Raw genomic sequence first — 57,671 nt, 5'->3', positions numbered from 1 at the left:
AACGGAATTACCGACCAATATCTGGACAATATACAAACTGAGCGTACCCAATTCAGAGTCGCGAATACTTGCACAGCCAACTGTAGCCTGACTTCTTATAACCGCCGTGATTTCTATAAAATCACGCTGGCACTATCAGGTAACAGCATGCTGTATTATGCTAATAAAGCTATAGAAATTAACCAGCCAGCCCTGGTATTTACCAATCCTATGATTCCTTATTCATGGGAAGGTAACCATGAAGCTACGGTAAGTCACTTTTGTGTTTTTACTAAAGAATTTCTCCGGGAAAACGGACGTATACAGAGTTTGGAAGACTCCAGTTTATTTAAGCCAGGAGGTGAACCTATTTATTTTTTGACGAGTCAGCAGGCTGATTATATTCATAGCATCTTCGACAGGATGAAAATGGAGCAGGAAAGCGATTATATACACAAGAATGATCTGATTCGTAATTACCTGAATCTTATTATACATGAGGCTATAAAGATGCAACCAGCCGTGGCTTATTTTACTCCTCAAAAGGCTTCATCACGCATTGCCAAACTATTTTTAGATCTTCTGGAGAAACAATTTCCTGTGGATTCCCAGCAGTATACATTACTGCTTAAAAAGGCCAGCGATTATGCAGATCTGCTGGCTGTACATGTCAATCATTTAAATGCAGCGGTAAGTGAGATAACGGGACATTCAACTACAACTCATATTAATAACCGAATACTAGCTGAGGCAAGATCCCTGCTTACTCATACCGACTGGAATGTCGCAGAAATAGCAAGGAGCCTGGGCTTTGATTATGCTTCGTACTTTAACAATTTTTTTAAAAAACATACTGGACTTACGCCAATGGCATTGCGCAAAACTCTTTGAAAAGTATAATTAATGCTTTGAATTTTGTAGTGATGATCCGGATTACAGGTTATACATTTGATTAATAAAAAAACATAAGATCTTAACCATGATACAAGCCAAAGGATATGCAGCACAAGATGCTCAAACAGACTTAGCTCCCTGGAATTTTGAACACAGGGAAGTAGGGCCGCATGACGTTCAAATTGAAATATCATATTGTGGCGTCTGCCACTCCGACCTTCACCAGATTAAGAACGATTGGTTTCCGGGTATATTCCCAATGGTACCGGGACATGAAATCGTAGGAAAGATTGTTAAAGTTGGTGAACATGTGAAAAAATTCAGTGCAGGACAACTTGCCGGCGTTGGCTGTATGGTCGATTCTTGCCAGGTTTGCGAAAACTGCAAGGACGGTCTGGAACAATACTGCCTGGAAGGAAGTACTCAGACTTATAATAACAATGACAGATCGGGTGTACCTACTTACGGAGGTTACTCCAATACGATTGTAGTGCGTGAAGAATTTGTTCTGCATATCTCAGAAAAATTAGATCTGGCGGCAACAGCACCATTGCTTTGTGCAGGTATTACGACTTACTCACCTTTACGTCACTGGAAAGTTGGTAAAGGTCATAAACTGGCTGTTTTAGGACTAGGCGGATTAGGCCATATGGGCGTTAAGTTCGGTGTAGCCTTCGGTGCAGAAGTAACGGTATTAAGCACTTCTCCTGCAAAAGAGGAAGCAGCAAAAGCATTAGGAGCTCATCACTTTGTGGTTACCTCAGATCCAGCTCAGCTTGAAGCTGTAAAAGGCTCATTTGATTTCATTCTGGATACGGTATCTGCTGTACACGATATGGATATGTATATTTCGTTACTACGCACAAATGGTACACATATTTGTGTAGGAGTTCCATCTGAAGCTTATGCAATTCAGCCATTCTCTTTATTAGGTGGTCGTAAAAGTGTTGCAGGTTCTGGTATTGGCGGTATAGCTGAAACTCAGGAAATGCTTGATTTCTGCGCAGCACATGATATTGTTTCTGATATTGAGGTGATTGACATCAAAGATGTTACCGCATCTTACGAAAGAATGTTAAAAGGCGATGTCCGCTACAGATTCGTTATCGATATGGCGACCTTGTAAGCGTAAGGTTATTAATTATTTTGTAATTCACAAAAGAAGCCGTCTCATAATTGACTTATGAAACGGCTTCTTCATGGTATACCAGAATATGCATTGATGAGGTTTATTTAATTTTAACAGCTATCTCGCCGTCATCCATGCCATCAATATTCTTTTCCGCAAACACTTGTGGGGAAGCTTTCTGGAGCGTTTTGAGAATATCCGATGTAGAGCCTCCATGATATAGTGTTATCGAAGATCCTGAAGCACTGTATTTCATCTTGGTGCTTTGGATACCCTTTGCCGTTTGCAGTTTTTCATTTAGACCTTTGAGGGTCGCAAAGTCAACGCCGCTGAGTTTTACAGTAGTTTTTGTTTCCGATGAAAGGCCATTCTTCTTTTTGCCAAAAAAACCCAGGATCTTGTCACTCGTGCTTTTTGTCCGGTCTGCTGTATGGCCGGCCCTATCGGCTCTGTCGCTTGCCCTGTCAATTTTGTCCAAAATAGCTTGTGCTCTGGTTACTGTTGCCCCGAATAATATCAGGCCTGCACAAATGATCATGATCTTTTTCATAGTTCATTGATTTTTTATAATGTATAATCTTATCTACACTTAATAGGTATAATCGTGTGTGAAATCGGCAGTTTTGGCAACTGTAACATCTTTTTCATCGTTTTTAACTTCGCCGTTTATTTCTGCTTTGTAACTAATTTTGTAGGGCGAATTTTCTGCGTTTAAACATTGCACTCCTACACTGATAGCACTTAATGGTTTAATAGTTTCTATCACATAAGTTCTTGTGTTACCGCTAAAGTCATTTAAACCCAGACTTACGGAGTTTTCGCTGTTTTTCACTGCTCCGTTTACTTTCCAAACAGTAGATTCTTTCGGATCATTGGTTAACCCTACCATTACGAAGGATATATAAGCCGATGCAGGAGCACCAGTTACTGTAACCGTAAATTTGGCGGTACGTCCATTGGATGGCGAGGGGTCACCGCTGTCTTTCTTGCTGCATGATGAAAAACTTGCAAATAAAACGGCGCAAACAATAACAGTAATTAAATTTTTAAAAATAGATTTTTTCATAATTATTTGATTCGATATATAAATAAGCAGCAGCAAAACTATTCGATGGTCTTCGGACTTGAAATCCCCTTATTGGTGGTTTTTTTTCTACTGGTTTTTAGGTATTTTGATGACAGCAACAATGACTTTAATCAGGTTTTGAATTTTTAGCTGCATATTTAAAACCGATGAAGTACACTTGTTGACCTGCATATTATAGAAATGAAAAAAATCAAGCTGATCGTGATTTGCACACTTTGGTTAGTTAAGGCCTATTCACAGCAACAGATACCGCTCAATGAAAAACGGCATCTGGACAGTTTGGAAAACGTTTTACATACAAATAACCCGGATAGTACAAAGGCTAACGCCAATTTCTCGCTGGTAGAATACTGGAAATTTAAGGATACGGTGAAAAGCAAAATGTATTTGCTGCGTGGTAAACAACTTGCCGAAAAGTATCCATATTACAAAGCATTGTCACTTTTTTATGAGGGGCAATATTATTTTAACTGGAACACGGTAAAGGCAGCTGTAGCCTTTAAAAAGGCAGAAGAGGCATTATCTGTATTTAATACACCGAAGGCATTTGACAAGCGTGGTGCGGCCTGGTTCAATTATGCCATAATGAACAGGGCAACTAAAGGATATGAATTTTTAACCCGGATCATACTTGAAAAAGCCCTGCCGAATGCCGAAAAAGGAGGTAATAAAGTAACGCTTGCACATTTTTACACCCAACTTTCTACGCTCCTGATGAATAATTACCAGTTCGCTAAGGCCGGAGCATACAATCAAAAGGCAATTAAACTGCTACAAAACGGAGACCCACATTCAACCAATCTTTTGTTTGCTTACCTGAGTGGCGTAAGCATATATTGTTACGACGGTAAAGCAGAAAAGGCAAAGCCCTTATTACAAAAAGCCAAGGCGATAATAGCTCCTTTTCCCGAGTCGGTAAATTATACGCTATATTATTACAACGAAGCATTATACTACTTAACTGTTAAGGGGTTTGAGCAGGCACTAATAAGTGCAGATAAGGGAACTGCTTTGGCTAAAAAATATAATCAGAAACAATTATACCAGCAGTTCTTCTTCACAAAATATGAAGTTTATGGACAGCAGAAAGCTTACGGCAAAGCCAGACAAATCTTACTGGACATCGTTAAGGACGGCACACTTACAGCAACCGCCAACGACAAGGCAACAATTTATGGAGAACTGGCTAAAACCAGTAAAAACCTGAATGATTACAAAGCGGCTTATTCCTGGATGAATAAGCATCAGTTACTTACAGATAGTATCCATAAAGATCAAACACAGGTCAAGATCAACGAACTGGAGACTAAATACCGCAGTGCACAAAACCAGCAAAAAATCACTGCCTTAGAGGCGCAGAATAAACAGGCCGCGTTAAAAGCAAAAAATGAACATTTGTATAATTGGCTACTGGGCATTGGCTGTTTATCACTGCTGATTACTCTTGGTCTGGTGATTATGAATACTAAAAATAACCGGAAGCTATCTGCCCAAAAGGAGATCAACTACCAACAGCAACTCCGTGACCTGGAGCAAAAACAGCAATTAAAAGTAACCAAGGCCATGCTGGATGGTGAAGAGCATGAACGGGAGCGCGTTGCCCGCGACCTGCATGATGGCCTGGGCGGAATGCTGGCCGGTGTAAAAATTGGTTTATCAGGCTGGTCCAATACCAACGTGGGTATAGCAGCTGACAAAAATCTTCACCGGATTATTGGCCAACTGGATAGCTCTGTTAGCGAGCTGAGGCGCATTGCCCGTAATCTATTGCCAGAAACATTATTGAAATTCGGCCTGGAAGTAGCGTTGAAAGACCTTTGTGAATTTTACATGCGTGATGGTCTGCATATAGACTTTCAGTCTTTAAGTATTGATAAAAATATCACTCTAAACATACAGCTCAACATCTACCGGATCGTACAGGAACTTATTTCCAATGCTATTAAACATGCCCGTGCGTCAAATATCATGCTTCAATGCAGTCAGAATGATCACGTTTTTTTTATCACTTTTGAAGATGACGGCTGCGGGTTTGACACAACTGTCCTGGCCGGTAAAAAAGGTATGGGATTAGATAATTTAAAAAACCGGATAACGTTTTTAAAGGGGAGTTTTGAAATACAATCGGTGATTAATGAAGGGACAACCGTTAACATAGAACTCAATACTGATGCCACCAACTAAGTTACTTACTGCCATAGTCGACGACCACCCTATCGTAATCGAAGGGTTAAAGACCTTACTTGAAAATGAGCCGAACATAAAATTGGTTGGCGGCTTTTGCAGCGGTGCAGCTATACTTTCTTACATCCGGACCAACGAAGTAAATCTTATTTTGCTCGATATAACGCTCCCCGATATTAATGGAATGGACCTATGTCAGATCATCAAAAAAGAATCGGTATCGACCGTCATACTTATTCTAAGCAATCACACTGAGCGAAGCATCATTATGCAAACTATTCAAAATGGAGCTAGCGGCTATTTGCTGAAGAACAGCGCTGTAGACGAATTACGGCATTGTATCGCAGAAGCCGTAAAAGGAAACATTTGTTACAGTAAAGAAGTGATGGAGATCATCAGCCGTCCAACTAAGAATGATTTGCAAGGCGTGCCACGACTTACCCGAAGAGAAAAAGAGATACTCATGCTAATTGCTGCAGGTAAAACCAGCCAGTTGATCGGCCAGGAGCTGTTTATAAGCCCGTTAACCATAGATACGCACCGTAAGAACCTGATTCAGAAATTCGGCGTAAAAAATGTTGCTGAGCTGATCATGGCCGCTATACAACAGCGAATACTTTAGAATAATTGGATGTTATTTCTATATATTACCTATCATTCCGTCGATTTCCATCCATTTTTATACTGGATATTCTAATGAACCGGCAAATTCCACCTATTGTTACTTTCCTTTATATTTGGCTAATATTTTAGCTGTTAGCGCATGTTGCATATCATAGGAATAATTATTTCCCTATTTCTTTCAGTCCTTCTTTTTACAAAAAAGGGTAAATCTACAGCAGATCTGGTGTTGGCTTTTTGGCTGTTTTTAATTTCATTTCACCTATTCACTTATTATTTACTAGTCACAGGAAAGTTTAGCGAAATTCCTTATTTATTGGGTATTGAAATTGCTTTTCCGTTTATTCACGGCCCTTTTTTGTATCTATATACTGCCTTATTAACTAAAAAAACCATTAAATTAAATTTTGTTTTTCATTTTATTCCAACAATTTCGGTATACGTTGTATTATCCAAATTTTTTCTTTTGTCTGTAGCTGAAAAAGTTATAGTTTATAAGAATCAGGGTGCTGGTTATACAACAATATTAAAAATCATCCATTTTGCGGTAATGCCTTCAGGAATTCTATATATAGTGCTTTCTTTATTTTTGTTAAAAGAGCATCGTAAGATCATTTCAAATCAACTTTCCTATTTGGAAAAAATCAATTTAAGTTGGTTAAGCAAGCCAATGATTGGTATGGGTGTAATCTGGTTGTCCGTTCTTTTTGGTACCGACATGACTACTTTTGCATGTGTCGATTTATTTATCCTATACATAGGATATTTTGGCGTAAAACAAGTGGGCATCTTTACAAATAAAATTGAGGATCAAATAAAACACAATGGTGAGATAACATTCCCAATTAAATATCAGAGATCAGCAATAGGGGAAGCGCTTTTGTCAGAGATACACCTTGAGCTTTTAAAGCTAATGGATCAAAAAAAACTTTTTAAAGATCCAGAGCTAAGTTTGAACGGAGTTGCTAAACAGCTGAACATTCATTCAAATAGCTTATCTCAAGTTATCAATACATTAGAGAACAAGAATTTTTACGATTATATCAACGAACTAAGAATTAATGAATTTAAAACAATTGTCATTTTTCCTGAAAATCAAAAGTTCACATTGCTGTCATTGGCTTATGAAGTTGGGTTCAACTCTAAAACTTCCTTCAACAGAAATTTCAAGAAGATTACAGGATTATCACCAACAGCTTATCTAAAAAACCAGAAAATCCAGCTGCAAGCCACAATTTAATCAACAAATAAGTACCACCTTACAAAGTGGAACTATTTAAATGTCAATACTACACACCTTTATAAATAAGGTGGGGCCGTTTTATAATTGCCCATTTGATTTTAAAACTGATGAATTGAAATGAAAAAAAAGATCTTTTGGATTATGCTTGCTATACTGTCTATTCTTATCGGATTATATCCGCTTAAGTATCTGTTAAATGAAGGGAAAATTGGTATATTAAATGGTAAACCAGCTTGGCTCTTGAACAGTGAAATTTGGAATATCTCCTTTTATACACATATTATTTTGGGCGGAGTGGCGTTACTTATTGGATGGATTCAGTTTAATGCAAAGCTCAGGCTCAATAAGCCCTATATTCATAAATTCATTGGCAAAACATATGTTGTCTCAGTTTTATTAAGTTCTTTTTCAGGCTTCTATATTGCACTATTTGCAGACGAAGGACTATGGGCATCGCTTGGCTTTAGTTGCCTGGCTGTAATTTGGTTTTATACTACATTGATGGCTTATTTGACAGTCAGGAATAAGCAGTTTTTAAGACATCAAAATATGATGATCTATAGCTATGCAGCCTGTTTTGCTGCTGTAACATTGAGAATATGGTTACCTATCTTAATTATGATTATTGGTAATTTTGGCATATCCTATATTATTGTGGCCTGGTTATCCTGGATTCCCAATCTGTTTGTTGCTTACTTGATCATAAAAAGATTAGCGCTAAAAAATAATAGTCTTGCTAAGTCTTAAATCATCTCAATTTGTATAGTACAATTTCCTTTTTCGAATAAGGAAATGATCACACAAAAAATAGGTTGTCTTATCTTTGTAACCAATTTTATTTAATTCTTATATAATCAGCTTTTTCACCCTCAGATTCAACAACTAAAGTATCCCCCTTAAAAGAATAATTGGAATCAAATTCTTCATTTGAGGTTGCTTTCCCTTTGTAAAAGATTTTATCCCTACTAAGTTTATAAGTCATTTTTGAAATAACCTGTTCGCTTCCTTCTCCGGTTTTTTGGAAAAACTCACCTTTTTGGGTGAACTGTAAATACATTTTCCCGATGTATTTACCCGTTTTAGGAAGTTTTATATCTCCAACCCAATTACCAATGATTTTCTTTTCCTGATCTTTAGTTGCAGAATTACAACTCAAAAAGATTAAAACGATTAATATGACTAGTTTTCCTTTCATAAATTTCAACTTTTTGATATGACTTAACATTCATTTCATTACTACAAGCAGGCTTATTTTATCAGCAATAAAAATATAAAAAAAACCATAAACACTTTTGGTTCTGAACCAAGCCATATTGTCAAGCTGATATTAACCGTTCGGTTCTTTTAATATAATCTTTTATCGGAAAACTTGAAATCCTGTATTTTCGGTAAGGGTCTGATTAAAACTATTTTTTTTCTTTTATTTAATATTTTTTTTGAATCTAACCTATCATCAGTTTCGGTTCTGAGCCCCGTAATTAAGTTAAATTCAGTTTCTGTAAATACTGTATATTCGTCAATATAACCTTTGGATGTATTATGAGTTATCTTTTTTACATTAATTAATTCAAAATTGCCATTGCGGTATTTGAAATCGTAAGTAATATTTCCTCCTTTAATTTCACTCCACATTGTTAAAATCCCTTTTTCAATAAAAAAATCTGGAATTTGGAATTCACTGTGTTTTCCATGTTTTTCAACAGGATATTGTGGTTCAATTATTTTAGTCGAAGATACAGCTAAAGTTAATTTTCCATTTGGCTTAGATAGAAAAATTTGCAATATTAATGGCCTTGTTTCATCTACTGTATCCATTTTCACCAGTATTTTATCCATTTTACCGTCATTATTTAAGTCGCCTTTTTCTTCTCTTACTTCATAAGTATAATTGTCTTTCTTTTTAATATTTTGAGCGGATAAATTCATTTGGACTGAAATCAAAATGCACACAAAGTATAGATAAAGGTTTTTCATAATTTTCAGTTTATTTGTTTTAGCTTTTTTTAACTGACGACTAACTCATGAATATAGGGACATTCATCGCTCCCGGACACAAAAAGTCGTTAAAATAAATGAATTAAGTTTAGCCTGATCTATCTCTTTTAAAGTCTGGACAGTTCAATTCTTTTTGATTATTTGCGTTTTGCTTTCAACAAATAATCCATCGAGGTCTAATATATTCTTGGGTTTGGTACATTATTAAAGTCAATACTTATACATAAGTATAAGCCCTTAAAGCAAAAAAGCCAGCAGTTATGTATAACTGCTGGCCAAATCCGTGGCCGCACGGATCCAAATTTCAAACTACTTTGTTGATATAATAAAAGGGCAAAAAGCAACTGGTCATTAATTTAGACTACTGCAATTAATTGCAGGCAGAATTTGAATCTGCACCTTTCCTGTAGGGAACGTCATACCGAAGTATTACCAATTTACGGCACCTTTATTAATTGATAAGGAGCAACAAGCGAACGCGGGACGGGGGAACCGCTTTTGGGACTCGAACCCACATCATAATTTGCATTACAATGCCCACCCCCTTCCAATGTGCGAAGTAACCCGTTTCTACGGCATCCTTATATTTTAAATTCTTGTAAAGTAATGGGAATACCTAACATCCCCATACTATTTTATAATTCTATTTTATTGATTGCATCCAAAGCTGTTTCTCCATTTTCTAAAGTCGCTAAAACCTCAAAAACCTTATCGCTCCAGCCTGCTATCAGATATACATCATTGCGCAATACCTGTAGTGGCATTTGTCCGTAACCTTTCAGATCAAACAGGTAGAGCTTTGCTTCTGGTGAAACTTCTGCTTTATAACGCAACCATAAGGCATTTATATGATCACCAATGGTAGAAGATGAGTTATTGTTATATAACTGGCAGTCGGTAAACATCATCACCTTATCAATTTTAGCCTTCCGTGATAACAAATCTTTGATCACCAGATAGCCGTTCGTTGCATAACCGACTTCACCCTCTCTGCGATATAATTCCATTACATTGCCCAGTATGTTATTGCGAGGCACCGTTATGGTTTTCCAGGTATCGCCAAACATACCCACTTCTACATTTTTACACCTCGACTGCAAAAGCATCGCAAGCATTAAACCGATATCATAGAGCAAAACTTTCGATTTTGCAGAAACCGGAGTTTGCATTGATCCTGATACATCACACGCCAGCAATACGCTGGTTGAATGATCAAACCCTTTGATATTAGCGGCACTTGCCTTTATGGCTTTCTCTAAAGCATCCGGCAGCACATCAGCGTACCTGTTATTACCAAATAACAACGCATTCACCTTTTTCGCAAGGACTTTGAAGCGTGCTTCAGTTTCCGGCACCACTAATTCTCGATATGCTGCCAGATAACGAAAAGGGAACTGTTTAGCCTTAGCTACTTCATTCGCGTCGGATAAACGTGCACATACCTTTTGGAAATGTGCATAGCCTACGCCAGCTTCTTTTATATTTCGCAGGTTACGTAATAAAGCCATATAACCCAGTTTTCCACTGTCTATCAGCTCTTCCCACTTGGCACAAAATGCCCTCGTTCTTGCTTCATCGCTATCATAGTTCAACTGTCCCAGGGCTGAAAGCTCAGTTTCCCAGGTATATGGTGTTTGTAAAGTCCCGTTTACTATTTTATTGAACAACTCCTGCTGCGCATTGTCCACTGCCTTTGGATGAACCAAAAATAAAGCATCACGTAACCTGACATTACTATCACGGTTGTACTTGGCAAACTGATATTCATCAAAACGGTTAAATGTTCCTGCTAAACCTTTTTGTATTTGCTTTGATAAGCGATTTAGCTTTTTAGTACCAGTACGCTCATTTAATAACTCATAACAGGCCAGCAGTTCTGTGATTTCGTCTGCCCGTTTCACTACCCCTTCCGTAACCCGGGCGACTAAATCATCGCCCGAGTGCACCTTTGCCAATTCGGTTACCAAAACTAAAGGCACCGAACGCATATTCATTTTAGTGCGGGAGTAAACGGCCAGTTTACCCACAAATATTGGATTGCACTTAGTTATTAATTTTTGCAGGCGGGTTAAGCGCGCCTCGTTCTTTTCGTAAAAGGAATCATTTAAGCTCCACGTAACAACGGTAGTGTACAATTCCATTTCTGCGCTGACCTTAAATGCAATTGCGCCTTCCTTGTTTAGGACCTGGTCTTTTGTTTTGCTTAAACTGTTAAATTTCATTGTAAACCTCCTTCTTTCTCATTGTTAGTACAAAGAAACATCTGTCCTGCGCAGTGTATTTGCGCAGCTGTAAATATTTCAAATTTATTTTTACTGCCTAGTCTTCAGGCTTCTCTCTAGCGTCCGCCATTCTCACAATTCTAGGTTCGAATTTAGCCAGAACCTCTACCAAATCATTTTGTGCTGCCATAACAGTATGTATATCTTTATATGCCATTGGAGCCTCATCCATATCACTCCCCATAAGTGTAATACGCTTTTCAACCAGATTTGATGCGATCACTGCTTTGTCCAGCGTTTTAAAAGCAGCACTTCGGCTCATCAATCTTCCCGCACCATGGCTTGCTGAGTTAATACTGGTTATATTTCCTTTTCCACGCACCAGGAATCCCGGTGTACTCATAGATCCGGGAATAATTCCCAGCACCCCCTCGCCAGCTGGTGTTGCTCCTTTTCTGTGTACCATTACATCTGTACCATCGGCAAGTTTTTCTTTCCATGCAAAATTGTGGTGATTCTCTATCCGGGCAATCGGGTTAACTCCTAAAGAACGGGCTATTTTATTATGTATCTCGTGGTGATTAGCACTTGCATATTCACCAGCAAGGTTCATCGCTATCCAATACTCCTGTCCCTCATCTTTATCCAGATCAAGCCAGGCCAGATGTTTCGCTTCGGCAGGCAACTTGGTTTTCGTCATGGCAATCTTGCTATAATGATCAGCCACAGCTCCACCAAATCCACGGGAGCCTGAATGCGACAGCAATGCCAGATACTTTCCGGCAGGAATACCACCTAGAGCACCGTCGGCAATAGTCAGTTCTCCCCATTCCACAAAGTGGTTACCCGTCCCGCTTGTTCCCAGCTGTGCGTAGGCTTTATTCTTTAGAGAACGTATTACTTTAGTTTCGTTCCAGGTCTTACTATCAAACAATGAACTATCAAAGTATGACTTTGTCGTACACCCCATACCGAAATAAGTGTTATCAACCAAAATATTTTTCAGCTTGTCAGTTTGGGTATCTACTGCTTCTGCAGGAAGGTCAAAAATACTTAAACACATACGGCATGCAATGTCGACCCCAACTGCGAATGGAATAATTGTATTTGCAGTAGTCGCCAATACCCCGCCAATTGGCAACCCATAACCTTGATGGGCATCAGGCATAAGAGCTCCCGCAACAGCGATAGGTAATTGTACCGCAGTTCTCATCTGTGCAAGAGCGCCAACCTCTATGTGTTCTAATCCCCATACCGGGAAATCAGCTATTTCTGCCTTCAGTTTAAAGTTACAGCGTTCTTGTTTTATAAATTTTCCGTCCTTACGCATAGCGATAATACTTTCGGCAAGGTTGTTAAACTTCCCGCCCTTTCTTAAGGCATAAGGCATCGGATCGTCAATCAATGCTTCCAGATTAGCCAATATCTCAGGCTTAGCCATTACGCTATGTTTCAGCAACCCATTAGCCACGCGGCTAAAACTTACCAATATTTCCACATCGTTGATTCCTAATGACTTCAATTCGTTATTACTAATCTTTTCTTTTTCCATGACCGTCTTATCATTTAATAAGACAAAGAAATACAGAGTCTGCGCAGTCTATTTGCGCAGTAAAAAATAATTCATAAATTCATCAAAATAATTTTCTTTCGATGCCAGTAAACCGTAATGCCCTCATCCGCTACCGTACGCTTGATCAGTGTCTGCAGAACAGATTTAAGAAATGGACACTTGAAGATCTGATTGAAGCCTGTAGTAATTCATTATATGAATACCAGGGAATTAATACTGGGGTTAGCCGAAGAACCATACAGGCTGACCTGGAAATGATGCGCAGCAATAAGCTGGGTTATGAAGCGCCTATCGTGGTGGTTGACAAGAAGTATTATACCTATAGCGATAAAGACTACAGCATAACCAATAGCCCACTAAATCATCAGGACATGCAGGTATTGACCGAAGTATCGGATTTATTAAAGCAATTTAAGGGTCTCAGCCACTTTACTGATCTCAATGAAATGGTGAGTAAACTGGAAGACAAGATTCATTCTCAGAAGACGCACAGCACGCCTGTAGTAGATTTTGAAAAGAATAATAACCTCAAGGGTTTGGAATGGATTGAGGTAATACGCAAAGCCATAGTTGCGAAGAAAACGATATGTATCACCTATCGATCTTTCAAAGCAAGACAGGCAAGTACATTTTGCTTTAGCGGATATCTGCTCAAAGAATACCGTAACAGGTGGTTTATATTAGGAATGCGGCACGAGCGAAACCCCAAGATCATGAACCTCGCTTTGGATAGGATAGAGACGATCGAAGAACACGAAGAGGAATACCGAGAAAACAAAACCCTTGACCTAGCTACTTATTATAATAATTGTATAGGCGTAACTAAATCGCCCGAACAGCGTGATTCTGAGGTTATATTTTGGGTGGAGGATGATAATGCTCCTTATGTAATAACTAAGCCACTGCACCATACACAAAAGTTGCTAAGAGCAGATGCTGATGGAAAAATATTTAGTATTAGAGTGATATTGAACTTTGAATTGGAGAGAGAGCTATTGGGTTTTGGTGCTAAAATACGGGTATTAGCACCGAGGATTTTGGTTAAACAGATTAAAACACAGCTGAACAAGACCCTGGGAAGGTATGAGATAATAGAAGACGAGAACCAGGAATTTTAGATGGCTAACAAATTCAGTATATCTTTTCATTTAGAATTACAACCTTAACTTTAAGAATAGATAAAATAACATCCATTATCAGGCAAATGAGTTAAATCAGTAAATAACCAATTGCAAAGCCATAAGAAATTAAAACTAAAAAGCTCAGTAGTTTTGGGTACTACCGAGCTTTTGTGGTCCCGACGAGAATCGAACTCATATCTAAAGTTTAGGAAACTTCTATTCTATCCGTTGAACTACGGGACCTGTACTACCTGATTACGCTTCCACTCGCATGGTTTTGTAAAGGAGACACAAAAGTAAGTTTTCCATCTGAATTTTCAGACATTAAAATCATTCCCTGAGATAAAATACCCTTAATCTCTCTCGGAGCAAGATTGATCAGTAAGCTAACCTGCTGACCAACTACCTCTTCCGGAGTAAAATACTCCGCAATACCTGAAACTACTGTACGCTGATCCAGGCCAGTATCTAAAGTAAGTTTTAACAATTTCTTGGTCTTCTCTACCTTTTCAGCAGCAATTATTGTTGCTACACGGATATCCATCGCACTAAACTGTTCGAAATCTATATTTTCTTTAGCAGGAGCTACCACAACATTAGCAGCTATATTATCGACCTTACTCTGGTTTAACTTATCAATCTGAGCCTGAACGTCAGTATCCTCAACCTTTTCAAACAATAAAGCTGTTTCATTGAGCTGATGATCCGGCTGTAATAAATCTATTTTACCCGCATCTCCCCATAAATGTGTCTCATGGTTCAGCATTCCTCTTAACTTATCTGCCGTAAATGGTAAAAATGGTTCTATTAAAATCTCCAGCGTAGCAACAATCTGCAAACTGATATTTAAAATAGTTCTTACTCTGTCTTCATCGGTTTTAATAACCTTCCATGGCTCAGTTTCAGCCAGGTATTTATTTCCTAAACGCGCCACGTTCATCACCTCAGTCAAAGCCTCTCTGAACCTGTAACTTTCAATAGAAGCACTGATTTTTGAAGGATAGGATGCCAGCTCATCAATCACCTGCTGATCTTGCTCATTTAACGTCATTAGCGCAGGTACCTTGCCCTCAAAATACTTATGAGTCAATACAACCACCCTGTTAATGAAGTTACCTAATACAGCAACTAATTCGTTATTATTTCTTGCCTGGAAGTCTTTCCAGGTAAAATCATTATCCTTGGTTTCAGGGGCAGTTGCGGTCAGAACATAACGCAATACATCCTGCTTATCCTTAAATTCAACAAGATACTCATTCAACCATACCGCCCAATTTTTAGAAGTAGAGATTTTCTGTCCTTCTAAATTCAGGAATTCATTTGCAGGAACATTGTCAGCAAGGATATAATCTCCATGCGCCATTAACATCGCCGGAAAAATAATACAATGGAATACAATATTATCTTTTCCGATGAAATGTACGAGTTTGGTCGAATCGTCTTTCCAGTAATCTTCCCAATTTCCCTCCACTATATTATCCTTGTTCAGATAATATTCATCAGCCTTTGGGTTTCTGCCTTCCGCACCAGCATAACGGAACAATTCTTTTGTTGCTGAGATATAACCAATCGGAGCATCAAACCAAACATATAAAACTTTGCCTTCAGCATCTTTTACAGGAACCTTTACACCCCAGTCCAGATCTCTGGTCATCGCCCTTGGCTGTAAGCCCGCATTTAACCAGCTTTGACACTGACCAGCAACATTTGGTTTCCATTCCTTGTGGCTTTCAATATAAGTCCTTAAATGGTCTTCGTATTTCTCTAACGGTAAAAACCAGTTTTTTGTCTCTCTGCGAACCGGAGGCTCACCAGACAAGGTTGATTTAGGATTAATCAGATCAGTTGCGTTCAGCGTACTTCCGCAATTTTCACACTGATCACCATAAGCATTTTCATTTCCGCATTTCGGACAAGTTCCGGTGATATAACGGTCAGCCAGGAAACTCTGTGCTTTCTCGTCATAATACTGCTCGGTTACTTCTTCGGTAAAAATACCTTTATCGTAAAGAGTTTTAAAGAAATCAGATGCCGTTTCATGGTGCATCTCAGAGGAAGTCCGGTGATAGATATCAAATGACACACCGAACTCTTTAAAAGAATCCCCTATGATTTTATGATACTTATCAACTACAACTTGTGGAGTAACGCCTTCTTTTTTAGCCTTTAATGTAATGGGTACACCATTTTCATCAGAGCCGCAAATAAATTTAACGTCTTTTTTATTAGAACGAAGGTAGCGCACATAAGTATCAGCAGGCAAATAAACACCAGCTAAATGCCCAATATGTACCGGACCATTCGTATAAGGCAACGCCGCCGTAACGGTATATCTTTTTATTTTACTGTTATCCAAAACTATTTTTATTATTTGCTCAAAGATAAGAGTTTTACGGCTGATTAAATAACCACCAGCCCTAAAAAGACAGACGAAAGCGAACTCGTTTTAAAGCCTTATAACAACCTGCTGACTAAAGGCTGTTATAGTATACAATGAGCTTAATCAGATCAGCATCATTCTTCAGGTTCAATTTATTTGAAGCAATAAAGGCGTTGAGTTCTGCTTCCTTTCCCGGCAATTCCCTGAGTACTGATTTTTTATCTTTTGAAATAAAAACAATATTTCCTGCCTGATTAACCAGATAATAATTAGTCGTACCTACCACCGTTTTATCCACAGTAGCGGAATTATATTCTCTTGATGTATTAATCGTTTTAATAGTTTTTTTCAGGAGTTTTGATTTCCCATCAACCATAACCTCATAAAAACTCTTTGCCGAATTAGATTTAACCGCAGGAAATCCGCTTCTGAATACAGTACTATCTGCTATTTCTCCATAAGGAGCCAGCTTGAATTCCTTTACATGATCAACAGCCAAAGCTGTTCCATCTTTTCCTTTAAAAATTACATCGTCATTAATCTGATCATATTTCAGGCTGACCCCTTCATATGTTTTGGCATCAGACATGATAACTTTACCAGTTATCCATTCAGGATTTAGATATGGGGAACCGGAAACATTTTCATATACACTGGTCAATAATGGCCGTCCATTCACATCCTGCATATACATTCCCTGCCCCATAGACTTGAAAGCAGTCAAAAACACGATTACAAAACATAAAGAGATAATCTTTTTCATATTTTTTGATTTATAAGTTAAAGATAAGAAAGGCGTGTATAAAACGGGCCGGTTCCCCCGAAGAAAACCAGCCCGTTTTTTATTTACCGAAAAAAATAGAACCCTTAATTATAACCAGGATTCTGAGTAATGTTCGGATTATTGTTAGTTTCTGTTTGAGGGATTGGACCAATCCTTCTGAAATCAGCATAAGGAATGTTCAAAGCAGCCGTAGGATATACGCTTGACCTTGTAATTGCTCTTTTTAAACGATTCAATGTATGTAACCTGTCACCTTCAAAAGCAAGTTCTTTTCTGCGTTCTACCAGGATATCTTCCAATAATTTTGATCCGGCAGATGCATAAACCAGACCCGGATCGCGTTGCGCAACCAGTGTATTCAGATAGGTTAAAGCTAAAGGCTCATTGTTATTTCCTTTTGCTGCCTCTGCTGCAATTAAATAAACATCAGATACTCTGATCACTTTTTTATCATCTCTGTCATCAGTTACAGATTTAAATTTCGTAACGATATAAGCAGGATTTTCAGCATTAGTTCTTGCTCCGGCTTTAATCAGAGATTTTCTCACATCAGTTGCACTGTATAAATTATATAGCTCAGGAGTACATAATAAATCACCGTACCCATCCTGACTGTACATATAAGCAAGCTCATCAGTAGCCAGGTTTAATACATTATCTGAAACAACTTCAAACAACGTCTCATTTTTTGTTGCTGTCTGAGGTGCTGTTGCTGCCCAGTAATTAACTACATTACCCGAAGCTAAAAGATTAAATCCACTGTTTTTAATCACATCCTCAGCGTAAGTCAAAGCCGTTGGATAATCTCCTTTAAATAATGCCACCTTAGCTTCCAGGCCTCGTGCTGCATATTTTGAAAGGTAACCACTACCTCTGTAAGCAACAGCCATGGTGTATGCTTTATCCAGATCCGCAATGATCTGTGTATAAACTTCACCTACAGTATTACGTTTTGGCTTTAATGTATAGTCAAATGTCAATACAAGCGGAACTCCTTCACTGGCAGGGCTATCTGTATAAGGCCTTGCAAAAAACTGTGCAAGTTCAAAATAGCATAATGCTCTTACTGCATAAGCTTCACCTTTATACTGATCTGTAACTACACTTTTTGCTAAAGGAGAATTAATAATATTATTTGCCTTTAAAATTGTAGTGTACAGATTTGCCCAGATATCGCGATATTCTACGGCAGCCTGTGTCCAGGTATATGCTCCAAAAGTTAAATATCTACCTGAATTTCTTGCAGATACAAATACGTTGTCTGCTGCCAGATCTCCTATTACAGGTATGTTCCTGGCAAAACCATTTGTAGTCGTAGATGCAACAGATGCACCGCCAAAAGCAACAAGAGCTGACCTAAGCGATGAATAAGTACCATTTAAAGCTGCAAGCATGTCCTTTTCATTAGTAATTGCATCTGAAACATTCAGACTGGTATATGGCTTCTGATCCAGAAAGCTCTTCTTGCAGGAATTTAATGTCCCCAGCACGATAAATCCAGCCAGTATAATTGAATTTCTTATATATCTTTTCATTTTTTTTATCCTTTAAATTAGAAACCTACGTTTACTCCAAAAGCAATTGTTTTTGGCATATAAACTGTAAAATTTGTTGAACTGGTTGCAAAAGACTCTGGATCATAAGGCAGATTTTTGTCTCTTACCCATGTATACAAGTTTGATGCTCTGGCATAAACTTTAACACTTGAAACTTTAAGAGAAGCTAACGCTTTTTTAGGTAAATCATAGCCTACAGTAACATCTCTTAATCTAATATAATCACCTTTATATAAGAACCTTGTAGATGTTGCATTAGAACTGTTAGAGTTATTATAAACGTATTTTGGAACGTTAGTAACATCTCCTGCCTTCTGCCATCTATCCATTTGTGCAGCAACTCTGTTAAATGTAGCATTCGCGCCATCCGACTGTGTATAATTAGCCCAGGCATCTCTAATGTAATTACCATAGCTAAAATACAACATTGCTTCTAAACTAAATCCTTTATATTTAAATGCGTTGGTTAAACTTCCAAATCCTTTAGGATCTGCTTGTTTTCCAGTATTTACCTGCTGAGCAGAACCATAGTTACTTGTTGTTGCTGTTTTACTAGCATCTGTATACCATAATGGGTTACCATTTGCCGGATCTACGCCCGCCCATTCTCTCATGAACCACGTAGTTACATTAGAACCGATATCCCTCACTGTTACTCCGGAAATTGCTCTTGTTTGACCATTAGACAATTCCAATAAAACGTTTTTATTGAAAGCGATATTGAATGATACATCCCATCTGAAATCACCCGCAATAACTGGTGCTCCGGAAACAGCAAGCTCTACTCCTCTGTTTCTCATTGATCCAACGTTATTACTGAAAGACGCAAATCCCGATGTCAGAGACAAAGGATCATCCAATAATAATTTTTCAGATTTTCTTGAATAATAGTCTACGTTAAATGCTAGTCTGTTTTTGAAAAAGGCAAGATCAATACCAATATCAAATGGCTTGTTTACTTCCCATGTCAAATTCTGGTTTCCTACCTGAGATGGAGCACTTCCACCAAGACCGCTATAATTATAACTACCTCCAAATGCATATAATGCTCTCCAGTCATAGTTACCAATTCCAGCATTTCCATTTACACCATAAGATGTTCTGATTTTAAACTGGTCTATCCATTTGTATTGTTTAATAAAGTCTTCCTGATCTATATTCCAGCTTCCACCTACAGACCAGAAATTACCATATGCATTGTTAGCGCTGAATCTTGAAGAACCGTCTCTTCTAAAACTTGCTTGTAAAACGTATTTATTTTTATAAGAGATATCTCCTATAGCCAGCATAGAGGCAAAAGTATAATCTTCATTAGAGCCGTTAGCTGTGTTTAAAACTGAGCCCGCTGAAGGAACGTTAAGATCAACGTTAGCTGGTAAACCTGTAGTTATTGCGGTAAGTGTATAACGACTTGATTTTTGAGCTTCATAACCAGCTCTTACGTTTGCGACTAAAGAATGATCAGCCAGCATTGTTGCTGAGTAATTCAATAAGTTAGTTGATACCCAGTTAAAATACCTGGTATAATATCTTGCTGAATTACCTCCTGTATTTCTACCGTCGCCATAAGTTGGATTCCAATAAGAATCCTCTTCCAGCGCATTGTAATCTATACCAATCTTTGAAGTAAATTTCAGATTTGGAAGAATTTTATAAGCAAGATCTGCTCCACCAATTCCTTTAAGAGCACTATATGAGTTTTTATCCAGTTCAATAACTGTCAGTGGATTAAATATTGCACCAGGAGTAAAGTCTGTTGGCGAGTTATTAATACTTCCATCAGCATTACGCGGATTTTGATAAGGATTAAGGAAATAAGCTGCCAGTACAGGATTTCTGAAAGCACCACCTGCTGAAGGGCCACTCTGGCCCGAATTAGATACATTTAAATTAATACCAAAAGATAATCTATCATTGTATTTATGTCTGACATTCACAGCACCTGAGTAACGGTTAAACTCAGAACCTATCACCGTACCTTCCTGCTTGAAATAACCACCTGATATATTAAATTGAGTTTGTTCAGTTCCACCATTTGCAGCAACATTATATTGTTGTTGTCTACCTGTTTGAGTTACTACGCCAAGCCAATCTGTATCAACACCCTGTCTTGCGGCCCCAACAATCGTGTTATCATAATAATTATAAGCTGCATCAAGATTAGGAATAGGAGTTGAACTTACTTTTCCTGCATTAACCAATCCTTCTGCTGTCAGCTCTCTTAACTGAGCAGCATTAAGTGGCTTGTTTACTCCACTCAGGAATGCAGATTTTGCAATTCCATATTCTGCATCAACTCTGATTCTGGTTTTACCAGCTTTACCTGTTTTTGTGGTAATTAAAACTACACCATTAGCCGCTCTTGATCCATAAATTGATGCAGCTGATGCATCTTTCAATACAGTCAGGCTTTCAATATCATTTGGATTAAGTCCGGCAAGTGTATTACTTGTTGTTGCATTACGTGAAATATCACCAGCATTGATAGGGACCCCATCAACAACGTACAATGGCTGATTACTTGCATTTACAGAACTTGTACCACGAATACGAACGTCCTGGCTTGATCCTGGCTGCCCGTTTCCTGAAACTGACATTACGCCTGCAACACGTCCTTGCAGCGCTTTATCAATAGAAACCAGTGGTGTTGCTTCAAGATCTTTGGCTCTTACTACTCCAATAGATCCTGTCTGCGTTCTTTTTGTCTGCTCACTACCATAAGCACCAGTAATAACGACATCTTGTAAAGATTGAATATCACTTTCTAAAGTAATATTAAGGACATCTGAGTTTGCGTTCCTGGTATGAGAAATATACCCCAACGATGAAAATACCAATTCAACTGACCCTTTAGGCACACTTATTGAATATTTACCAGCTGCACCAGTTAGTGAGCCGGTTTTAGTCCCCCTTACCCTTACACTTACGCCGGGTATTGGCAGGCCATCTTCTTTTCCGGTAACAGTACCAGTAATAGTTCGCTGCTGAGCCATTGCAGAAATTGCAAATAGCATCATTACGAACAAACTTTGTAGAAGTTTTTTCATAAAATCTTTGGTTTTTAGTTTAGTTAATTAACCCAATATAGCCGATTAACAGGCAGAAAAGCGGTGAAAATAAACCAAAACAATAATTATGACGCTATAATGACTAAAACGTTAAATCGCAGCACAATAAACTATTAAGCTTGAATAATCATCTTAAAAGGAAACATAGTTGCACTAAACAACATTTAAGTTGATCAATAAAACACTAAAACACTTAATAGATGACAATAAATAATTAATTGTCACGTTTACGGCATTATTTCATGAATAGTATATTTTTATCCGGAATTCAGAAGAAAACATTACAACCAATTGGTATTTATAAAAACCGGTTAATAAGCATAAAAACAAGTTTTGTATTTAAATTATCGCATTTAAAATAATTTATTCAACAAATGCTATGTTAGAAGAAGAAGAATAACCAAAAAAGAAAATACACATATAGCTGTAAATAAGTAGTTACAGTTGTAATTCGCTAATTTTAGCAGCTTAATTACCCAATAATCATGAACACAAAATATCAGGCAAATTGTTTGCTTGCATTACCGTAATTCAAGACTATTTATATTCTTTTGTAAGCGTTTAACAATTCTCTATGAACACTCAACCCTCGTATTTAAAAAAGGGAGACAAGATTGCGATCGTCTGTCCTGCAAATAAATTGAAAAAATCTATTGCCTCTGCAATAGCGCAGTTAGAAGACTGGGGGCTCCAGGTGATCCAGGGAAATAGTATACATGCAGACTATTTTCAATTTGCAGGAGACGATGAATTAAGAGCAGCCGATCTGCAAACATTTCTGGATGATACGGATATAAAAGCAATTCTTGCTGCCAGAGGTGGATATGGGGGTATCCGGATTATTGATCAGTTAGATTTTACCGGATTCAACAAAAGCCCGAAATGGATTGCTGGTTTCAGTGATACAACCGCTTTGCTTTCTCATATTCAGGCCGCATTTCATATTCAAAGCATACACGGACAGATGCCCGCTTCGTTTGAAGCAGGAACACCTTTATCTTTAGAAACACTGAGAAAAGCCCTCTTTGGGGAAGAACTCTATTACACCTATAAAAGTACAACCACAAATCGTCCGGGCCAGGCAGAAGGAGTTTTAATTGGCGGGAACCTGTCGCTCCTGGTCGCAATGCAGGGTTCAGTTTCAGAAATGGACTACGCCGACAAGATTTTGTTTCTGGAAGATGTCGGAGAACATGAATATACCATAGACAGGATGATGCGCATGCTGAAACGCGGAGGAAAATTAGCCCGTTTAAAAGGATTAATTATTGGGGCCTTTAATGAGATCGAACCCCAGGAGATCCCTTTCGGACAGTCCCCGGAAGAGCTCATTATGGATATAGTCCGGGAATACGATTATCCGGTCTGTTTTAACTTTCCTGTCGGCCATATTGCAGACAATAATGCATTGATTGTTGGAAGAACCGCCATAATGAATGCAGACAATAATGAAGTAACATTAGCTTATCTGTAACTATCACTAAAAATTATCTTATAAAAAAAGCGGCTACCTAAATGATAGCCGCTTTTTATAAGATAATTTTGTTGTTTAATTTTTCTTACCCCACCAAACTGGAACGTTCAGCGCTATAATACCCGGGAAGTTTAAGTTACTAACCGATTCACTATTAGGATAAAGCATTCTTCTCGGCCCTACAGTAGTTGATGCCGGTGCCGCTTTTGAAATAATAAGGAAGTCAGGATAACCTGTTCTGCGGTATTCACTCCAGGCCTCAAAGCCCTGGAATCCACACATTGCATAATATTTCTGCGTGATAATTACTTTAACTTTTGCCTCAGTCGAAGCTGCTGCGGTCAAAGCAGTTTGTCCATCTTTTGCAGTAGCAATATAAGTTGCAGCTATAGTAGGATCAGTAATTCCTGTTGCAACAAAACTTGCATTAATTCCTTTGGAGAATAAATCATTAACATCGCCAGTTGCCCATCCTCTTGCTACAGCTTCTGCTTGCAGGAAGTAACTCTCCGAAGCAGACATCAGCTTAACAGGAGCAAGCGCAGATTGCGCATTGTTAGGACTTGCACCTACCAAAGCAGAAGGAGTCGACACAACAGCCGTTGGAAATTGAGCAAAAGTTCCTTGTACCAAAGTTGTAACATTAGTTGTTCCGGCAACTGGAATATAAAGCTGAAGAACCCTCGGGTCATTATTTGCGACAAACTGATTCACAGCTGTTGCACTTGCTACAAGATTCTGTGGTCTGCCTAATCCAACAATTTCACTAAAAAGCGGGTTATCATTACCACCAGTAGTGCTATATTTAATTGATGCATCTTTAGTCAGGAAAACCGGAGTAGTTGCATATAAAGCAGCTATCCCTGCACTAGCTTTAGCAGGATCAATGTTAGTTAACCTTAAATAAGCTCTTAATTTTAAAGTATTCGCGAAAGCTTTCCACTGAGCCATATCACCTTGAAAAACCACATCCTGAGATCCTACAGGTTTAACTGTGTTAGCTACCCCAATCAAAGCAATCCCTTTATCTATATAAGTGAAAATACTATCATAAACAGCAGCCTGAGGAACATACTTAGGCGATAAATTATTCGTTTGTAGTGCATCTCCAACAGGAATATCACCAAATGCATCAGTTGCAAGCTGGAAAGTATAGGCTTTAGTTAAATAAGCAATACCTTTTGCCTGCTCAACGCCACCTACTTTACTATTAATAATTAATTGTGCGTTAATTAATGACTTTGTATAAATACGATTCCATACCTGATCGAAAGCTGTATTTGCATCGTTATAACGCTCAATTGATCTGTATTGACTTGCACTAGGGCCTTGCGTCCAGAATTGACCCCAGATGTTACCGTAAACCTGGAAATAATTTCCTACTATCGTACCAACAGCAACCTGTGAAACCGGCAATAATAAGTTAGGATCAGCAGTACTGGGCCTATTGGGATCCTGATTAACGTCTAAGAATTTTTTACAGCCTGATAAACCTACCACGCCAATAAAAACAAGAAGCAACAACTTCTTAGGGTTTAATATATATTTTGCGCTCATAATGAGTAATTTTTAAAATGAAACTTTTAGATTGATACCATAATTTCTTACAGATGGCTGTGCAGTGAAGTCAAATCCTTGTGCATTTGAAGCACCAGAAGAGTTGATCTCAGGATCTGCATATACGTTTTCTTTAGCTGTCCATAAGAATAAGTTGTTACCATATAATCCTATAGTTAATGCACCAAAAGGACTACGTCTTAATTGATCTTTAGTAAATTGATAAGCAATACTTGCAGAACGTAGTTTAATGTAAGAAGCATCGATTACATTTACACCAGGAGCAACACTACCAGTATAGTAATCTTGTTTATTATAAGTCGCACTAGTATTGACAACTGAAGCACCGTTTTCTATATAAACAGAATTAGGATAGATGACATTCATTCTGTCTCCGCCTGTAATCTCAGCAGCTCCCGCGAAACTTAAGATATCTTTAGTTCTCGAGAAAAATTTACCACCTTGTTTAGTATCAAACAAAACACTTAATGATACTTGTTTGTATTTGAAAGTTGTTCCTAATGAAGCCTGGTAATCTGGATTGTAGCTACCCAGATATTGTGCAGTCTTAGTTTGAAGAGGTAAACCGCTTGATTTACTTACAATAGTTCTGCCTTGAGCATCAGTTTGATTAGTAACCCCATAGAATTCACCGTAAGGTTTGCCAACAGCAGCAACAATACCCATTCCACCAAATCCACCAATAGTAACCTGATCAACACCAGGTAAAAGCGAAACAACTTTACTGTTGTTCTTAGTATAAGTTCCGAAAACTTCCCAGGTGATGTCAGTTGTTTTAATCGGAGTACCTCTTAAACTTAACTCAACACCATTATTTTGAATTTCTCCAGCATTTAACACGCTAAAACCATAACCTGTAGAATTAGGGACTGGAACTGGTAAAATTTGATTCTTAGAGTTATTTTTATAATAACTGAAATCTACTGAGAAACGGTTATCAAAGAAACCTAATTCTGTACCAACCTCAAAAGATGATGTTTTTTCAGGTTTAAGGTTAGCATTTCCAATAGTACTACTAATCATTAAACCAGGTACATTGTTAAAAGGGAAAGTTGTACCACCAAAAGCACTAGTTATATTTCCACGAACATAGTTAGTAGCTAATTGATAAGGATCAGTATCATTACCAACCTGAGCGTAACTTGCACGAACTTTACCATAAGTCAACCAGTCTGAGATTGACGATCCTTTCAACAATTCAGAGAAAACAAATGATCCGCTTACACTAGGATAAAAGAATGAATTATTTTGCGTAGGCAATGTTGAAGACCAGTCATTTCTGGCTGTTGCTTCTAAATAAATTAAGTTTTTGTACGAAAGATTTAAATCCGCATACAAACCAACTAACCTTCTTTTGCTGATCTGGTCAGTAATAATGTTAATAGGCCCATTGCTATTAGCTAAATTATACCATTCAGGAACAACTAAACCAGCCCCATTATTGGTTGCAGTTTGATTGATGTTGCTTGATCTCTGACGGATATTATTACCCAACATTAATGATCCTTCAAAATCATCATTGAATTTATGACGTGCTGTAACCATTAAATCATGTACCAATTCAGTAATATTAAACTGGTCTATTTCGTAAGCTCCAACATTTGATTGTTTATTACCATCCGGATCGTACATATTACCAGTATCGGCAGGAACAAAACTATATTTTGGAGTAATTAGTCTGCGTCGGTCTGAATACGTATCCACACCAACTCTTTCCTTTACGTCTAACCAGGCCGTAGGCTTGTAACCAATATTGAAATTTCCAGTTACACGGCTGATATTATCCGTATTTTGAAAACTCTGCAAAACATAGTATGGATTTAGCGTATAAGCACCATAATAACCATACGTATTATCACGACGTACGCCATCTGCACCTGTATAGCCGAAACTATTGTATTTATTACTCAAATCACTTAAGCTACTCAAAGGAATATCTCTTGGTGTCTGATATACGTTATTCAGTACTGAAGAAGCACCTTGTCCACCACCAATATTGTTACTGGCTACATTGGTGTAATTGAAGTTAATACCTGCTGAAAATTTATTGCTGAAATCAGTATTACCATTAAATCTTACACCATACTTATTATAAGTATCACTTTTTCCTGGAAAAACTCCGTCAGAGTTCAACGAATTTAAACCTAAATAGAAAGTAGATTTATCAGTACCACCAGAAAAGCTCAGGTTATTATCTGTTGCAAATCCCGTTCTAAAGAAATCTCTAACGTTATCTTTAATTGCTGAATAAGCCTTCTGCTGACGAACACCGTCAATTTGTTGTCCCCAAGGCTGTACAGTTCCTGTAAAAGGAGCTCCCCAGCTACCATTTTCTCTTGGATCATTTACATACTGTTGAACTCCATTAGTAACCTTAGGATTACCATCATCATCAGTTGCATAATAACCTTGTCCGTATTGATTCTGGAATTTAGGTAATTTTAAAATTGAAGAGAAGGTATTGGAAGTATTAAAAGTAATAGAAGTTTTATTATCACCTTTAGCACCACTTTTTGTGGTGATAATTAAAGCACCATTAGATGCACGTGCTCCATAAAGAGCTGCCGCAGCCGGCCCTTTTAATACAGTTACGGAAGCGATGTCATCAGGAGCAATATCATTTCCCCTGTTACCAAAGTCAACACTTGATCTGTCATCACCACTACCAGCTGCACTACCACCAGTTACACTAGAGTTATCGACAGGCACACCGTCAATAACAATCAGCGCCTGGTTATTTCCGTTAATTGAAGATCCACCACGAAGTACAATACGCGATGAACTACCTGGAGTATTTGAACTTGAAGTAATGTTTACCCCAGCTACTTTACCAGTTAAAGAAGTAATCGCGCTTGGATTCCCACCTGATGTCAATTCATCGTTTTTGATCGTTGGTGCTGAATAACCTAATGTTCTCTTTTCTCTCTTGATCGAGTTTGCTGTAACAACAACTTCACTTAATGATTTCGTATCAGCTGCAAGGCTAACACTAATTACATTACCGGCTTTAATTTCAACAACTTGATTAAGATACCCTAGTGAACTAAATTCAAGGCCTGTAGCTCCTGCTGGAACTTTGATTGCGTACTTTCCGTCAGCTCCAGATTGAGCTCCACCTTGAGCTCCTCTGATTTTTACACTGACACCAGGAATGGGTTGCCCGTCATCCTTTCCTGTCACAGTACCAGTTATTGTTCTGTCCTGCGCCATTGCAGCTACTGCAACGCATAAGAACATGACCAAACTTAGTATAAGTTTTTTCATAAAAAATTAATTATAGGTTGTTAATGAGTTAATAAGGTTCTAAGATAACCTAAAATATCATATCTTTTATTTTTCCACTCTAATTTTGAGTGTTGTAACACAAAAATCATATGATATCTAATTTTTTGAATAAAAGGTTTATTCATAGTAGAATCGGCGTTTTTCAACAACTGATTTACTGGACTTCGGACAAGAAAGAAAGTTTTGATTACCAGATTTTAAGTTTTGAAACACACTTATAACCCACAACACAATTTACTTAAAATAACACATCATTTGTCGGATTTGACCACATCAATATTTCTTTTCCTGATAATCTCAAGCCTTCTCAGCAACCTCTGATTTTAAATTTAAAACACAAAAAGCTGCCTCAATCAGAGACAGCTTTTTGACATTATAAATCTATAATCTTTTGCTATTACATATTAGCAGGATCATCCACCTGGAATCCGGTTTTATGGAAACCTGCAACTTTATAGGTAACGCCATTAATAGTAATATCAAGTGAAATTAAATCTGTTGGTGTTTTAGAAACAGGGCCGGTAGTCCCGTTTGAAACAACTTTTCCATTAGCAACGTTAAAAGTTGGAATAGTCGCACTTGTAGAAGCTACGTTCGCAACATTTGTTCCTGTAAACGTTTGAGCACTGGCATCCACAGCAACTTTGCCCTTTATACCAAGTGCAACAGTACCAGATTTAAGGCCTGTAGACTGAAGCCACATTTCAGTACTTAAATTTGCAGAGGTATTGTAAGTGGATAAGGTTATATAAGGACCAGTACCGTTAACTTTAACGTACCAATCACCTGCAAGGCTCTGCACAGCCGTACCACCAATTTCCTGATCCTTTTTACAAGAGGAAGAGAATAATACCAGCAATGCCATTACCACAGTATTTATTATAATATTTTTTTTCATGTTCTTCTGTTAATTAAAATAAATTATTTACCCCACCAAACTTTCGTTGTCAATGGAACTTTTGCAGGTGTATTTGTATTTCTCCTCACTTCACTATCCGGAAAAACAAAACGTCTAGGAAAATTCCCTTCTCCAGTTACCCCATTTGGAGTGTATACAATGTGACCTGGAATATAACCAGCCTCATCAGAATAGATAGTACTTGTTTTTGGGTAGCCAGTACGGTTCTGCTCAAAAAAGGCTTCCAATCCATGAGAACCAAAAAATGATGCCCATTTCTGAGTAATAATAGCTTCTAATTTAGTTTCAAAATTACCAGTTGATGGATAAGCATAAGTTGCTAAAATAGTCGCATTAGGAGTAATACCAACTTGTGCAAAAGCTGCTGCAACACCCTGATCGTATAATGCTTTTCCATTTGCACCACCAAAATAACGCTCTGACACCTCTGCCTGCATAAAATAAGACTCAGCAAGAGAGATAAAAGGAACCGGATCTGTCGCATTTACGACAACGTTTACAGCATCATTATACTCCGGATGTGTAGGGCCTCCCAGGTAATCACCCTGGTTAATTGAAGGCACAGGATTCTCAACTCCAAAGTAAGCCTCAGCCCTTGGATCAGCATTTACATTTAACCAGCTTGTAAAAGTTGTACTTGCTTTTAAGTTATCTGGTGTATTTAACCTTCTAAAGTTATACTCAAAGAAAGGATTACTTTTATTAGGCGAGGAAACAAAAAGATCAACCTGCGCCGGAACATCTAAAAATTTAGCATTAGCAGCATATAAGGCTCTGATCCCTGCTTCCGCTTCAGCTGGTTTTGCATTCACCATACGCAGATACATCTTCAGCTTTAAAGTATTGGCAAATTTCTCCCAGTTATCAAATTGTGCAGCTGTTGCTGTTTTTCCAAAAACGAAATCAGTTGCTTTTTGAGCCGCTGTCCATGGACCTGTTTTGTAATCTTTAGCCAATGCAGCATCGATTTCTTTAATTAAGCCCTGATAAACCGTATATCCATCATCAAACTTAGGCTGAAGAATTGCATTAACCTGGAAAGCCTCCGTATAAGGAACCTTATCGTATAAATCAACGAGAACTTCATAAGTATATGCTTTCATTACAGTATACATTAAATTATACTTCCAGTTTTTAGCTTCAGCAGCTTTGGACAAACCTAATGAATAATCGAATAATGCGCCAGAAAAAAGCGCAGCATATGGACCATCTACATATTGAGAAGCACTTGGCAAATCATAAACATCGACAGTCCTGAACTGACTTGAGTTATTATTTTGCGTCCAGAATTGCGCCCACATACCTCCGACAATAGACAAGTCTCCACCAACTCTGCCTGCAGTGGACATTACAGCTGAAGGGAATAACACCTCCATTGTAGCAGATTCAATAGGTGGATTATTAGGACTTTGATTTATATCTAATGTTTTCTTACATCCAAGAGTCAGGACTAATAAAGAAAACACCGCTAATTTATTATTAAATATTTTTTTCATGATCGATCGCTTAAAAAGTTATGTTTAAAGAAAGTCCAAAATTCTTTGTAGAAGGACCTGATCTGAATTCACCGAATTCACTTGCAAGGTCGTTACCTAAGTTTGAAACTTCCGGGTCAATAGTACGGTTCCCTTTAGGCAACCACGTAAACATGTTTCTTCCGTAAGCAGTAATGGTCGCTCTTTCAGAACCAATTTTCTTAGCTACACTTTTAGGCAGCGCATAAGATAATGTGATATCTCTGACTTTTAAGAACGTTTTATCCAAAATCCTGTTCTGATATGCAGTAGCAAGTCCCTGAGTAGTATAGTACAAAGAATTGAAGTTTGCCTCAGATATCGGCGTTGTATTTTCAACATAAGTAACAGCACCATTTGCACCAGTAACAGCTTTTACTGAATTTGGAATAATCATTGTACGTCTGTCATTGTAAAGCGTTTTAGGGTCATTACCCACAAAGTTTAACAAATCTGCGGTACCTGAATAGAATACACCACCTTTTCTATAGTCTAAAGTGAAGGAGAATGTAAATTCTTTATAAGTAAACCTGTTGGTAAAACCCATTACAAAATCACGCTGCGAAGTACCATATTCACCATTTGTACCAGAAACAATAGGATAACCCCTGTCAGATACAATTACTCTTCCCTGAGGATCAAAGCTCTGAACCGGCGCTTCAAAAACACCTAATGGTCTTCCAACTTTAGCCACAAATTTTGCATCATAAGCTGAGTTAAGATCTACCGATGCTAATCCATCAGGCAACTCTAAAACAACGTTTCTGTTTTTACTGAAGGTGTAACCAAGTTCCCAGGTAATGTCCTGAGTTTTTACCGGTGTTCCTGTAACCGCAATCTCAACACCTCTGTTTCTAACTTTACCAAAGTTTACAACCCTGGAAATATAGCCAGTAGATGGAGAAACATCAATCGGAAGAATCTGATTATTGGTTACGCGGTTATAATAACTTACGTCAATTCCTAAACGATTATCGAAAAATTTGATCTCACCACCCAGCTCAGTTTCTGTACTTTTTTCAGGTTTTAAGTTCTGATTATTTAAAGTATTAGAGATTGTGTATCCTGGTACGCCTCCGATAGGGAAAATAATATTTCCATAACCTAATGGAATACTGGCTCTTGTCAGTGTATTGTAGATTCTGTATGGATCGGTATCACTACCAGTCTGGCCATAAGCTGCTCTTAATTTCAATAAGCTGATTTTAGCATTTGACAAATCAAATGCCTGAGATAATACAACAGCTAAGTTAGCTCCAGGATAAAAGAAACTGTTTGATGCAGTAGGAAGTGTTGAACTCCAGTCATTACGTGCATTCAATGTTAAATAAGCATATCCTTTATAACCAATTGCTGCCGAAGCATACATACCAAAAATCCTTCTGTGTGATTCTGTATTGGTTGAGGTAGGGTCATTCGCTGTATTGTTGATATTATAAAATCCTGGAATAGCCAGGTTTTCAATACCAGTATATAAAGCTCTTGATCCACGATCATTAAAGTTCATACCTACCAAACCATTGATATCAAAGTCACTGCTAAGTTTTTTAGAAAACAATGCGTTTAATTTAGAATCGAACTCAAAATATCTTTCAGCTCCTTCCACAACATTACCTACACTTTCTTGTCTGTTATAGGCTTCATCGTTTCCTCCGCCTGCCCAGCTTCCTGCAACAGGATTGTTCTTTGCATTGAAAAGTTTATCACTGATATTATTTAAATCAGCACCTTGCTGGAATTGTAAAGTTAACCAGTCTGAAGCTTTTACTTTGATGTCCACATTTCCATAAAGACGATCACTTTTAAAAATCGATCCGTTCTCATTTACTGAATAATATGGGTTTTGAGAGAATGGAGAGAAGTAATCATTTACATTATTGTACTTCGCAGTATAGTCTTTAAAACTTTTGATCGGATAATTTACAGGAATCTGTAAAACGTCTTCATAAAAAGAGGAACCAATACCTGAGGTAGACTGACCTGTTTGAACAAATCTTGAATTTTTACCAATATAATTTGCAGAACCTGATATCGTCAACGCTTTATATTTCGTTGAACCACCCAGTGTAAGTGAATTCCTTTTATAGGTATCATTTTTACCCGGTAAAATTCCATCACTATAAACATTACCATAAGATACGTTAAACGTAGAATTATCATTTCCACCGCTAAATGACAAAGTATTGTTAAATTCCTTACCTGTGTCAAAAGCATCTCTGAAATTGTTTTTTATAGCTGAGAATGGCTGTTTTTGCTGAACACCATCAACAATTGAACCCCAGCCTCTTTCCATCCCATCTAATTTTGGTCCCCAGCTTCCGTTCTCCGCGATATAGTCAGTTTTATTCCAGCCCTGCCCGAATTTATCCTGCATATCAGGAACGATCGAAACCTGAGTAAAAGATGCTGCCGTTGAAAAATTGATTTTTAATTTTCCACTCTGACCTTTTTTAGTGGTAATTAAAATAACACCACTTGATGCACGTGAACCATAAAGTGAACTGGCCGCAGCTCCTTTTAGAATACTGATACTTTCAATATCATTTGGATTAATATCATTTGCTGCATTTCCAAAATCATAATTATCTGACAGATCACCAACACTTCCTGCCGGAGCTTGTCCGCCCGGACGTGAATTGTTAATTGGCACACCATCTACTACATATAATGGCTGATTATTACCTCCGATAGATGCAAATCCACGTAAGATAACCTTACTCGATCCACCAGGTGAGCCTGAAGTATTAGAGATATCAACACCCGCAATTTTACCTTGCAAACCTGCTGCAAGATTTGTAGGTGCTGCTCTGTTTATTTCTTCTGAACTAACCTGAGTTGAAGAGTAACCTAAAGTTTTACGTTCTCTTGATAGTCCAAGGGCCGTAACAACGACTTCATTTAATCCCTTACTGTCACTCACCAGCGAAATATTTACAGTTGATGAGGATGTTAATGGTACAATCTGGGTTGCATACCCAATAAATGAGAATTGTAACGATTTAACAGCGGAAGGTGCTTTGACGGCAAATTTACCATCAGCCCCGGTTACAGCCCCACCCGGAGCTCCCACTAATTTTACACTAACACCCGGGATAGGTAGTTTATCCTCCTGTGATGTTACTGTACCAGTTATTGTTCGTTCTTGTGCCACAGCTACTCCTGCAACAGATAAGAATACGAATAAACTTAGTATAAGTTTTTTCATAAATAATTTAATTAAATAATGTTTTAAATTGTCAGGAATGCAATCAGGTATGAAAGCATTTAAATAAATAAGATAGACTGATTATTCAATACGAAAGCCATCATCAGGCCTGGTCTAAATAATCGCCATTGTTTGGATTTGGGCGTTCTTAACTTTCTTCAACGCGCAAGAATGAATAAGCATTTAAAGACTCTTTCATTAGATTTTTGTAATTTAAGTGTGGGTTCAGTTAATTAATTATAGCTCTAATATAGCTCATAGAAGATTCTACTTCCTGTTTTCGCTAAAACGATACAATATTATGACCTTTATATGACAATTACATATAGGACCACAAATAAATGGTTAAACAACCAATATTTAACAAAATAAACTATCACAAAGCGACTACAAAACCAATTATCAATTAAAAAACCCTTTCTATAATGCTAAAACACGAGAAATATAGTATTAGCAAAAAGTTGCTTACCACTTTCCCAAAACGAACGAAATGTTAGATTACAAGAGAGATATACAATATTTCCCTTACCAGATGGCTGCACGCCAAATAACATCCCTTGTGTTAATTTTTCCTGTATATTTTTACCAGCAACTCCAGTTACGTATGCATCAGGTTTCAACATCCCGACATTCCATCCTTTTTGCAAAGGCTCATAAATCTTATCATCCGTTTTTAAAGTATAATAAACTTCGCCCAGCCCTATGGAAAAAGGGTGGCTCTTATCCAGTGTAACTTTATAAATAGCTCCGGGGATGGCATCTGCTGCATTGTCTTTGTCTTTTTCATTATAACTCCGAAAAAACCCGTCTTTTACTGCAGCAGCCGGAAACTCTTTCTTTCTGATCTCAAACGGCTTGATTCCTACTACACTTGAAATAGCATCTTCCAAAAGAATCACTTTACCGCCAAGGTTAATCCAATCTTCCAATTTTTCCATATTTCTACGCATATAAGACCCGTCAGGCAAAATCAGGACATTAGTAGTTGCCAGATTCAAGCTTCCAATGCTTTGTTCTGATATAATATTCAATGGATAATTCAATTCCTGCTCAAAAAAGTGCCAGACCTCTCCAACACTCTGAGCAGAAATATCCCGACCGGCAACCATCGCAACTTTGGGTACCGGAAGTAATGGATAAGCAGAAGAACCCAGATCTTTTCCCTTTTCTACATAACTGCCGGCAATGGCAAAAAAGGGTTTACTATATTTTTTAGAAAGCGCAGCAATATCTCCCTCAATAAACTTATGGAGTTTCTCATTTTCAGCCCTGTAAATCAACAATGACCCTGCCTGACGAACTTTTCCTGCTACAGTAAAAGCTTGTTCTGCAATACGGACCTTAATATTTGCCCGGTGCAGTGCGATTAAAATCTGAGCATCCTCAATTGCATCCCAGGACAAGCCCCATCCATAAGGCTTTACCAATACTTGCACACTATCCTTCCTAAGTTCAGGTTCCGGAAATTCACCAGCAAACACTTCTTTACACCCAAAAGCATTCAAACCGTAGGCATAAGGTAACGCCCAGGCAGTAATATCATAGGTATTTGAATCTGTGACCACCGTTTGAGGTTCAAAAAGTACGTTCGCTAAAACAGACGCTGGCTGTTTAAGACTGATCACCATGTCATTCCTGCTCAATCTGAAAAGTGCCGTCTTTTTTGTTCCGAAATTAAATCCCGCTATTGTTTTATCACCTCCAAAAGCATATTTGATATTATTCTTTGTTAACAAAGCAGCCATTTTTTTCATTCTGCTTTGATTATCAGCTTTCACTACATAAGTTTTATAAGTACCAGAAGGATAAGAAACTGCCTGGGTAAAGTATTTCTTAAACTCCGCAACCAGTTTATAAGCATTATCAGACACGGTTTCCAGCGTAGCAAGCCCAGTTGTCAGATGATGGTTTATCCTGTCCTTTAAAGTTAAAGAATCACCATTGGCAGTCACTACAACTAAACCTGCGCCAATTCCACCTTGCTCATAAGTCATCCCGATTGCCCCATTATATAAAGGATAAGTATCTCCATAAGAAGGGTATAATAAATCAAATCGCTCTTTTGTAAAGTATTGCCATCCGTTTTTATCGAAATAACGGGCATTATTTTTTCCGGCTATAATTTGAAATTCACGCTGAAAAGCCGTAATATCCTGATGTACCGGCTCGGCAGCAGGTGCAAAGTAGTAGGGTTCATTATAACTTTGCTCATGGAAATCTATATGTACCTCAGGCATCCACTGATGATATAAAACCTGACGCTGTTGCGTTTCAATTTGAGATTGCCAGGCCCAGTCGCGGTTAAGGTCAAAGTAATAATGATTCGGACGCCCCCCTGGCCAGGGCTCTGTATGCTCTCTGGAAAAAGGATTCGCATCAGGGGTCAAACCTGCTACACCTGTATAATAATTAATATACCTTTCTCTTCCATCAGGGTTCAGACAGGGGTCGATGATAACTATCGTATTTTTCAGCCAGTCTTTTGTTTGCCTGTTTACACCTTCAGCTAAAGTATACAGCATTTTCATTGCTGTTTCTGATGAACTGGCTTCATTTCCATGTATATTATAGCTTAACCATAAAATAGCAGGCTGTTTATTTAAACTGAGCGCTCCTCCTTCTGCCTTACTCAAACTTAAATTATTCTTTCTAAGCTGTTCAAGATTGCTTATGTTATCTTTTGAGGAGACTACAGCGACTAATAACTCGCGATTCTCATAAGTCTTGCCATAATTGATGATTTTGATATTATTATCTGCTCCAGCCAGGTATTTAAAATAAGCCAGAATTTGATAATGCGGAGTAAATCTTGTGCCCAGCGGATAACCCAAAAATGTATCCGGAGATTTTATCTGTGCCTGAATAGCCGTAAAGCAGATGAATAGTGATAAAAATAAGAGCGTAATTTTCTTCATCAGGCCAGTTTATTCAGGTTATTAATAATAAGTTAATTTGCAGGTTGTTTAAATTTAAACGATTTCTTAACACCAAAGTACTAAAGAATATTTTTTGTTTGTAATCCATAATGTAATTTTACCACCAATTACCACAACAACCTACGCCATGTCCCAAATTGAATCTATTTATCAGCATTACCTGTCAAACCCGGTTATTTGTACTGACACCAGGAATATTAGCACAGGCTGTTTGTTCTTCGCATTAAAAGGCGAACATTTTGATGCCAATACATTTGCTGAAGAAGCCTTAAAACAGGGTGCTGCCTATGCGATTATAGACAATGAGGAATATCGGATTAATGACTCCTGTTTATTGGTTGAAGATGTCTTAACTGCTTTGCAGGATTTGGCCCGTTACCATCGCACACAGCTTCACATTCCTATTGTTGGCCTGACAGGAAGTAATGGAAAAACAACAACCAAAGAACTGATCAACGCTGTACTTAGTGAAAAATATAAAACTTTTGCTACAAAAGGTAACCTGAATAATCATATTGGCGTTCCTTTATCAATTTTATCCATTGCTCCTGGTACTGAAATAGCAGTGATTGAAATGGGTGCCAACCATCAAAAAGAGATTGAATTTCTATGCACGATTGCTCAGCCTACCCATGGAATGATTACCAATATTGGAATGGCGCATTTAGATGGATTTGGGGGCTTTGAAGGGGTAAAAAAAGGGAAAGCTGAGTTATTCACCCATCTTAAAAATACAGCTGGCACCGCCTTTATCAATAGAGACAATCTATATATTATGGAAATGAGTAGTGCTGCCGGATTAACTCACCTGGTTTATTACGGAACCGAAGGAGAGAATTCCGTAACCGGGCAACTCTTAAAGTCAGATCCGCTGATTGAATTAAGCTGGAAAAAACAGACGGAAGTTTTTAAAGTCAGTGCAAACCTGACAGGTGCTTATAACTTCGAGAATATCCTGGCAGCAATTTGTATCGCTTCTTTCTTTGAGCTTACACCCGATCAGATCAATAAAGGATTAGCAACGTATTTTCCGAATAATAACCGTTCACAATTGACTAAAACGGCAACCAACACGGTTATCTGTGACTTTTACAATGCCAACCCAAGCAGCATGACCGCAGCATTAGGTAATATCTCTATACTGGAAGCAAAAAACAAAGTTGCCATTATCGGCGATATGTTTGAACTAGGCCCTGAAACCGGGGAGCAACATCATTTAATAGCTGCTTTAGCGGAAAAATCAGGATTAGCTACTGTCATTTTAATAGGCAAACATTTTTATGCCTTAAAAGACAAGTTTAAAGGTCAGTTTTTTAATACGCCAAAGGAAGCTGAAGCCTGGTTGAAAGCGAACCCTATAACAGGAAGCCTTGTTTTATTGAAAGGTTCAAGAGGGATGGCTTTAGAGCAATTATTACCTGTCTTATAAATCATTAATAACCTGTATTAAACTTGAGTTCCGTAGGGTTACAGCTTCACGAAAAATCAACAAAAAATCCGGTTCTGTAAACAGCCGGATTCCTTAATAAATAGCAATAAAAAAAAAGAGTTTATTTTACTGGAATCCCGGATACGGTAATTCCTGCATCGCTGATTTCCTTTAAAGGATTATCACGCATATTCTGTTCAATTTCAATAGTATACTTTCCTGCTTGCGGAAAATGATAATTAGTCAGTAATGGGAGAACTGAAGTATATAAGTTTCCCGAACCTTTTCCAAGCCACTGGCCATCAGACTCTGCCAGCTTATATTCATAACGCCTGGTGATTTTAGGTAAACCAGGACCACTCAGATGCATTAAAATGTAAATATTAGCATATCTGTAATCAGCAGTATGCCTAAGCTTAAACTTAAGAGATACGGGCATTGCAGGATCTTTAATCTCCGCAGTGCCCTTAATCTTATTGACATAGCTCCAGTTACGCTGAGGCATTTCTTCGTTCGTATCAATCAGGTTATTTGTATTACATCCCAGCAGTCCTGTTGCCAGTACACTGAAAAATAACAATACAAAAATCTTAATTCTCTTCATTCTTTGGCTTATCCGTTGGTTTGTTACGTCTGCGGTTATTCCTCGACCTGTTATTCCGGCTTGCAGAAGGGGCTTTTACGACTTCTCCATCTTCTGTTTTAACTACCTCAGTTGCTTTTTTGACTTCCTGATTTCTTCTGTTTTCAGCAGGTTTCTGGTTTGGCTGTGCAGCTTTCTGAGCTGGTTGAACTGGTTTTGCACCCAGCTGGCCTGCTTTTGCATTTTGCTGGTTTGGTTTAATGCCTGGCTGCCCGGGCTTAACAGCCGGCTGCCCCGGTTTTACTGCGGACTGAACTGGTTTTACACTACGTTCAGGCCTGTTAGGCGCATTCGTTTTATTTCTGTTATTGTTATTTTTTCCGTTTTTATTTCTTGGTTTATCGTCCAGACGGGTTAAACTATCCTGACCAACAACATTTTCATAATCAGGGATTTTCTCCACAAAAGCTGTCGTTGCCAGTTCTACCGCTTCATCTTTTAGATTAACCGGTTTCTGTCCCTTTTTATTCATGGCCATGATTTCTTTTACACGGTCCACTTTCAATGGAATCCAGTCTTCCTGATTTGGATAACTAAACCACATTAATTTCTTGAAAATATCAGTTTTTTGATGGCGTGCTGTACCAATTTCAGTTTGAAGGCTCTCCACACGATCCGGGATATCCTTTAAGGCATCCAGATAAGTATCCAGTTCATAATTCAAACAGCATTTCAGCTTGCCACATTGTCCGGCAAGTTTTAAAGTATTCAAAGAAAGGTTCTGGTATCTTGCCGCAGCAGTAGAAACTGTTTTAAAGTTAGTTAACCAGGTAGAGCAGCACAATTCACGTCCGCAAGACCCTATTCCTCCTAATCTTCCAGCTTCCTGACGCATTCCGATCTGCCTCATTTCAATCCTGATGCGGAAAGTTTCAGCCATTTTTTTGATCAGCTCCCTGAAATCTACCCGGCCTTCGGCAGTATAGAAGAAAGTTGCTTTGGTTTTATCACCCTGATAATCCACATCACTGATTTTCATGGAAAGACGCAGGTCAAGTGCTAGTGTACGGGCCTTATGCATGGTTTCCCATTCCAGATCCTTAGCGAGTTTCCATTTATCCACATCAGCTTCTGTCGCTTTTCTGTAGACTTTTCGGGTCACCTGATCCATTGGTGTTTTACGGCGTTTCATCTGCATACGCACCAGCTCTCCTGTTAAGGAGACATGGCCAATATCATATCCTCCAGTAGAACCTTCTACTGCAATCAGTTCCCCGATTTCCAGATAAATATTATCAGTATTCAGATAAAATTCCTTTCTCGCACCTTTGAATTTAACCTCTATAACCTCAAAAGGTTTATAATTAGAAGGCATGTCCAAATTAGACAGCCAATCGTAAACTTCCATTTTCTGACAACCTCCAGTAAGGCATGAGCCATTACTTTTGCAGCCTGAGGGGGCGCAACCGCCACCTGTAGAACAACTTCCACATCCCATAACTAATTGTATATATGTTGAGTCCCTTTCGGGAGCGTTTTAAACTTGATTATTTTTACCAATTGTAAAGATACATCTAAAAATAGTATTTTAGGATTAGCGTTACGTTCTATATGGTAATGTGCTTGCTCCAGCTCGGTGATAATTGCCGAAGCCATATTCAGATCCAGTACGTGTTTACTTAATTTTTGTGCGGTATCAAGCGTCCTGGCAGGTAATTTCACTAAACTATCCGCTCCGCTCATCAATAAACTGCACTCTCTTAAAAAGCTGATTCCGTACTTTAAAAAATTCTTTTGATTTTCTCTTCCCCAGCTAGCTGCCTGATCTACAAAATTAACCAGATCCAGCACCCGGTTCCCATAACCCATCCTCAGCCACGCTGCAAAAACCTCTGCATTATCGTTGTGTGACTGTGCAGCCTGTAATTTAGCTTCAATTAAATTGCCGTCTGCCAGAAAACTATAAGCCGCCGCCTGTTCTTCCGACAAATTGTGATTGCTGGTCAGGTAGTTTTGCACAGTTTCAAAAGGGAGCTTGGGTATTTTGACAATTTGTGTCCGCGATAACAACGTTGAAAGGATGTGTTCCTGATTATTTGCGACCAATAAGAATAAAGTATTTGCAGGCGGCTCTTCAATAATTTTCAACAAAGAGTTGCCTTCTTTTTCCAGATATTCGGGCAGCCACATAATCAGCACCTTGGTCTCCGCTTCAAAAGCTTTATAACTTAATTTCTTAATAATATCATGGCACTCAGCAATATTGATATTTGCCTGTTTATTTTCAGCACTTAACTGCAATCTCCAGATATCAAGATCAACATAAGGGTCTGCCAACAGCATCGTTCGCCATTCTTCCAGTACATCGACAGCAATTTTAACATCTTTCGATGCAAAAAATGGATAAGAAAAATGTAAATCAGGATGGATATATCTTTGGTACTTCCGGCAAGAAGAACAAACACCGCAACTATCGGTATCAGATTTATCTAAACAATTGATATACTGAGCATAAGCAATAGCAAGGGGCAAAGACCCCGTCCCTTCAGCAGAGAGAAATAACTGGGCATGACTCACCCTGTTTTCCACAACTGTCTGTATCAGCTGACGCTTAATTTCCTCCTGTCCAACGATCTCTTTAAACTGCATTTGGTGCAAAATAGTAAATTTATAACAATCTTTGCAGCTATGCCCCGTATTATCGCATTTGATTATGGTACCAAACGTATCGGCATTGCCGTTACAGATCCACTGCAAATTATTGCTACAGGACTGGATACCATACACCCAAAAGATATTGTCGAATATTTGAAAAAATATCTGCTGACTGAACAGGTAGAAGCCTTCGTGATCGGAGAACCGAAACAAATGGATGGCACCCCATCTGAGTCTGCGCAGCATGTAAGAGGCTTTTCTACCACCCTGAAAAAGAACTTTCCTGAGATTCCCCAGCATTGGATTGATGAGCGGTTCACGTCCAAACTTGCGCATCAGACTATCATGCAAAGCGGCCTGAAAAAACAGGACCGCCGGAATAAAGAACGGGTAGATACGATTGCTGCAACAATTATTTTACAATATTTCATGGAAGAACACCGTTTATAGAACATCACATGAGCCTGATTAAAGAAGACTTACAACTTTTACTACTGAATTTCTGCGAACCGGAATCCGAATTGCTGCAGCGGATTGACCGGGAAACTAATCTGAAGGTTTTAATGCCAAGAATGCTTTCAGGCCACTATCAGGGCCGGGTTTTAAGCATGCTCAGTAAGTTGATTACCCCCAAACGTATTCTCGAAATCGGCACTTTTACCGGCTATGCTACTTTATGCATGGCAGAAGGACTTGCCCGGGATGGGATCATTTATACTTTGGACAAAAATATGGAACTCGAAGACCGCGTTCGTGGTTATTTCGCCGTTTCACCTTATCATTCACAAATAAAATATATCATGGGTGATGCCACCCAAACCATCAATGATTTAAACGAGACTTTTGATCTTGTTTTTATTGATGCAGATAAGAAAAACAATGGAACCTACTATGACCTGATCTTTGACAGGGTAAGGCCAGGTGGATTAATCATTGTTGATAATGTGTTGTGGAGTGGAAAAGTACTAACACTCCAACAAGACAGAGATACTGTTAATATTAGTACTTTTAATGATAAAGTAGCTGGAGATGACAGGGTGGAGAAATTAATCTTACCTGTCAGGGATGGCTTGTTTATCATCAGAAAAAAATAAAATATGATGACAAAAAAACTAATGCTGATTTGGCTGGCACTAATTTTACTGGGCTCAGCTGCCCAAAGCCAGACTGTTACCCAGTATGTTGAGGAACACACAGATCACGCACAAGAATTAATGAGAGCATATGATGTACCGGCAAGTGTAATTCTCGCGGTCGCAATTCATGAATCAGCAGCTGGTAAGAGTAAAGTTGCCCGCCATTTGAACAATCATTTTGGCATCAAAGGGTCAAACAGCAATGCTGAAATCAATTCTTCTTACCGTGATTTTGAAAGCGCAGATGAATCTTATGATAACTTCGTTGAGGTATTGCAAAATAAATCTTCCTTCAGTAAATTGTTCGATGAGTGTGATCAGTATGATTATGCAGCCTGGGCAAGAGGGATTCAGCGGGGCGGTTATGCCAGCAGCAGAACCTGGGCTAAACAGGTCATCGCAATTATCAATAAATACGAATTGTATCAATATGATGAAAGACCTGATGATTATGCAGAACCTGTAAAAATTGCACCAGTCAGTATCAAAAAGTATCATAGCCGTAGTTATAAAGCTAAGAAACATCGTTCTTCTGTTCAATTGTATACCGTTAGAAAAGGGGACAACCTGAATAAAATAGCAGAATCACATGGTACTTCTTCCAGATCGCTGATGCGTAAAAATGGATTGAAAAAGTCGGCACTTAAACCAGGACAAAAAATCAAGCTTTAATGAAACAGACCTTCTTACTCTTCGCTGCAGCGATCGTTTTCTTATCCTCGTGTAAATCGAGAAAGTATCACCGGAACAATGTGCAGATTGAAAAAGCTGCCAATAAAGCGAATCCGAATTTTACTGATTACAATACGCTGAGCTATATTGAAGCTTTTAAGGGTGTGGCTATTGAAGAGATGAATACTTACGGTATTCCTGCAAGTATTACCCTGGCACAAGGCATTATCGAGTCTGGCAGTGGAAACAGCAGCCTGGCAAAATATGCCAATAATCATTTTGGGGTTAAATGTACGGCAGATTGGAAGGGAAAGGCATATTATAAAGATGATGATCAGCGCAATGATTGTTTCCGGGTTTATAAAGATGCCAGAGAATCTTATAAAGATCATTCTGAGTTTTTAAAGAGAAAACGTTATGCGCCTTTGTTTGAGCTTGATAAAAATGATTATAAAAATTGGGCCAAGGGGTTAAAACAAGCTGGTTATGCGACTAATCCAAAATATCCGGATATGCTGATCAATACAATTGAGAAATATAATTTGCATCAGTATGACCAGTCTGAGTCAGAACCGGATAAAATTAAACGTGAAGACCGTGTATTTACAGAAATCAATGCGAATATCCCAAAGGAGAAGAAAAAGTTTGCACCGGTAGAAATAACTGCCCCTAAACAGATTATTAACACCACAGACCCTAATTATACCGTTCAGAAAGGGGACACGCTTTATAATATATCCAAAAGATTCAACATGACTGTCGATGAATTAAAGTCGCTGAATGGTCTTTCGGACGAGGGCGTTAAAATAGGACAGAAGCTGGTAGTAGTTAAATAATGTTAATATAAGCCCATTAGCTTCGCCTTATTTGTATTTTTGCTGCGCAATGAGACCTACTCTTCTATTTCTTTTCTGTTGCTTTTTTTGTGGTATAGCTTTAGCTCAAAAGAAATCTGTTCAGGGCTTTGTCTTAGATAAAGTATCCAAACAGCGTTTAGCTACGGTGTATATTTATAATTCTCATAACGATGATGGGATTTATAACAATAGTAAAGGTGAATTTACCACACAGGCTGCTGTTGGTGACACCTTATTCGCCGTACGCCAGGGTTATGGATTAGATACCGTTGTTTATAAAGGCAGCGCCATATTTTTCCAGTTGAAGCCCCTGGCTATTCAGCTGAAAGAGGTGTCTATTATTGGCAGTTCTCTTTCTCCAAAAGAACGTTATGCGCAAAGAACGAGAGAATTTAAGTATGCTACTGACCTGGGAAGCTCCAAAGATCTTTTAAATTTAAGTTCCAGAGGAGTTGGTCTGGGTATAGATGCGATTTATAATTTACTGAGCAGAAAAGGTAAAAATGCAAGACATTTACAAGCGATCCTGGAAAGAGATTATAAAGAAGAAATTATTGACTACAGGTATAATCCTGCTTTTGTAGCCCGAGTTTTAAGGATTAAAGATTTTGAACTTAAAGATTTCATGCAGCAATACCGCCCGAGTTATGATTTCGTTCTCGCAGCCTCTGACTATGCATTTATAGTTTTTGTGAGAAACAATTATGCTTCTTATAAACGGAATCCGAAAGCATTCAGGTTACAGCCGCTTCCTGTGATCAAAATTGATCGTCCATGAGGTACTGCCCTGTAACCTGGAAAGGCCTTCCTGCAAACGCGATGGCTATATTTCCGTTTATGTTCTTTAAGGACCCTGCCCAGAAAAATAACGCGCTATTGATTAATCATGAGAAAATCCACTTCTGCCAGCAACTGGAACTCCTGATTCTTCCTTTTTATTTCCTTTATTTAATAAATTATCTGGTTAATCTGTGTAAATACAGAAACCACGACAAAGCTTATTTTAATATTAGTTTTGAAAAAGAGGCCTATGCCAATGAATTGGACATGAATTATCTGAAAAACAGGAGACTGTATTCATGGTTTAAATATTTATAATAAATCCTACGAACATTTTTCTTTTCTTTGTACTAATGAGAGGTATATACGCATGTTTACTATTTGTATTTGCAGTTTCAGCACAAGTAAGTGCACAAGAGATAGATACAGTTCCTATTAAAGTGAAGGATTTTGACCTTAAGCTTAACAAAAGCCCTCTGCCTTCGCTAAAAGGTATTATTGTCTTTAAGCCGGTAGAGATAAAGCCACTGATCGTGAGTTCAAAGGTGAATTACTGGAAAAATAAAACTGCAATCGGGATTAATGTAAATCAATCTTCTTTCAGTAACAACTGGAGTGGTGGTGGGGTAAATTCACTGGCTATAGAAGGATTGGTCAATTACAAAGCTGAATATAAAAAAGAAAGTTATAGCTATTTATCAGAAGTTGATCTGCGTTACGGAAAAATAAGGAACAAAGGTCAGTTGCAAAAGAAAACGAATGACCGGATATTCTGGAATAATACCGGAGCATTCAAAATCTCTAAAAACTGGAATTTATTTACCCAGGTAACTTTTGAATCGCAATTTGACAATGGATATTCTTATTCAACGGTAAATGGGGTGGAAACTGCTACATTAATTTCCAAATTTATGTCTCCGGGTTACCTGACAGAATCATTCGGTTTTGAGTACAAGCCAAATAAGTATTTTTCAACCCAATTTGGTACCGGTGCTGCAAAACAAACGTTTGTATTGGATAACAAAGCACTGGCCAGAGCTGATCAAATTGCAAATCCAGACCCTGCGACCCAAAAAACAGACTTTTATGGCGTTCCTGTTGGAGATACTTTTAAAAACGACCTGGCTTTTCAGATCACCGTTAACTTTGAGAAAGATATTTTTCACAATGTAAACCTGAAAAGCAGATACTATGTCTTTGTGCCCTATGATCATTTCGAAAATATGAAACACAGGCTGGATGTGACTTTAACAACCAAAGTCAACAGGTTTATGAACGTGACATTGAATGGTGTCGGAATATATGATAAGACGATCAGTGAAAAGATTCAGGGCAGCCAGTCTTTAGCTATGGGCGTGATGTTTATATTCCCGCGCTAAATACTTTTGCATCCTATTTTTAATGTTGATTGTTATTAAAAATGTTTGCAACTTTGCACACGACTACCATTATACATTAACTAATTGACTATCAATTAATAAAACATGTTTGAAAATTTACAGGATAAACTAGACCGGGCATTTAAAGTTCTAAAGGGTCAGGGAAGCATTTCAGAGATCAACGTGGCCGAAACCATGAAGGAAATTCGTAAAGCTTTACTGGATGCCGATGTAAATTTTAAAACGGCTAAAAGCTTCACTGACGAGGTTAAGGAAAAGGCACTTGGCCTGAATGTACTTACCGCGGTTTCTCCGGGACAATTACTGACTAAGGTAATGAACGACGAGCTGACTGCATTGATGGGTGGTGAAGTTAAAGAATTAGATTTAAAAGCGAATCCTACAATCATATTGATTGCTGGTTTGAACGGTGCGGGTAAAACAACCTTCTCTGGAAAACTTGCAAATTACCTGAAAAGTAAAGGTAAAAAGCCTTTATTGGTAGCTGGTGACGTTTACCGTCCGGCAGCGATTGATCAGTTGCAGATATTGGGTGAGCAGATTGGCGTTCCTGTTTATGCGAACAAAGATTCTAAAGACCCTGTTGCGATTGCACTGGAAGGTATTGAACTTGGTAAAAAAGAACATCACAACGTAATTATTATTGATACTGCGGGTCGTTTAGCGATAGACGAGCAGATGATGAATGAGATTTCGGAGGTGAAATTGCATACTAAACCGCATGAAATCCTGTTCGTAGTTGATGCCATGACCGGACAGGATGCGGTTAATACAGCTAAAGCATTCAATGAAAGATTAGATTTTACTGGTGTTGTACTGACAAAACTTGATGGTGATACCCGTGGTGGTGCGGCTTTATCTATTAAGTCTGTGGTTAACAAACCGATTAAATTTGTCGGTACTGGTGAAAAAATGGAAGCACTTGATGTTTTCTATCCAGACAGAATGGCTTCCCGTATTTTGGGAATGGGTGACGTTGTTTCCCTTGTTGAGCGTGCACAAGAGCAGTTTGATGAGAAAGAAGCGGCAGAACTTCAAAAGAAAATCCGTAAGAATAAGTTTGACTTCAACGATTTCTACAACCAGATTCAGCAGATCAAGAAAATGGGTAACATGAAAGACTTGATGGGCATGATTCCAGGGGTAAGTAAAATGATGAAAAACGTAGAGATTGAAGATGACGCTTTCAAAAATGTGGAAGCAATTATTCAGTCAATGACGAAATATGAACGTGAAAATCCAGACAGTATCCAACAAAGCAGACGTTTACGTATCGCTAAAGGTTCTGGAAATAAAATAGAGGAAGTGACTAAACTGATCAAACAGTTTGAGGATATGCGTAAAGTGATGAAACAGTTTTCTAACCCTGCGGCCGCTGCTAAAATGATGCGCGGTATGCCTAAAATGCCACAGGGAAGAATGTAATCATTCTTTGCTGATCTTTAAAAAACCGGGCTCTCAATCCGGTTTTTTTTATGTCCGTAATTTTTTTAACCTATAAGGTTTAATATGGAATTAAATTTACGTGCTAATTCGTAAATCAATATGCTCATTAAAACTTATGGCAGCGCAGTCTTTGGCGTTAATGCTTTAACCATCACTATTGAAGTCAGTATCAGCAGCGGAAATAAATATCATATTGTCGGATTACCTGATAATGCAGTCAAAGAAAGCCTTAAAAGAATAGAAAGTGCAATTCAGGCTTCTGGTTTTAAGATGCCCAGACAAAAGATCGTGGTCAATTTATCACCTGCTGATATCCGAAAAGAAGGCACCTCCTACGATCTGCCGATTGCAATAGGCATTTTAGCAGCTTCAGGACAATTAGCGGGCGAAAGGGTGGCTAAGGTTGTTATTGCCGGAGAACTTTCTCTGGATGGAGGTATACAGCCTGTAAAAGGAGCATTACCTATTGCTATTCAGGCAGCAGAAGCAGGATTTCAAGGATTTATTTTACCTGCTGAGAATTCAAGGGAAGCTGCTGTTGTTGATAATTTGCTGGTTTATGGGATGCATCATTTAAAAGACCTGGTTGCTTTTTTTAACGCAACGGCTATTTTTCAACCTGTTCTGGTAGATGCGAAAAGTGAGTTCTTAAAAAATGTGAGCTTGTATGAACAGGATTTTTCTGATGTGAAAGGTCAGGAAAGTATTAAAAGAGCTTTGGAAATTGCTGCCGCAGGCGGACATAATGTGATCCTGATTGGTCCGCCCGGAGCTGGAAAAACGATGCTGGCCAAACGTTTACCCACTATTTTACCTCCTTTAAGTATGCAGGAGGCACTGGAAACAACCAAAGTTTACTCTGTAAGCGGGAAACTGAATGCGGCGACTTCATTAATGACAGAAAGACCATTCCGGAACCCGCATCATAGCATTTCTGATGTAGCTTTAGTTGGCGGAGGGGCTAATCCGCAGCCCGGGGAAATCTCCATGGCCCATAATGGTGTTTTATTCCTGGATGAACTGCCTGAATTTAAGCGGTCGGTACTGGAGGTAATGCGGCAGCCGCTGGAAGACAGGAAAGTCACGATATCAAGAGCGCGTTTGAGTGTAGAATATCCGGCAAGTTTTATGCTCATTGCTGCGATGAATCCATGTCCATGTGGATTTTATAACCATCCTGACAAGGAATGCAGCTGTTCTCCGTGGATTATACAGAAGTATTTGAGTAAAATCTCAGGCCCGCTAATGGATAGAATTGATTTACATGTGGAGGTCACTCCTGTCCATTTTAATGAATTGGCTTCTTTAGATCCTTCGGAAAAAAGTGTGGTCATCAGAAAAAGGGTAATCAATGCAAGATTAAAACAGGAAATCCGCTTTACGGCACATGCCGGGCTGCACTACAATGCACAAATGAGTCCTGCTCAGGTTAGGAAACTCTGCAAGATTAATGAACAGGGACTGGACCTGGTCAGGAAAGCGATGGAGAAACTTGGTTTATCAGCGCGTGCCTATGACAGGATCTTAAAGGTTTCAAGAACGATTGCTGACCTGGCAGGTACTAAAAACATAGAATTGGAACATTTAGCTGAAGCCATTCATTTCCGCAGCCTGGACCGGGATAACTGGGCGGGATAAATTCCAAAATAACCTTAAAAAGCTAAGCCCGGCAATAAATATTGCCGGGCTTAGAGCCTCTAATTCACAAAATATCTAATGGTTAGGTATTTTATTTATATAAATAGTTGATTGCTTTGATATCATTCGCATTAAAGGTTCTGTCACCGCCGTTTGAGCAAGCTAACATGAATGATGCTGCATCTGGTCCTGAAGGAGTTCCAGGGATCAGAATTGCACCAACACCACTTGCGCCTTCGTTAACTGCAGTTCCACCACAGCTATAGGCTCTGTTAGAATAGTCAGTATGACGGAAACCGATGCAATGTCCAACTTCATGTTGTAAAACTGAAGTCAGATATAAAAGGTTAGGATTAGCGCCATAAGCGGCAGCATTAGTGTTCATTTTAATTTCGCTGTATGGATTACCTGAAGCAGTTGGGAAACCAGAAGAGCCTAAAGTGATAAAACCACCAGAAGGGCCTTCATTAAATCCTACAACATTAATCTGACCAGTAGTTCCTGCAGCTGCACGTTGGAAAGTAAAACGTAAACCAAGGTTATTGTATCTGGTGATCATTGCATTCACTGCATTACTGTAAACTGTAGGCAGGTTAGTAACAGAAATAGTAATTACTCTTGGCAATGCTTTTACAAGATTTGTAGTTCTGTACTGTTCTGTAGAGGCAACGCTTAAGTGAGTGGATTCAGCTTTTTCAGTAAGATTAGCTTCGCTTAAAAGGATATCACCTTCTACAAGGTAACCGCCTTCTACTTTTCTTGCATTTTCAGTACTGAAACCAAGACTGGAGATCTGTGATTTAACAGTTGCTGAAATTTCATCTTGTTTAGTATCAGCTGTAGTAGCAGCTTCTTTTTTCTGACATCCGAAAACGCAGAGTGTTAGCATGCCGGCAACGGCAAGCGACATTAAGTTAAATTTTTTCATTAGGTTAGTTTTTTAGGTAGATTGTTTGTGAACTAATAGGTTAATCTAAAATTATATATAATTTTAACCATTAACAAATTTTTAATTTCAAATTACTGTGAATTTCAAAATAAAATATGCTTTAATTATAATTATCGCTTGCAACACTGCTGCAAAAGCACAAAGATTATCGGTTGCAGAAAAAAAAGAGATATTTCACAAATACAGCTCTACTGTCGTGGATTCAAAGATAAATGGTAAAAATCTTTTATTAGTTGAACTGTCGCGGCCACTCACAGCGGCCGAAATACAGGAACTAAAACCATTGCGCAGTTTTTCGTTGAATCATTTAATTATTACGGAAAATATAGCTGCAAAATTCAGTTCTCTGATCATTTCTCAGACCAAAGCAAACTCTTTATGGAAAGCCAGCGACAAACTAGCGCGTCAATACGAGCAATATTCAACTCAAAATAAGCAATTTACAGTAAGAATCTCGATAAATCCACAAGCACTAACTTTACCAGCTCCGTTACAAGCCTTAAAATCTTACACCTTTGATCAAAAGAACCATGTTATTACTGCCGGCATACAAATGAGTGAGCTGATGCAGCTCTTACAATTGGAAGAAGTCCTCTTTGCTGATATCTATCAGACTGCAAAAGATGAAACAGTGATTAATGACATGGATCTTTCCGGCAATGAAATTTCGGCAGTACACCTGCGCTATCCTGCTATTGACGGAAAAGGAATTACGCTTTCTATTAAAGAACAAATGTTCGTTAAAGAAGATATAGACCTGGCAGGAAATGTTGTCGCTGCCCCCTCAACAGCACCTGTAGTAGATGATCATGCTACACAAATGGCTACACTTGCCGTTGGAAGGGGAAATACTTTTATCCGCGGCCTCGGAGCTGCCCCTTTTGCCTCTTTAACTGCTTCGGACTATAGAAAAAACAACAATGATTTAATGCCTGATGATCTCAAAGAATTAAATCAATATAAAGTAAATGTACAAAACCACTCTTATGGCGTGGGTATAGATAACTTTTATGGGATGCAAGCAGTCGCTTATGACCAGCAAGTATTTGAAGCGGATACAATAGTCCATGTATTTTCGGCTGGAAACTCGGGCTTGATCACGGCAGTGGATGGTATTTATAAAAACATTCCGAATACAGCACAGTTAACAGGAAATTTTAAGACCGCAAAGAATGTATTAGTTATAGGGGGTATAAATCAGGAAAACATCTCAGAAAGCCAAAGCAGTAAAGGTCCTGCCTATGACGGCCGGGTAAAACCAGAACTGGTTGCATTAGGACAGGACGGGACCTCTGGCGCAGCAGCGTTAACTTCAGGGTCAGTTGCTCTTTTTCAGCAAGAATACAAAAGCCTGTATGGAAAACAACCCTCTGCTGCTACTGTAAAAAGTATCCTGGTTAACTCAGCAGATGATATCGGAACACCGCAGGTAGATTTTGCCACAGGATTTGGGAAATTAAATACACTACAGGCTATTCAGACTATTATAGACAAGCGCTTTCAAACGGGAGTAGTTAGCGATCAGCAGGACTTTACATTTCCGCTGCAAGTCGCAACCGACCAGCAGGAGCTGAAAGTTACCCTGGCCTGGCTCGACCCGGCTGCACCAGTTAACAGTGTGCAGAGTATTGTCAATCACCTGGATCTGTCTGTGGAATCGCCAGCAGGAACGGTAATTCTTCCCTGGATACTGAATACCTATCCTAGTGCAGATTCTTTATTGCTGCCTGCGAAAAGAGGAATAGACAATCTGAATACGGTACAACAGGTAAGTTTAACTAATGTACCTGCAGGAACATATACTATCCATGTAAAAGGCAGAACAGTTACACAAGGGAAACAGAATTTCAGTATTGCTTATCAATGGAAAACAAAGAATGATTTCAGCTGGACTTTCCCTTTAAAAGACGCAGCAATATTTGCCGCTGAAAGCAATTATATCAGATGGAGCAGTACCTTATCAGGACAGTTGGGAAAACTCTCTGTAAGCTATGATAACGGGGCTAACTGGACGGTTTTGAGCAGCAATATTGACTTGGGTTCTGCCTTTTTTAAATGGGCCGCTCCAAACTTATTTACACGCGCCGTGTTCAAGATGGAGGCCGCAGGAAAAGAATTTCTGAGCGGGTCTTTTGTAATCTCTATGCCGGAGAAACTTCAGGTAGGCTATAGTTGTAACGAAAAGATTTTATTCCACTGGCCCGCTCAGCCACAGGCAATAGGTTATACGCTATATAATTTAAAAAACAATGTATTAACACCAATTCAGCAGCTGACTGATACGATAGCTATCGTTGACAAATCGGCTATAGCCTCCAATTATTTTACGGTCGCAGCGAATGGTACTAATTTTAGCGGATTAAAAAGTTATACCGTTGATTATACCACACAAGGAGTGGCGTGTTATGTAAGAACATTTCTGGCAAATATTGTGGATGATGCTGGCAAGCTTGATTTAACAGTAGGCACAACCTATAATCTGAAAAGTATCATTTGGGAAAAACAAACTTCTCCGGGAATATTCGCTCCACTGACCGAAACGGTCGTCAATTCTGGCCTGTTGAATTACAGTCAGACTGATCAGAACCTGGTTCGTGGTGTTCAATTCTACAGGGTGACTTTAGTTACGAATGATGGTCTTAAAATTCCTTCAGATATTTTGCCTCTTAACTTTTTGAAAGAAAATGACTTCGCAGCTTTTCCAAATCCCGTAACAGACTTTTTGTCAATACTTAGCGGAGATTTCGATCCTTACACCCTTACGCTTTACAATTTATCGGGACAAAAGATTTTCCTGAAGGAAGCAAATGGGTTATATCAGTTTGATTTAACTGCTTTGTCGACCGGATTATATATTGGTACGATCAGCAGGAATGGAAATACACTCAAAAAGATTAAGATTATAAAAAGATAAAGCCTGGATCCGGGCTTTATCTTTTTATAACGTTATACGCTAATATTATAATTCGTCGTCTTCGTTCTGCTCTTCTTCCTCATCCTCATCTTCTGGTACATAGGCCAGAATTTCCTTGCCGATAGCATTCACTTCTTCATCTTCTCCAAACAAAGGTAATGCAGTCTCAGGATCCAGTGTCAGCCACTGCGAGTCTGTATCTTTCAGGATATGACGGTATTCCTTACCATCCTTAAAAACAACATAAGTATCATTTCCTTCTGGAAATATAGCGTAGTCGATTTCACCTATAGTAATATCAAATGGTTGTTGCATGATTATTCTTTAACCGGGTATATAAATTGATAATTATTAATTCGTTGTTTTCAGCTTATTGATAAACGCAATGAATTTTGAATCTGCATAATTGGCAGCCCCTGCTTCATTGTAAGAAATCCTTCCTTCTTTATCAAATACGACTGTTGTAGGTAATGACCCCTTGAAGAGTATTTCAGGAATTTCGCTGTCTACCGCGTAAACAGGTAATTGATACCCCTTTTTATCCATAAATTTTTGTGCTTTAGGCAATTGACTATCTGCATCAACCAGAATGAAAACCACATCTTTATCATTCTTGAATTTTTCATGCAAAGCATTTACACCCGGCATCTCAGCCAGGCATGGAGGACACCAGGTTGCCCAGAAATTAAGAAAAACGACTTTCCCTTTTAATTCTCCCAAGTCAATGACCTTTCCGTTGATATCTTTAAATTTAATTCCAGACAAATCACCGGCAGCATTAACCTGTTTATCCACCAGCTTAGTATCGGGCCTGAAAAACCCAATTTTCATTAATCCTTCCATCACCAGTGCTTTTGCAGGTGGTACAAATAGCAGCACCAGGAATAATATAATCAGAATCCCGTTAAAAATATTCTTTCGGTTAAGAATCTTATTCATGATGATATAATGTTTATAAAATTAATCCTATTTTGCAATAGTCAAAGCCCGGAAGAAGCAAACAACAGAAACGGAATAAATCATTATAGTGGGCAATGATAGCTTTTAAGCTTCTGCTATTAACCCCAATACTATACAGTGAAGAAAATTATTCCGTTAATACTCTTGCTAAGTTCAGCTTTAGCCTGCACAAACAAAGATACGAAAATGGAAACTTATAAATGGCCCGCAGCAAAAGCGCCGGTAGCAGAAATCAAACCTAAAGAGCGTGTTCTGCACGGTGATACAGTAACCGACAATTATTACTGGATGATTGATTATTTTAAAAAAGGGCCGGACAGTACAAAAACGATCGATTATCTCAACGCTGAAAATGCTTACCTCGACAAGATGATGAGTGGCACAAAAACGTTACAAGCGAGTCTCTTTAAAGAGTTAAAAGGCCGTATCAAAGAAAAAGATGAGTCTGTTCCGGTATTTAAAAATGGATATTTCTATTATTCCAGAACTGAAGAAGGAAAACAGTATTCCAAGTTTTGCCGCAAAAAGGGAACACTGGACGCTAAAGAGGAAATTCTGCTTGATATTGATGAACTGGCTAAGGGACTTCCCTACTATTCAGCTACCGGGTACAGTATAAGTCCTGATAATAAACTGCTTGCTTATGGAGTTGATCAAGTTTCCAGACGACAGTATACTATTCTGATCAAAAACCTGGAAACCGGTGAGCTATTAAAAGATAGTATTCCTAACACAGAGGGTGATGCTGTTTGGGCAGCAGACAATAAGACCTTGTTTTACACTTCAAAAAATGCTAAAACCCTGCTTAGTGAGAAAATCAAAAAGCATAAACTTGGAACAGCAGCCACTAAAGATATTGTTGTTTATCAGGAAAAAGATAAGTCCAACTATATTGGTGTGGGTAAGTCAAAATCCGGAAAGTATATTTTCATCTATTCTTCTGCTACTTTATCTGCCGAAGAGAGATTGATCCCTTCAGATCAGCCTGATGCTGAATTCAAAGTATTCCAACCGAGAATTAAAGATGTACTCTATAATGTAACTGCTTTAGCCGATAAATTTCTGATCTTAACCAACTGGAACGCCAAAAACTTCCGTTTAATGGAGTGCCCGCTTGATCAAACAGGGAAGGAACACTGGAAAGAGGTAATTCCGCACCGCAAAGACGTCCTTTTGGAAGACGTGGAGGGTTTTAAAGATTTTATTGTGATTTCAGAGCGTAAAAATGGACTCGCCCAGTTGCGCATCCGCAAATTAAACGGCGCTGAACACTACATAGATTTCGGTGAGCCTACCTATAATGCTTCCGTTGGTAATAATCCTGAATATAATAGCGAAAAGCTTCGCTATATCTATACTTCCATGACTACACCGGTATCTGTTTATGATTACCACATGGATACTAAAGAAAAGCAGCTGATGAAGCAGCAAGATATTGTAGGTGGCTATAATAAGGCTGAATACACCACAGAGCGTCTTTATGCGGCCGCCAAAGACGGCACAAAGGTTCCAATCTCACTGGTCTATAAAAACGGGCTTAAAAAGGATGGAAATGCGCCTTTACTCCTTTATGCTTATGGTTCATATGGCAGCAGTATGGACGCCTCTTTCTCTTCCGGCAACCTGAGCCTGCTGAACAGAGGTTTTGTTTTTGCCATTGCACATATTCGCGGTGGACAGGAAATGGGCAGACAATGGTACGAAGACGGAAAACTGATGAAAAAGATGAATACTTTCACTGATTTCATTGACTGCGGAAAGTTCCTGATTGAAAAAAAGTATACAAGCTCAGCGCACCTTTATGCACAGGGTGGTAGTGCGGGCGGCTTGCTGATGGGCGCGGTAATTAACCTTGCACCTGAGCTGTGGCATGGAGTGATTGCCCAGGTTCCGTTTGTAGACGTAGTAAATACCATGCTTGATGAGAGTATTCCGTTAACTACAAATGAATTTGATGAGTGGGGAAATCCTAAAAATGCCGATGCTTATCATTATATGAAAAGCTACTCTCCATATGAAAACATTGAGGCGAAAAGTTATCCAAACATGCTGGTCACTACCGGCCTTCATGATAGCCAGGTTCAATATTTCGAACCTGCCAAATGGGTTGCAAAGTTAAGGGCAACTAAAACTGATAAAAATGTGCTGCTGCTGAAAACAGATATGGACTTTGGACATGGTGGCGCATCCGGAAGGTTCGATTATCTCAAAGATATCGCGCTGAACTATGCTTTCCTGTTAAGCCTGGAGAACATCAGTAAATAATAAAAAACCCTGTTTTCTGTATTTTCCTAAAGGACTTTACAGAAAACAGGGTTATTTTCAGCAAGGAGCAAAAACTCCTTCGTTAGTTAGATCAGTTCAACGCTTCTGTTAACAAATGCAGTTAATTCAGCACCAGTAAGCATTCCTTGAGAAAGTAAAGCTAAATCTACAGCCTGTTTAGCGAGCGCACTTTGCTCATCGCTATTTTCAATCTGTAAAATTTTATTCACCAGCTTATGGTTACCGTTGATCGCAACTTTATAGCTATCCGGCATGCTACCATAAAAACTCATTCCACCGCCCATTTGAGCCATGTCCTTCATTCTTCTCATGAATTCATCCATAGTTACTGTAACAGGGAATTCTTCTGGATGTAAGCCAACAATTTCCACCTGGAAACCTGGTTTAACAATTGCTTTCTCAAAAACGTCTTTCACTTTTGCAGATTGCTCATCAGTCAATACTGATTCTACAGCCTCATCTTTTTCAATCAGTTTACTTGCAACACCAGAATCAACACGTTTCAACAGTGTTTTCTCTAATTTCTGCTCTAAAGAGGTCACAAAGTGATTATCGATTGCTGAGTTCATCAACAGGACATCGTAATCTTTTTTGTTTGCCGACTGGATAAAACCATCTTGTTTAGCAGGGTCGTTTGTATAAATATAAACCACCTGACCATTTTTATCAGTCTGGATATCTTTTACTTTTGCATGGTATTCATCAAGCGTAAAGTTCTCATTCTTAGTGTTGGTTACTAGAGCGAAATCTTTTGCTTTATCATAAAATTTCTCTTCACTAACCATTCCGTATTTCACGAAAAGACCGATATCGCCCCATTTCTCTTCATAAGCCTTACGGTCCTTATTGAAAAGTTCACCTAGTTTATCAGCTACTTTCTTAGTGATATAACTGTTGATTTTTTTCACATTGCTATCTGCCTGAAGGAAACTTCTGGAAACGTTTAATGGAATATCAGGAGAATCGATTACACCATGCAATAACATTAAGAATTCAGGTACAATATCTTTTACTTCATCAGTAATAAAGACCTGGCGGCTGAATAACTTGATTTTGTTGCGTTGCATATCAAAATCGTTCTTCACTTTAGGGAAATATAAAACACCCGTTAAGTTGAAAGGATAGTCAACATTCAGGTGAATCCAGAATAAAGGATCTTCTCCGAAAGGATATAATTGTTTGTAGAAATCAAGATAGTCCTTATCTGACAAATCAGCAG

At 38.5% G+C, this 57,671-nt stretch carries 43 protein-coding genes and 1 tRNA gene (2 of these 44 cut by a window edge); 20 read left to right on the top strand and 24 right to left on the bottom strand.

What is annotated here, in order from left to right; translation table 11 throughout:
• A protein-coding gene (locus AB3G38_RS17265; RefSeq protein WP_367865071.1) for a helix-turn-helix domain-containing protein crosses the window boundary here: on the top strand, nucleotides 1-870 show its 3' portion. The gene continues 18 nt to the left of window position 1, outside the view; 870 of the gene's 888 nt are visible here — the last part of the coding sequence; the start codon falls outside the window, past its left edge; it ends in the stop codon at nucleotides 868-870.
• 88 nt (nucleotides 871-958) lie between these two features.
• Nucleotides 959-1,999 carry an NAD(P)-dependent alcohol dehydrogenase gene (locus tag AB3G38_RS17260; protein WP_367865070.1) on the top strand — a complete coding sequence of 347 codons (1,041 nt, stop codon included), beginning with the start codon at nucleotides 959-961 and terminating at the stop codon, nucleotides 1,997-1,999.
• Nucleotides 2,000-2,102: 103 nt separating this feature from the next.
• Here the strand turns inward: AB3G38_RS17260 and AB3G38_RS17255 are convergent, their stop codons facing one another.
• A complete protein-coding gene (locus AB3G38_RS17255; RefSeq protein WP_367865069.1) occupies nucleotides 2,103-2,552 on the bottom strand; it encodes a hypothetical protein in 450 nt (149 codons plus the stop codon).
• Between the two features lie 39 nt (nucleotides 2,553-2,591).
• Nucleotides 2,592-3,068, bottom strand: a complete 477-nt coding sequence (locus AB3G38_RS17250; RefSeq protein WP_367865068.1) for a hypothetical protein — start codon at nucleotides 3,066-3,068, stop codon at nucleotides 2,592-2,594.
• Between the two features lie 201 nt (nucleotides 3,069-3,269).
• Between AB3G38_RS17250 and AB3G38_RS17245 the strand changes: the two genes are divergently transcribed.
• The 4 genes from AB3G38_RS17245 to AB3G38_RS17230 all read left to right on the top strand — a co-directional run bounded on the left by AB3G38_RS17245 (nucleotide 3,270) and on the right by AB3G38_RS17230 (nucleotide 7,884).
• Nucleotides 3,270-5,273 (top strand): sensor histidine kinase, encoded by a 2,004-nt coding sequence (locus AB3G38_RS17245; RefSeq protein WP_367865067.1) that lies wholly within the window; start codon nucleotides 3,270-3,272, stop codon nucleotides 5,271-5,273.
• Entirely contained in the window at nucleotides 5,260-5,895 is a 636-nt protein-coding gene (locus AB3G38_RS17240) for a response regulator (RefSeq protein WP_367865066.1), read from the top strand. Before AB3G38_RS17245 ends, AB3G38_RS17240 begins: the two co-directional genes overlap by 14 nt.
• A gap of 141 nt (nucleotides 5,896-6,036) precedes the next feature.
• Nucleotides 6,037-7,134, top strand: coding sequence for a helix-turn-helix domain-containing protein (locus tag AB3G38_RS17235; RefSeq protein WP_367865065.1), 1,098 nt, complete (start codon nucleotides 6,037-6,039; stop codon nucleotides 7,132-7,134).
• A gap of 120 nt (nucleotides 7,135-7,254) precedes the next feature.
• The gene (locus AB3G38_RS17230; RefSeq protein WP_367865064.1) at nucleotides 7,255-7,884 is read left to right on the top strand and encodes a DUF2306 domain-containing protein; all 630 of its coding nucleotides are present in this window, start codon (nucleotides 7,255-7,257) and stop codon (nucleotides 7,882-7,884) included.
• An 88-nt stretch (nucleotides 7,885-7,972) separates the two neighbouring features.
• Here the strand turns inward: AB3G38_RS17230 and AB3G38_RS17225 are convergent, their stop codons facing one another.
• From AB3G38_RS17225 to AB3G38_RS17210, 4 genes are all read right to left on the bottom strand, one after another.
• Entirely contained in the window at nucleotides 7,973-8,332 is a 360-nt protein-coding gene (locus AB3G38_RS17225; protein WP_367865063.1) for a hypothetical protein, read from the bottom strand.
• Nucleotides 8,333-8,481: 149 nt separating this feature from the next.
• Entirely contained in the window at nucleotides 8,482-9,111 is a 630-nt protein-coding gene (locus tag AB3G38_RS17220; RefSeq protein WP_367865062.1) for a hypothetical protein, read from the bottom strand.
• A gap of 656 nt (nucleotides 9,112-9,767) precedes the next feature.
• Entirely contained in the window at nucleotides 9,768-11,354 is a 1,587-nt protein-coding gene (locus AB3G38_RS17215; RefSeq protein WP_367865061.1) for a TROVE domain-containing protein, read from the bottom strand.
• A 97-nt stretch (nucleotides 11,355-11,451) separates the two neighbouring features.
• Nucleotides 11,452-12,906 carry an RtcB family protein gene (locus AB3G38_RS17210; RefSeq protein WP_367865060.1) on the bottom strand — a complete coding sequence of 485 codons (1,455 nt, stop codon included), beginning with the start codon at nucleotides 12,904-12,906 and terminating at the stop codon, nucleotides 11,452-11,454.
• Nucleotides 12,907-13,007: 101 nt separating this feature from the next.
• Here AB3G38_RS17210 and AB3G38_RS17205 point away from each other — a divergent pair, with 101 nt between their 5' ends.
• Nucleotides 13,008-14,045, top strand: coding sequence for a helix-turn-helix transcriptional regulator (locus AB3G38_RS17205; RefSeq protein WP_367865059.1), 1,038 nt, complete (start codon nucleotides 13,008-13,010; stop codon nucleotides 14,043-14,045).
• Between the two features lie 174 nt (nucleotides 14,046-14,219).
• On the opposite strand, the gene AB3G38_RS17200 is transcribed toward AB3G38_RS17205, so the two are convergent.
• The 5 genes from AB3G38_RS17200 to AB3G38_RS17180 all read right to left on the bottom strand — a co-directional run bounded on the left by AB3G38_RS17200 (nucleotide 14,220) and on the right by AB3G38_RS17180 (nucleotide 21,815).
• Nucleotides 14,220-14,291, bottom strand: a tRNA-Arg gene (locus tag AB3G38_RS17200).
• A 4-nt stretch (nucleotides 14,292-14,295) separates the two neighbouring features.
• On the bottom strand, nucleotides 14,296-16,404 hold the full coding sequence (gene metG / locus AB3G38_RS17195; protein ID WP_367865058.1) for a methionine--tRNA ligase: 2,109 nt from the start codon (nucleotides 16,402-16,404) through the stop codon (nucleotides 14,296-14,298).
• 115 nt (nucleotides 16,405-16,519) lie between these two features.
• Nucleotides 16,520-17,191, bottom strand: coding sequence for a hypothetical protein (locus tag AB3G38_RS17190; protein WP_367865057.1), 672 nt, complete (start codon nucleotides 17,189-17,191; stop codon nucleotides 16,520-16,522).
• Nucleotides 17,192-17,295: 104 nt separating this feature from the next.
• On the bottom strand, nucleotides 17,296-18,747 hold the full coding sequence (locus AB3G38_RS17185) for a RagB/SusD family nutrient uptake outer membrane protein (protein ID WP_367865056.1): 1,452 nt from the start codon (nucleotides 18,745-18,747) through the stop codon (nucleotides 17,296-17,298).
• Between the two features lie 17 nt (nucleotides 18,748-18,764).
• Nucleotides 18,765-21,815 carry a SusC/RagA family TonB-linked outer membrane protein gene (locus AB3G38_RS17180; protein WP_367865055.1) on the bottom strand — a complete coding sequence of 1,017 codons (3,051 nt, stop codon included), beginning with the start codon at nucleotides 21,813-21,815 and terminating at the stop codon, nucleotides 18,765-18,767.
• A 595-nt stretch (nucleotides 21,816-22,410) separates the two neighbouring features.
• On the opposite strand from AB3G38_RS17180, the gene AB3G38_RS17175 reads away from it, so the two are divergent.
• The gene (locus AB3G38_RS17175; protein WP_367865054.1) at nucleotides 22,411-23,310 is read left to right on the top strand and encodes an LD-carboxypeptidase; all 900 of its coding nucleotides are present in this window, start codon (nucleotides 22,411-22,413) and stop codon (nucleotides 23,308-23,310) included.
• 75 nt (nucleotides 23,311-23,385) lie between these two features.
• On the opposite strand, the gene AB3G38_RS17170 is transcribed toward AB3G38_RS17175, so the two are convergent.
• The 6 genes from AB3G38_RS17170 to AB3G38_RS17145 form a co-directional block, all read right to left on the bottom strand.
• Nucleotides 23,386-24,867, bottom strand: a complete 1,482-nt coding sequence (locus tag AB3G38_RS17170; RefSeq protein ID WP_367865053.1) for a SusD/RagB family nutrient-binding outer membrane lipoprotein — start codon at nucleotides 24,865-24,867, stop codon at nucleotides 23,386-23,388.
• A 12-nt stretch (nucleotides 24,868-24,879) separates the two neighbouring features.
• Nucleotides 24,880-28,152 carry a SusC/RagA family TonB-linked outer membrane protein gene (locus tag AB3G38_RS17165; protein WP_367865052.1) on the bottom strand — a complete coding sequence of 1,091 codons (3,273 nt, stop codon included), beginning with the start codon at nucleotides 28,150-28,152 and terminating at the stop codon, nucleotides 24,880-24,882.
• A 418-nt stretch (nucleotides 28,153-28,570) separates the two neighbouring features.
• Nucleotides 28,571-29,071 (bottom strand): lipid-binding protein, encoded by a 501-nt coding sequence (locus AB3G38_RS17160; protein WP_367865051.1) that lies wholly within the window; start codon nucleotides 29,069-29,071, stop codon nucleotides 28,571-28,573.
• Between the two features lie 23 nt (nucleotides 29,072-29,094).
• Nucleotides 29,095-30,588 (bottom strand): SusD/RagB family nutrient-binding outer membrane lipoprotein, encoded by a 1,494-nt coding sequence (locus AB3G38_RS17155; RefSeq protein WP_367865050.1) that lies wholly within the window; start codon nucleotides 30,586-30,588, stop codon nucleotides 29,095-29,097.
• 10 nt (nucleotides 30,589-30,598) lie between these two features.
• A complete protein-coding gene (locus tag AB3G38_RS17150) occupies nucleotides 30,599-33,811 on the bottom strand; it encodes a SusC/RagA family TonB-linked outer membrane protein (RefSeq protein WP_367865049.1) in 3,213 nt (1,070 codons plus the stop codon).
• A gap of 428 nt (nucleotides 33,812-34,239) precedes the next feature.
• Nucleotides 34,240-36,726, bottom strand: coding sequence for a M14 metallopeptidase family protein (locus tag AB3G38_RS17145; RefSeq protein ID WP_367865048.1), 2,487 nt, complete (start codon nucleotides 36,724-36,726; stop codon nucleotides 34,240-34,242).
• A gap of 148 nt (nucleotides 36,727-36,874) precedes the next feature.
• Between AB3G38_RS17145 and murF the strand changes: the two genes are divergently transcribed.
• Nucleotides 36,875-38,176 (top strand): UDP-N-acetylmuramoyl-tripeptide--D-alanyl-D-alanine ligase, encoded by a 1,302-nt coding sequence (gene murF / locus AB3G38_RS17140; RefSeq protein WP_367865047.1) that lies wholly within the window; start codon nucleotides 36,875-36,877, stop codon nucleotides 38,174-38,176.
• 121 nt (nucleotides 38,177-38,297) lie between these two features.
• Here the strand turns inward: murF and AB3G38_RS17135 are convergent, their stop codons facing one another.
• The 3 genes from AB3G38_RS17135 to AB3G38_RS17125 are packed head-to-tail and all read right to left on the bottom strand — an operon-like array spanning nucleotide 38,298 to nucleotide 41,408.
• Nucleotides 38,298-38,780 (bottom strand): gliding motility lipoprotein GldH, encoded by a 483-nt coding sequence (locus AB3G38_RS17135; protein WP_367865046.1) that lies wholly within the window; start codon nucleotides 38,778-38,780, stop codon nucleotides 38,298-38,300.
• Nucleotides 38,767-40,257: a stage 0 sporulation family protein gene (locus AB3G38_RS17130; RefSeq protein WP_367865045.1), complete on the bottom strand. Its 1,491-nt coding sequence runs from the start codon at nucleotides 40,255-40,257 to the stop codon at nucleotides 38,767-38,769. Before AB3G38_RS17130 ends, AB3G38_RS17135 begins: the two co-directional genes overlap by 14 nt.
• 2 nt (nucleotides 40,258-40,259) lie before the next feature.
• Entirely contained in the window at nucleotides 40,260-41,408 is a 1,149-nt protein-coding gene (locus tag AB3G38_RS17125; RefSeq protein ID WP_367865044.1) for an ATP-binding protein, read from the bottom strand.
• A 39-nt stretch (nucleotides 41,409-41,447) separates the two neighbouring features.
• Between AB3G38_RS17125 and ruvX the strand changes: the two genes are divergently transcribed.
• The 9 genes from ruvX (at nucleotide 41,448) to AB3G38_RS17080 (ending at nucleotide 49,343) form a co-directional block, all read left to right on the top strand.
• Nucleotides 41,448-41,864, top strand: a complete 417-nt coding sequence (gene ruvX / locus AB3G38_RS17120; protein WP_367865043.1) for a Holliday junction resolvase RuvX — start codon at nucleotides 41,448-41,450, stop codon at nucleotides 41,862-41,864.
• A gap of 8 nt (nucleotides 41,865-41,872) precedes the next feature.
• Nucleotides 41,873-42,508, top strand: coding sequence for an O-methyltransferase (locus tag AB3G38_RS17115; protein WP_367865042.1), 636 nt, complete (start codon nucleotides 41,873-41,875; stop codon nucleotides 42,506-42,508).
• A 3-nt stretch (nucleotides 42,509-42,511) separates the two neighbouring features.
• Nucleotides 42,512-43,222, top strand: coding sequence for a glucosaminidase domain-containing protein (locus AB3G38_RS17110; RefSeq protein WP_367865041.1), 711 nt, complete (start codon nucleotides 42,512-42,514; stop codon nucleotides 43,220-43,222).
• On the top strand, nucleotides 43,222-44,058 hold the full coding sequence (locus tag AB3G38_RS17105; protein ID WP_367865040.1) for a glucosaminidase domain-containing protein: 837 nt from the start codon (nucleotides 43,222-43,224) through the stop codon (nucleotides 44,056-44,058). Before AB3G38_RS17110 ends, AB3G38_RS17105 begins: the two co-directional genes overlap by 1 nt.
• Nucleotides 44,059-44,107: 49 nt before the next feature.
• The gene (locus AB3G38_RS17100; protein ID WP_367865039.1) at nucleotides 44,108-44,857 is read left to right on the top strand and encodes a hypothetical protein; all 750 of its coding nucleotides are present in this window, start codon (nucleotides 44,108-44,110) and stop codon (nucleotides 44,855-44,857) included.
• Entirely contained in the window at nucleotides 44,854-45,177 is a 324-nt protein-coding gene (locus AB3G38_RS17095; RefSeq protein ID WP_367865038.1) for a hypothetical protein, read from the top strand. Before AB3G38_RS17100 ends, AB3G38_RS17095 begins: the two co-directional genes overlap by 4 nt.
• Nucleotides 45,178-45,212: 35 nt before the next feature.
• Nucleotides 45,213-46,238, top strand: coding sequence for a DUF3078 domain-containing protein (locus tag AB3G38_RS17090; RefSeq protein ID WP_367865037.1), 1,026 nt, complete (start codon nucleotides 45,213-45,215; stop codon nucleotides 46,236-46,238).
• A gap of 105 nt (nucleotides 46,239-46,343) precedes the next feature.
• Complete coding sequence (gene ffh, locus AB3G38_RS17085; RefSeq protein ID WP_367865036.1) at nucleotides 46,344-47,684, top strand: signal recognition particle protein; 1,341 nt, start codon at nucleotides 46,344-46,346, stop codon at nucleotides 47,682-47,684.
• 120 nt (nucleotides 47,685-47,804) lie between these two features.
• A complete protein-coding gene (locus AB3G38_RS17080) occupies nucleotides 47,805-49,343 on the top strand; it encodes a YifB family Mg chelatase-like AAA ATPase (protein WP_367865035.1) in 1,539 nt (512 codons plus the stop codon).
• Between the two features lie 91 nt (nucleotides 49,344-49,434).
• Here the strand turns inward: AB3G38_RS17080 and AB3G38_RS17075 are convergent, their stop codons facing one another.
• Nucleotides 49,435-50,271: a M57 family metalloprotease gene (locus AB3G38_RS17075; protein WP_367865034.1), complete on the bottom strand. Its 837-nt coding sequence runs from the start codon at nucleotides 50,269-50,271 to the stop codon at nucleotides 49,435-49,437.
• Between the two features lie 97 nt (nucleotides 50,272-50,368).
• On the opposite strand from AB3G38_RS17075, the gene AB3G38_RS17070 reads away from it, so the two are divergent.
• A complete protein-coding gene (locus tag AB3G38_RS17070; RefSeq protein ID WP_367865033.1) occupies nucleotides 50,369-53,206 on the top strand; it encodes a S8 family peptidase in 2,838 nt (945 codons plus the stop codon).
• Between the two features lie 45 nt (nucleotides 53,207-53,251).
• Here the strand turns inward: AB3G38_RS17070 and AB3G38_RS17065 are convergent, their stop codons facing one another.
• A complete protein-coding gene (locus AB3G38_RS17065; RefSeq protein WP_367865032.1) occupies nucleotides 53,252-53,521 on the bottom strand; it encodes a hypothetical protein in 270 nt (89 codons plus the stop codon).
• A gap of 36 nt (nucleotides 53,522-53,557) precedes the next feature.
• Nucleotides 53,558-54,145 carry a TlpA family protein disulfide reductase gene (locus AB3G38_RS17060; protein ID WP_367865031.1) on the bottom strand — a complete coding sequence of 196 codons (588 nt, stop codon included), beginning with the start codon at nucleotides 54,143-54,145 and terminating at the stop codon, nucleotides 53,558-53,560.
• A 207-nt stretch (nucleotides 54,146-54,352) separates the two neighbouring features.
• Here AB3G38_RS17060 and AB3G38_RS17055 point away from each other — a divergent pair, with 207 nt between their 5' ends.
• The gene (locus AB3G38_RS17055) at nucleotides 54,353-56,431 is read left to right on the top strand and encodes a S9 family peptidase (RefSeq protein WP_367865030.1); all 2,079 of its coding nucleotides are present in this window, start codon (nucleotides 54,353-54,355) and stop codon (nucleotides 56,429-56,431) included.
• An 86-nt stretch (nucleotides 56,432-56,517) separates the two neighbouring features.
• Here AB3G38_RS17055 and htpG read toward each other — a convergent pair whose 3' ends face one another.
• Nucleotides 56,518-57,671, bottom strand: the 3' portion of a protein-coding gene (gene htpG, locus AB3G38_RS17050; RefSeq protein ID WP_367865029.1) for a molecular chaperone HtpG. 736 nt of this gene lie beyond the right edge of the window; the window shows 1,154 of its 1,890 coding nt (coding positions 737-1,890); the start codon falls outside the window, past its right edge; the stop codon is at nucleotides 56,518-56,520.

The organism is Pedobacter sp. WC2423, from assembly GCF_040822065.1.
GTDB lineage: Bacteria > Bacteroidota > Bacteroidia > Sphingobacteriales > Sphingobacteriaceae > Pedobacter.
The sequence above is the reverse complement of the archived record's forward strand: the minus strand, read 5'-3'. Positions and strand labels throughout refer to the sequence as shown.

What these genes read in the sequence shown, in the direction of transcription:
- AB3G38_RS17190 (WP_367865057.1), bottom strand. Translation starts at nt 17,191, where the DNA reads ATGAAAAAGATTATCTCTTTATGTTTTGTAATCGTGTTTTTGACTGCT.
- ruvX (WP_367865043.1), top strand. Translation starts at nt 41,448, where the DNA reads ATGCCCCGTATTATCGCATTTGATTATGGTACCAAACGTATCGGCATT.
- AB3G38_RS17125 (WP_367865044.1), bottom strand. Translation starts at nt 41,408, where the DNA reads ATGCAGTTTAAAGAGATCGTTGGACAGGAGGAAATTAAGCGTCAGCTG.
- AB3G38_RS17230 (WP_367865064.1), top strand. Translation starts at nt 7,255, where the DNA reads ATGAAAAAAAAGATCTTTTGGATTATGCTTGCTATACTGTCTATTCTT.
- AB3G38_RS17205 (WP_367865059.1), top strand. Translation starts at nt 13,008, where the DNA reads ATGCCAGTAAACCGTAATGCCCTCATCCGCTACCGTACGCTTGATCAG.
- AB3G38_RS17155 (WP_367865050.1), bottom strand. Translation starts at nt 30,588, where the DNA reads ATGAAAAAAATATTTAATAATAAATTAGCGGTGTTTTCTTTATTAGTC.
- AB3G38_RS17180 (WP_367865055.1), bottom strand. Translation starts at nt 21,815, where the DNA reads ATGAAAAAACTTCTACAAAGTTTGTTCGTAATGATGCTATTTGCAATT.
- ffh (WP_367865036.1), top strand. Translation starts at nt 46,344, where the DNA reads ATGTTTGAAAATTTACAGGATAAACTAGACCGGGCATTTAAAGTTCTA.
- AB3G38_RS17225 (WP_367865063.1), bottom strand. Translation starts at nt 8,332, where the DNA reads ATGAAAGGAAAACTAGTCATATTAATCGTTTTAATCTTTTTGAGTTGT.
- AB3G38_RS17260 (WP_367865070.1), top strand. Translation starts at nt 959, where the DNA reads ATGATACAAGCCAAAGGATATGCAGCACAAGATGCTCAAACAGACTTA.
- AB3G38_RS17135 (WP_367865046.1), bottom strand. Translation starts at nt 38,780, where the DNA reads ATGAAGAGAATTAAGATTTTTGTATTGTTATTTTTCAGTGTACTGGCA.
- AB3G38_RS17150 (WP_367865049.1), bottom strand. Translation starts at nt 33,811, where the DNA reads ATGAAAAAACTTATACTAAGTTTATTCGTATTCTTATCTGTTGCAGGA.
- AB3G38_RS17110 (WP_367865041.1), top strand. Translation starts at nt 42,512, where the DNA reads ATGATGACAAAAAAACTAATGCTGATTTGGCTGGCACTAATTTTACTG.
- AB3G38_RS17175 (WP_367865054.1), top strand. Translation starts at nt 22,411, where the DNA reads ATGAACACTCAACCCTCGTATTTAAAAAAGGGAGACAAGATTGCGATC.
- AB3G38_RS17185 (WP_367865056.1), bottom strand. Translation starts at nt 18,747, where the DNA reads ATGAAAAGATATATAAGAAATTCAATTATACTGGCTGGATTTATCGTG.
- AB3G38_RS17060 (WP_367865031.1), bottom strand. Translation starts at nt 54,145, where the DNA reads ATGAATAAGATTCTTAACCGAAAGAATATTTTTAACGGGATTCTGATT.
- AB3G38_RS17235 (WP_367865065.1), top strand. Translation starts at nt 6,037, where the DNA reads ATGTTGCATATCATAGGAATAATTATTTCCCTATTTCTTTCAGTCCTT.
- AB3G38_RS17115 (WP_367865042.1), top strand. Translation starts at nt 41,873, where the DNA reads ATGAGCCTGATTAAAGAAGACTTACAACTTTTACTACTGAATTTCTGC.
- murF (WP_367865047.1), top strand. Translation starts at nt 36,875, where the DNA reads ATGTCCCAAATTGAATCTATTTATCAGCATTACCTGTCAAACCCGGTT.
- AB3G38_RS17165 (WP_367865052.1), bottom strand. Translation starts at nt 28,152, where the DNA reads ATGAAAAAACTTATACTAAGTTTGGTCATGTTCTTATGCGTTGCAGTA.
- AB3G38_RS17065 (WP_367865032.1), bottom strand. Translation starts at nt 53,521, where the DNA reads ATGCAACAACCATTTGATATTACTATAGGTGAAATCGACTACGCTATA.
- AB3G38_RS17170 (WP_367865053.1), bottom strand. Translation starts at nt 24,867, where the DNA reads ATGAGCGCAAAATATATATTAAACCCTAAGAAGTTGTTGCTTCTTGTT.
- AB3G38_RS17160 (WP_367865051.1), bottom strand. Translation starts at nt 29,071, where the DNA reads ATGAAAAAAAATATTATAATAAATACTGTGGTAATGGCATTGCTGGTA.
- AB3G38_RS17240 (WP_367865066.1), top strand. Translation starts at nt 5,260, where the DNA reads ATGCCACCAACTAAGTTACTTACTGCCATAGTCGACGACCACCCTATC.
- AB3G38_RS17105 (WP_367865040.1), top strand. Translation starts at nt 43,222, where the DNA reads ATGAAACAGACCTTCTTACTCTTCGCTGCAGCGATCGTTTTCTTATCC.
- AB3G38_RS17250 (WP_367865068.1), bottom strand. Translation starts at nt 3,068, where the DNA reads ATGAAAAAATCTATTTTTAAAAATTTAATTACTGTTATTGTTTGCGCC.
- AB3G38_RS17210 (WP_367865060.1), bottom strand. Translation starts at nt 12,906, where the DNA reads ATGGAAAAAGAAAAGATTAGTAATAACGAATTGAAGTCATTAGGAATC.
- AB3G38_RS17090 (WP_367865037.1), top strand. Translation starts at nt 45,213, where the DNA reads ATGAGAGGTATATACGCATGTTTACTATTTGTATTTGCAGTTTCAGCA.
- AB3G38_RS17075 (WP_367865034.1), bottom strand. Translation starts at nt 50,271, where the DNA reads ATGAAAAAATTTAACTTAATGTCGCTTGCCGTTGCCGGCATGCTAACA.
- AB3G38_RS17100 (WP_367865039.1), top strand. Translation starts at nt 44,108, where the DNA reads ATGAGACCTACTCTTCTATTTCTTTTCTGTTGCTTTTTTTGTGGTATA.
- AB3G38_RS17255 (WP_367865069.1), bottom strand. Translation starts at nt 2,552, where the DNA reads ATGAAAAAGATCATGATCATTTGTGCAGGCCTGATATTATTCGGGGCA.
- AB3G38_RS17145 (WP_367865048.1), bottom strand. Translation starts at nt 36,726, where the DNA reads ATGAAGAAAATTACGCTCTTATTTTTATCACTATTCATCTGCTTTACG.
- AB3G38_RS17245 (WP_367865067.1), top strand. Translation starts at nt 3,270, where the DNA reads ATGAAAAAAATCAAGCTGATCGTGATTTGCACACTTTGGTTAGTTAAG.
- AB3G38_RS17055 (WP_367865030.1), top strand. Translation starts at nt 54,353, where the DNA reads ATGGAAACTTATAAATGGCCCGCAGCAAAAGCGCCGGTAGCAGAAATC.
- AB3G38_RS17215 (WP_367865061.1), bottom strand. Translation starts at nt 11,354, where the DNA reads ATGAAATTTAACAGTTTAAGCAAAACAAAAGACCAGGTCCTAAACAAG.
- AB3G38_RS17095 (WP_367865038.1), top strand. Translation starts at nt 44,854, where the DNA reads ATGAGGTACTGCCCTGTAACCTGGAAAGGCCTTCCTGCAAACGCGATG.
- AB3G38_RS17080 (WP_367865035.1), top strand. Translation starts at nt 47,805, where the DNA reads ATGCTCATTAAAACTTATGGCAGCGCAGTCTTTGGCGTTAATGCTTTA.
- AB3G38_RS17130 (WP_367865045.1), bottom strand. Translation starts at nt 40,257, where the DNA reads ATGGGATGTGGAAGTTGTTCTACAGGTGGCGGTTGCGCCCCCTCAGGC.
- AB3G38_RS17220 (WP_367865062.1), bottom strand. Translation starts at nt 9,111, where the DNA reads ATGAAAAACCTTTATCTATACTTTGTGTGCATTTTGATTTCAGTCCAA.